Source organism: Leisingera sp. UBA4491, from assembly GCF_002388965.1.
Lineage (GTDB): Bacteria > Pseudomonadota > Alphaproteobacteria > Rhodobacterales > Rhodobacteraceae > Leisingera > Leisingera aquaemixtae.
The window spans coordinates 111,324-166,470 of sequence record NZ_DGNN01000026.1 but is presented as its reverse complement, the minus strand read 5'-3'; the positions used below and the strand labels follow the sequence as shown (position 1 = coordinate 166,470).

Annotated in this window: 55 protein-coding genes and 3 tRNA genes (2 of these 58 only partly in view); 30 read left to right on the top strand and 28 right to left on the bottom strand. The window is 62.8% G+C overall.

Annotation, left to right across the window (positions count from 1 at the left end; all coding sequences use genetic code 11):
- Positions 1-640: the 5' portion of an MFS transporter gene (locus B2P87_RS14390; RefSeq protein WP_141890328.1), read on the bottom strand. 578 nt of this gene lie to the left of the window's left edge; the window shows 640 of its 1,218 coding nt (coding positions 1-640); its start codon is at positions 638-640; its stop codon lies beyond the left edge, outside the window.
- A gap of 95 nt (positions 641-735) precedes the next feature.
- Between B2P87_RS14390 and B2P87_RS14385 the strand changes: the two genes are divergently transcribed.
- Positions 736-1,395, top strand: a complete 660-nt coding sequence (locus B2P87_RS14385) for a DNA-3-methyladenine glycosylase family protein (protein WP_244940805.1) — start codon at positions 736-738, stop codon at positions 1,393-1,395.
- Entirely contained in the window at positions 1,392-2,057 is a 666-nt protein-coding gene (locus B2P87_RS14380) for an alpha/beta hydrolase (RefSeq protein WP_058286905.1), read from the top strand. Before B2P87_RS14385 ends, B2P87_RS14380 begins: the two co-directional genes overlap by 4 nt.
- Positions 2,058-2,094: 37 nt before the next feature.
- Here B2P87_RS14380 and B2P87_RS14375 read toward each other — a convergent pair whose 3' ends face one another.
- The gene (locus tag B2P87_RS14375) at positions 2,095-2,517 is read right to left on the bottom strand and encodes a VOC family protein (protein WP_141890330.1); all 423 of its coding nucleotides are present in this window, start codon (positions 2,515-2,517) and stop codon (positions 2,095-2,097) included.
- Between the two features lie 13 nt (positions 2,518-2,530).
- Entirely contained in the window at positions 2,531-3,184 is a 654-nt protein-coding gene (locus tag B2P87_RS14370) for a pseudouridine synthase (protein ID WP_141890331.1), read from the bottom strand.
- Between the two features lie 229 nt (positions 3,185-3,413).
- On the opposite strand from B2P87_RS14370, the gene B2P87_RS14365 reads away from it, so the two are divergent.
- Positions 3,414-3,998 carry an HNH endonuclease gene (locus tag B2P87_RS14365; RefSeq protein ID WP_008557943.1) on the top strand — a complete coding sequence of 195 codons (585 nt, stop codon included), beginning with the start codon at positions 3,414-3,416 and terminating at the stop codon, positions 3,996-3,998.
- A 196-nt stretch (positions 3,999-4,194) separates the two neighbouring features.
- Here the strand turns inward: B2P87_RS14365 and B2P87_RS14360 are convergent, their stop codons facing one another.
- From B2P87_RS14360 to rocF, 3 genes are read right to left on the bottom strand one after another with little or no spacing between them, the layout of a single operon-like run.
- Positions 4,195-5,241, bottom strand: coding sequence for an ornithine cyclodeaminase (locus B2P87_RS14360; protein ID WP_141890332.1), 1,047 nt, complete (start codon positions 5,239-5,241; stop codon positions 4,195-4,197).
- Positions 5,238-6,167 carry a citrulline utilization hydrolase CtlX gene (gene ctlX, locus B2P87_RS14355; RefSeq protein WP_141890333.1) on the bottom strand — a complete coding sequence of 310 codons (930 nt, stop codon included), beginning with the start codon at positions 6,165-6,167 and terminating at the stop codon, positions 5,238-5,240. The genes B2P87_RS14360 and ctlX overlap by 4 nt, the downstream gene beginning before the upstream one ends.
- Positions 6,164-7,090, bottom strand: a complete 927-nt coding sequence (gene rocF, locus B2P87_RS14350; RefSeq protein WP_141890334.1) for an arginase — start codon at positions 7,088-7,090, stop codon at positions 6,164-6,166. Before rocF ends, ctlX begins: the two co-directional genes overlap by 4 nt.
- Positions 7,091-7,202: 112 nt before the next feature.
- On the opposite strand from rocF, the gene B2P87_RS14345 reads away from it, so the two are divergent.
- A complete protein-coding gene (locus B2P87_RS14345) occupies positions 7,203-7,628 on the top strand; it encodes an Lrp/AsnC family transcriptional regulator (protein WP_058286910.1) in 426 nt (141 codons plus the stop codon).
- Between the two features lie 60 nt (positions 7,629-7,688).
- Here the strand turns inward: B2P87_RS14345 and B2P87_RS14340 are convergent, their stop codons facing one another.
- The gene (locus B2P87_RS14340) at positions 7,689-8,156 is read right to left on the bottom strand and encodes a disulfide bond formation protein B (protein ID WP_141890335.1); all 468 of its coding nucleotides are present in this window, start codon (positions 8,154-8,156) and stop codon (positions 7,689-7,691) included.
- 2 nt (positions 8,157-8,158) lie between these two features.
- Positions 8,159-8,737: a YqaA family protein gene (locus tag B2P87_RS14335; RefSeq protein WP_141890336.1), complete on the bottom strand. Its 579-nt coding sequence runs from the start codon at positions 8,735-8,737 to the stop codon at positions 8,159-8,161.
- 164 nt (positions 8,738-8,901) lie between these two features.
- Between B2P87_RS14335 and B2P87_RS14330 the strand changes: the two genes are divergently transcribed.
- A tRNA-Leu gene (locus B2P87_RS14330) sits at positions 8,902-8,987 on the top strand.
- A 115-nt stretch (positions 8,988-9,102) separates the two neighbouring features.
- Here B2P87_RS14330 and B2P87_RS14325 read toward each other — a convergent pair.
- From B2P87_RS14325 to ypfJ, 3 genes are all read right to left on the bottom strand, one after another.
- A complete protein-coding gene (locus B2P87_RS14325) occupies positions 9,103-9,768 on the bottom strand; it encodes a class II aldolase/adducin family protein (RefSeq protein WP_141890337.1) in 666 nt (221 codons plus the stop codon).
- 14 nt (positions 9,769-9,782) lie between these two features.
- The gene (gene mtnA / locus B2P87_RS14320) at positions 9,783-10,889 is read right to left on the bottom strand and encodes an S-methyl-5-thioribose-1-phosphate isomerase (protein WP_141890338.1); all 1,107 of its coding nucleotides are present in this window, start codon (positions 10,887-10,889) and stop codon (positions 9,783-9,785) included.
- A 135-nt stretch (positions 10,890-11,024) separates the two neighbouring features.
- Positions 11,025-11,870: a KPN_02809 family neutral zinc metallopeptidase gene (ypfJ, locus tag B2P87_RS14315; RefSeq protein ID WP_141890339.1), complete on the bottom strand. Its 846-nt coding sequence runs from the start codon at positions 11,868-11,870 to the stop codon at positions 11,025-11,027.
- Between the two features lie 348 nt (positions 11,871-12,218).
- On the opposite strand from ypfJ, the gene B2P87_RS14310 reads away from it, so the two are divergent.
- Both B2P87_RS14310 and B2P87_RS14305 read left to right on the top strand, forming a co-directional pair.
- Positions 12,219-13,367, top strand: coding sequence for an efflux RND transporter periplasmic adaptor subunit (locus tag B2P87_RS14310; protein ID WP_244940806.1), 1,149 nt, complete (start codon positions 12,219-12,221; stop codon positions 13,365-13,367).
- A 3-nt stretch (positions 13,368-13,370) separates the two neighbouring features.
- Complete coding sequence (locus B2P87_RS14305; protein WP_058286917.1) at positions 13,371-16,496, top strand: efflux RND transporter permease subunit; 3,126 nt, start codon at positions 13,371-13,373, stop codon at positions 16,494-16,496.
- Between the two features lie 68 nt (positions 16,497-16,564).
- Here B2P87_RS14305 and B2P87_RS14300 read toward each other — a convergent pair whose 3' ends face one another.
- On the bottom strand, positions 16,565-17,002 hold the full coding sequence (locus tag B2P87_RS14300) for a hypothetical protein (RefSeq protein ID WP_244940807.1): 438 nt from the start codon (positions 17,000-17,002) through the stop codon (positions 16,565-16,567).
- A gap of 282 nt (positions 17,003-17,284) precedes the next feature.
- Between B2P87_RS14300 and B2P87_RS14295 the strand changes: the two genes are divergently transcribed.
- The 3 genes from B2P87_RS14295 to B2P87_RS14285 all read left to right on the top strand — a co-directional run bounded on the left by B2P87_RS14295 (position 17,285) and on the right by B2P87_RS14285 (position 21,397).
- The gene (locus B2P87_RS14295; protein WP_058286919.1) at positions 17,285-18,250 is read left to right on the top strand and encodes a TAXI family TRAP transporter solute-binding subunit; all 966 of its coding nucleotides are present in this window, start codon (positions 17,285-17,287) and stop codon (positions 18,248-18,250) included.
- 109 nt (positions 18,251-18,359) lie between these two features.
- The gene (locus B2P87_RS14290) at positions 18,360-20,969 is read left to right on the top strand and encodes a TRAP transporter permease (protein WP_058286920.1); all 2,610 of its coding nucleotides are present in this window, start codon (positions 18,360-18,362) and stop codon (positions 20,967-20,969) included.
- A complete protein-coding gene (locus B2P87_RS14285; RefSeq protein ID WP_058286921.1) occupies positions 20,966-21,397 on the top strand; it encodes a universal stress protein in 432 nt (143 codons plus the stop codon). The genes B2P87_RS14290 and B2P87_RS14285 overlap by 4 nt, the downstream gene beginning before the upstream one ends.
- Before the next feature lie 27 nt (positions 21,398-21,424).
- On the opposite strand, the gene B2P87_RS14280 is transcribed toward B2P87_RS14285, so the two are convergent.
- Genes B2P87_RS14280 through B2P87_RS14270 form a run of 3 tightly spaced genes read right to left on the bottom strand, consistent with a single transcriptional unit; the run spans position 21,425 to position 25,534 of the window.
- Complete coding sequence (locus B2P87_RS14280; protein WP_141890340.1) at positions 21,425-22,474, bottom strand: lipocalin-like domain-containing protein; 1,050 nt, start codon at positions 22,472-22,474, stop codon at positions 21,425-21,427.
- Entirely contained in the window at positions 22,464-24,881 is a 2,418-nt protein-coding gene (locus tag B2P87_RS14275) for an ABC transporter permease (protein ID WP_141890341.1), read from the bottom strand. Before B2P87_RS14275 ends, B2P87_RS14280 begins: the two co-directional genes overlap by 11 nt.
- On the bottom strand, positions 24,878-25,534 hold the full coding sequence (locus B2P87_RS14270; RefSeq protein WP_141890342.1) for an ABC transporter ATP-binding protein: 657 nt from the start codon (positions 25,532-25,534) through the stop codon (positions 24,878-24,880). Before B2P87_RS14270 ends, B2P87_RS14275 begins: the two co-directional genes overlap by 4 nt.
- 204 nt (positions 25,535-25,738) lie before the next feature.
- On the opposite strand from B2P87_RS14270, the gene B2P87_RS14265 reads away from it, so the two are divergent.
- Positions 25,739-26,188, top strand: coding sequence for a potassium channel family protein (locus tag B2P87_RS14265; RefSeq protein WP_058286925.1), 450 nt, complete (start codon positions 25,739-25,741; stop codon positions 26,186-26,188).
- On the opposite strand, the gene cls is transcribed toward B2P87_RS14265, so the two are convergent.
- Positions 26,185-27,600, bottom strand: coding sequence for a cardiolipin synthase (gene cls, locus B2P87_RS14260; protein ID WP_141890343.1), 1,416 nt, complete (start codon positions 27,598-27,600; stop codon positions 26,185-26,187). The genes B2P87_RS14265 and cls overlap by 4 nt on opposite strands.
- Before the next feature lie 146 nt (positions 27,601-27,746).
- Here cls and B2P87_RS14255 point away from each other — a divergent pair, with 146 nt between their 5' ends.
- Both B2P87_RS14255 and B2P87_RS14250 read left to right on the top strand, forming a co-directional pair.
- Positions 27,747-28,613 carry a YihY/virulence factor BrkB family protein gene (locus B2P87_RS14255; protein WP_008553667.1) on the top strand — a complete coding sequence of 289 codons (867 nt, stop codon included), beginning with the start codon at positions 27,747-27,749 and terminating at the stop codon, positions 28,611-28,613.
- A 130-nt stretch (positions 28,614-28,743) separates the two neighbouring features.
- A complete protein-coding gene (locus tag B2P87_RS14250; protein WP_141890344.1) occupies positions 28,744-28,932 on the top strand; it encodes a hypothetical protein in 189 nt (62 codons plus the stop codon).
- Positions 28,933-28,938: 6 nt separating this feature from the next.
- On the opposite strand, the gene B2P87_RS14245 is transcribed toward B2P87_RS14250, so the two are convergent.
- Genes B2P87_RS14245 through B2P87_RS14235 form a run of 3 tightly spaced genes read right to left on the bottom strand, consistent with a single transcriptional unit; the run spans position 28,939 to position 31,231 of the window.
- On the bottom strand, positions 28,939-29,655 hold the full coding sequence (locus tag B2P87_RS14245) for an RlmE family RNA methyltransferase (protein WP_141890345.1): 717 nt from the start codon (positions 29,653-29,655) through the stop codon (positions 28,939-28,941).
- 52 nt (positions 29,656-29,707) lie between these two features.
- Positions 29,708-30,088 (bottom strand): hypothetical protein, encoded by a 381-nt coding sequence (locus B2P87_RS14240; RefSeq protein WP_141890346.1) that lies wholly within the window; start codon positions 30,086-30,088, stop codon positions 29,708-29,710.
- A 30-nt stretch (positions 30,089-30,118) separates the two neighbouring features.
- Positions 30,119-31,231, bottom strand: coding sequence for a Ppx/GppA phosphatase family protein (locus tag B2P87_RS14235; RefSeq protein ID WP_058286930.1), 1,113 nt, complete (start codon positions 31,229-31,231; stop codon positions 30,119-30,121).
- Between the two features lie 284 nt (positions 31,232-31,515).
- On the opposite strand from B2P87_RS14235, the gene B2P87_RS14230 reads away from it, so the two are divergent.
- The 3 genes from B2P87_RS14230 to B2P87_RS14220 are packed head-to-tail and all read left to right on the top strand — an operon-like array spanning position 31,516 to position 33,837.
- Positions 31,516-31,812, top strand: coding sequence for a virulence factor (locus tag B2P87_RS14230; protein ID WP_141890347.1), 297 nt, complete (start codon positions 31,516-31,518; stop codon positions 31,810-31,812).
- A 27-nt stretch (positions 31,813-31,839) separates the two neighbouring features.
- Positions 31,840-32,766, top strand: a complete 927-nt coding sequence (locus B2P87_RS14225) for a hypothetical protein (protein ID WP_058286932.1) — start codon at positions 31,840-31,842, stop codon at positions 32,764-32,766.
- 9 nt (positions 32,767-32,775) lie between these two features.
- Positions 32,776-33,837, top strand: coding sequence for a methyltetrahydrofolate cobalamin methyltransferase (locus B2P87_RS14220; RefSeq protein ID WP_141890348.1), 1,062 nt, complete (start codon positions 32,776-32,778; stop codon positions 33,835-33,837).
- A gap of 205 nt (positions 33,838-34,042) precedes the next feature.
- Here the strand turns inward: B2P87_RS14220 and B2P87_RS14215 are convergent.
- Positions 34,043-34,132 (bottom strand) — tRNA-Ser (locus B2P87_RS14215).
- Between the two features lie 119 nt (positions 34,133-34,251).
- On the opposite strand from B2P87_RS14215, the gene B2P87_RS14210 reads away from it, so the two are divergent.
- The 7 genes from B2P87_RS14210 to B2P87_RS14180 all read left to right on the top strand — a co-directional run bounded on the left by B2P87_RS14210 (position 34,252) and on the right by B2P87_RS14180 (position 40,553).
- A complete protein-coding gene (locus tag B2P87_RS14210) occupies positions 34,252-35,103 on the top strand; it encodes a DUF2059 domain-containing protein (protein WP_141890349.1) in 852 nt (283 codons plus the stop codon).
- A 202-nt stretch (positions 35,104-35,305) separates the two neighbouring features.
- On the top strand, positions 35,306-35,860 hold the full coding sequence (rplU, locus tag B2P87_RS14205; RefSeq protein WP_058286935.1) for a 50S ribosomal protein L21: 555 nt from the start codon (positions 35,306-35,308) through the stop codon (positions 35,858-35,860).
- Between the two features lie 11 nt (positions 35,861-35,871).
- Positions 35,872-36,141 carry a 50S ribosomal protein L27 gene (rpmA, locus tag B2P87_RS14200; RefSeq protein WP_008553710.1) on the top strand — a complete coding sequence of 90 codons (270 nt, stop codon included), beginning with the start codon at positions 35,872-35,874 and terminating at the stop codon, positions 36,139-36,141.
- Positions 36,142-36,425: 284 nt separating this feature from the next.
- Positions 36,426-36,962, top strand: a complete 537-nt coding sequence (locus B2P87_RS14195; RefSeq protein ID WP_141890350.1) for a GNAT family N-acetyltransferase — start codon at positions 36,426-36,428, stop codon at positions 36,960-36,962.
- Positions 36,963-37,083: 121 nt separating this feature from the next.
- Positions 37,084-38,118 carry a GTPase ObgE gene (obgE, locus tag B2P87_RS14190; RefSeq protein WP_027243945.1) on the top strand — a complete coding sequence of 345 codons (1,035 nt, stop codon included), beginning with the start codon at positions 37,084-37,086 and terminating at the stop codon, positions 38,116-38,118.
- The gene (gene proB, locus B2P87_RS14185; protein ID WP_141890351.1) at positions 38,106-39,212 is read left to right on the top strand and encodes a glutamate 5-kinase; all 1,107 of its coding nucleotides are present in this window, start codon (positions 38,106-38,108) and stop codon (positions 39,210-39,212) included. Before obgE ends, proB begins: the two co-directional genes overlap by 13 nt.
- A 75-nt stretch (positions 39,213-39,287) precedes the next feature.
- Entirely contained in the window at positions 39,288-40,553 is a 1,266-nt protein-coding gene (locus tag B2P87_RS14180) for a glutamate-5-semialdehyde dehydrogenase (RefSeq protein ID WP_141890352.1), read from the top strand.
- 74 nt (positions 40,554-40,627) lie between these two features.
- On the opposite strand, the gene B2P87_RS14175 is transcribed toward B2P87_RS14180, so the two are convergent.
- Positions 40,628-41,224, bottom strand: coding sequence for a histidine phosphotransferase family protein (locus B2P87_RS14175; protein ID WP_058286939.1), 597 nt, complete (start codon positions 41,222-41,224; stop codon positions 40,628-40,630).
- Positions 41,225-41,258: 34 nt separating this feature from the next.
- On the opposite strand from B2P87_RS14175, the gene B2P87_RS14170 reads away from it, so the two are divergent.
- The 5 genes from B2P87_RS14170 (at position 41,259) to tsf (ending at position 45,052) form a co-directional block, all read left to right on the top strand.
- Positions 41,259-41,441 carry a DUF3553 domain-containing protein gene (locus B2P87_RS14170; RefSeq protein WP_141890353.1) on the top strand — a complete coding sequence of 61 codons (183 nt, stop codon included), beginning with the start codon at positions 41,259-41,261 and terminating at the stop codon, positions 41,439-41,441.
- Between the two features lie 106 nt (positions 41,442-41,547).
- A complete protein-coding gene (locus B2P87_RS14165; RefSeq protein WP_141890354.1) occupies positions 41,548-42,309 on the top strand; it encodes a GNAT family N-acetyltransferase in 762 nt (253 codons plus the stop codon).
- Positions 42,306-43,136 carry a lysophospholipid acyltransferase family protein gene (locus B2P87_RS14160; protein WP_141890355.1) on the top strand — a complete coding sequence of 277 codons (831 nt, stop codon included), beginning with the start codon at positions 42,306-42,308 and terminating at the stop codon, positions 43,134-43,136. The genes B2P87_RS14165 and B2P87_RS14160 overlap by 4 nt, the downstream gene beginning before the upstream one ends.
- Positions 43,137-43,324: 188 nt before the next feature.
- Positions 43,325-44,098 carry a 30S ribosomal protein S2 gene (gene rpsB / locus B2P87_RS14155; RefSeq protein ID WP_058286942.1) on the top strand — a complete coding sequence of 258 codons (774 nt, stop codon included), beginning with the start codon at positions 43,325-43,327 and terminating at the stop codon, positions 44,096-44,098.
- Positions 44,099-44,176: 78 nt separating this feature from the next.
- Entirely contained in the window at positions 44,177-45,052 is an 876-nt protein-coding gene (tsf, locus tag B2P87_RS14150; protein ID WP_141890356.1) for a translation elongation factor Ts, read from the top strand.
- A gap of 489 nt (positions 45,053-45,541) precedes the next feature.
- On the opposite strand, the gene B2P87_RS14145 is transcribed toward tsf, so the two are convergent.
- Both B2P87_RS14145 and aroQ read right to left on the bottom strand, forming a co-directional pair.
- Positions 45,542-46,297, bottom strand: coding sequence for an autoinducer binding domain-containing protein (locus B2P87_RS14145; protein WP_141890357.1), 756 nt, complete (start codon positions 46,295-46,297; stop codon positions 45,542-45,544).
- Complete coding sequence (gene aroQ / locus B2P87_RS14140) at positions 46,294-46,743, bottom strand: type II 3-dehydroquinate dehydratase (protein ID WP_141890358.1); 450 nt, start codon at positions 46,741-46,743, stop codon at positions 46,294-46,296. Before aroQ ends, B2P87_RS14145 begins: the two co-directional genes overlap by 4 nt.
- 218 nt (positions 46,744-46,961) lie before the next feature.
- Between aroQ and B2P87_RS14135 the strand changes: the two genes are divergently transcribed.
- Both B2P87_RS14135 and B2P87_RS14130 read left to right on the top strand, forming a co-directional pair.
- A complete protein-coding gene (locus B2P87_RS14135; protein WP_141890359.1) occupies positions 46,962-48,173 on the top strand; it encodes a serine hydrolase domain-containing protein in 1,212 nt (403 codons plus the stop codon).
- 70 nt (positions 48,174-48,243) lie between these two features.
- Positions 48,244-49,107, top strand: a complete 864-nt coding sequence (locus B2P87_RS14130) for an acyl-CoA thioesterase (RefSeq protein ID WP_058286947.1) — start codon at positions 48,244-48,246, stop codon at positions 49,105-49,107.
- Between the two features lie 330 nt (positions 49,108-49,437).
- Here B2P87_RS14130 and B2P87_RS14125 read toward each other — a convergent pair whose 3' ends face one another.
- From B2P87_RS14125 to pdxH, 5 genes are all read right to left on the bottom strand, one after another.
- A complete protein-coding gene (locus B2P87_RS14125; protein ID WP_141890360.1) occupies positions 49,438-53,082 on the bottom strand; it encodes a vitamin B12-dependent ribonucleotide reductase in 3,645 nt (1,214 codons plus the stop codon).
- Between the two features lie 723 nt (positions 53,083-53,805).
- Positions 53,806-53,882: transfer RNA gene (locus B2P87_RS14120), tRNA-Pro, on the bottom strand.
- A 43-nt stretch (positions 53,883-53,925) separates the two neighbouring features.
- Positions 53,926-54,339, bottom strand: a complete 414-nt coding sequence (locus B2P87_RS14115) for a DUF192 domain-containing protein (protein WP_244940808.1) — start codon at positions 54,337-54,339, stop codon at positions 53,926-53,928.
- Between the two features lie 67 nt (positions 54,340-54,406).
- Complete coding sequence (locus tag B2P87_RS14110; RefSeq protein WP_141890362.1) at positions 54,407-54,946, bottom strand: cold-shock protein; 540 nt, start codon at positions 54,944-54,946, stop codon at positions 54,407-54,409.
- Positions 54,947-55,079: 133 nt separating this feature from the next.
- Positions 55,080-55,147, bottom strand: partial view of a pyridoxamine 5'-phosphate oxidase gene (pdxH, locus tag B2P87_RS14105; RefSeq protein ID WP_141890363.1) — the 3' end only. The gene runs 538 nt beyond the window's last position; 68 of the gene's 606 nt are visible here — the last part of the coding sequence; its start codon lies off the right edge, out of view — the gene reads right to left on this strand; its stop codon occupies positions 55,080-55,082.

Sequence of the window (55,147 nt, the reverse complement as noted above, 5' to 3'; positions counted from 1 at the left end):
GCTCCATCCGGCTGCGGCCCTTGGGGCTGTCCGCAGAGGGCACGGGCGGTTTCGGGATATCGAGGAACAGGAACAGCGCGGCGCCCAGAACGTTGACCGCAATCACTGCCAGATAGGTGCCAAGAAACGGAATGACAAAGGCCTGGCTGGTGGCCTTGACGAGCTGAGGGCCGATGATGGCCGCGGCCAGACCGCCCGCCATCACGTAAGAAATCGCCTTGGGCCGGAAGGCATCGGAGGCGGTATCGGCTGCGGCAAACCGGTAGAACCCGTGCGCGCTCATGTAAACGCCGGTCAGCAGGCTGCCGAGCAGGAAGATCGGGAAAGACCCGAGGTACAGTCCGTAGGCGCCGACCAGCCCGCCAATAGCGCCAAAGGCTGCGCCGGTGAAGAACCCCGCCCGGCGGCCCCAGCGCTGCATGATTGCCGAAATCGGCGTCGCGGCCAGCATCGAGCCGCCGACAATCAGGGAAATCGGCAGTGTCGCAAAGCAGGGGTTCGAGGCCAGCGACTGCCCCGCAAGGCCGCCGATGGTGAAGATCATCGGCATCTGCGAGCCAAGGATCGCCTGCGCCAGCACCAGGATGGCGACGTTTTTCTTGGCGACGGTGTCGCTGGGGGTGGTCATGCTCATGGTCATATGGGATGCGTAACTGTGAATATGTCGATGGGCAAGCCAGCGGAAATGGATTGGCGTTCACGCTTTCTTTCAACGGCCGCCAATCAGGGGGTGACGTGGCGTCAGAAATACAAACCTTCCATCCGGGCGCGGGCCGGATCATCCAGTATGATGCCTGCGTGTCCGAAGGCGCGGACTGGCTGGCGGCGCAGGACAGCCGGTTTGCCCATGCGCTGGAACTGACTGGCGCGCTTCCGCTCAGGCGCAGGCCGGACGGCTTTGCGGAACTGCTGAGCGCGATTGTCAGCCAGCAGGTCAGCGTGGCCTCGGCCAATGCGATCTGGACGCGGATGAAAGAGCCAAAGCTCACCGGGCCGCGCCAGATTCTTTGGGCCGCGGATGACGATTTGCGCGCCGCCGGCCTCAGCCGCCAGAAAATCCGGTATGCCCGGGCACTGGCGGAGGCGCGCATTGATTACAAAGCCTTGCGCAGCGCCCCTGATGCAGAGGTGATTGCCACGCTGGTCCAGGTCCCCGGGATTGGCCAGTGGACGGCAGAGATTTATGCGATGTTTTCGCTGGGCCGGGCGGATGTGTTTGCCCATGGTGATCTGGCCTTGCAGGAGGCAGCCCGGGTGCTGTTTGATCTGCCCGCCCGCCCCAAGGAACGGGAGATGCGGCACCTGGCCGAAGCCTGGTCGCCGTGGCGGTCGGTTGCGGCGCGCATTCTCTGGGCCTATTACCGGTTGGCGAAGGACAGGGAAGGGATCCGATGACTCGTGTATTGACTGCCGGCCGCAAGGAGCCGGTTTCCGGCGAAATCCGCTCGATTGTTGTGTTCCTGCATGGGTATGGCGCCAACGGGGCCGACCTGCTGGGGCTGGCCGATCCTCTGGGGGAGCATCTGCCGGATACGCTGTTTGTGGCCCCCGATGCGCCTGAGGCCTGCGCCGGCGCGCCCTTTGGGTTCCAGTGGTTTCCGATTCCCTGGATCGACGGCTCCTCGGAGGAGGAGAGCATGCGCGGAATGCAGTCCGCGATCGAAGACCTGAACGCCTTTCTGGATGCGCTGATGGTGGACGAGGATGTGCTGCCGGAACAGGTCGTGCTGTTCGGGTTCAGCCAGGGCACCATGATGAGCCTGCATGTGGCACCCCGCCGGGAAGACGCAGTGGCGGGGATCGTCGCATTCTCCGGCCGGCTTCTGGAGCCGGAACTGCTGAAAGATGAAGCCGTCTCGAGGATGCCGGTGCTGCTGGTGCATGGCGATCAGGATGACGTGGTGCCCGTGCAGTCGCTGCCCGAGGCCGCAGAAGCGCTGCAGGAGGCGGGCTTCCAGGACGTCTTTGCCCATATCCAGAAAGGCACCGCCCATGGCATCGCGCCGGACGGGCTGAGCGTGGCACTGGCGTTCATGCGCGACAAGCTCGGGCTTTAACCCATTGACAAGTCTGACCTTCCGGCGCTTCGGGAGGTCAGGTTGCCCACAGGTTCGGTTCGGCGATTTCCAGTGAATTGCCGGCCGGATCGCGGAAATAGATGGACCGGGCGCCGCTTGGCCAGTCGAACTCCGCCTCAATCGCGATGCCTGCCGCCAGGAGCCGCGCGCGCATGAGAAGCAGCCTTTCTCTTGGCTGGGCAAAGCACACATGCCCCGGACCGCGGGCACCATGCGGCGGTACCGGCAGACGCGGGTTTCCCGGTGGTTTTACCGTTTCTTCAGCGTTGAACAGCAGCAGAACTGACGTGCCGCAGCGGTAAAAGACATGCCGGTTGGCAACCCGCTGGATACGCTCCAGCCCCAGGATTTCGCCATAGAACGCTTCGGCTGTGTCGAGGTCGCCGACATAGAGCGAGGCTTCGAGAATGGCGTCGGGGGCGGGGGCGTGCGGCAGCATGGCTGAAAGGCTATCAGCGGCGGCGGGGCCTGTCACCTTTTGGCGGCCTCGCCGCGGATGGCTTGGGTCTGCGGGGCGGCTTTTGCGAAGGCTTCGGCGGGCCGGGAACACGCGGCGCCTCCACGTCCTCCCAAGCGCCCTGCGCCAGCCCGTCCAGGGTCCAGGCACCGATGCTGTAGCGGATCAGGCGCAGCGTCGGATGCCCAACCGCAGCTGTCATCCGGCGCACCTGCCGGTTGCGGCCCTCGCGGAGGGTCAGCGCGATCCAGCTGTCGGGAACCGTCTTGCGCACCCGCACCGGCGGGGTGCGCGCCCACAGGCCCGGCGGCTCCGGGATCAGCCGAACCTTGGCGGGCCTGGTTATTCCGTCTTTCAGTTCAACACCTTCCGCCAGGTTTTTCAGGGCGTCGGGGTCCGGGATACCCTCCACCTGCACCCAATAGGTCTTGTCCATCTTGTGTTTGGGGTCGGTGATCCAGGCCTGCAAACGGCCGTTATCAGTCAGCAGCATGAGCCCCTCGCTGTCGCGGTCCAGGCGGCCGGCCGCATAGACACCCGGGCAGTCGATATACTTGCTCAGCGTCGCCCGCGGGCTGTCTTGGCTGCCGCTGTCGGTGAACTGGGGCAGAACATCATAGGGTTTGTTGAAACGGATCAGACGGGTCATGGCACGGCAATAGGCGGGCGGCGGCCGCAGGGCAAGTGGGCCAGGGCCGGACCCCTGTGGATAAGTGTCACGGTGCTGTCACGGAATCAGCGCAGATTGCTCCCGACATATTGTGGGTCATCAGGGCTTGTCAGGCGCTAACCACGATATATAGTCAAAGTCAGGCTGGGGCGGGTTCCCCGCTCTGGTTCCGCAACACGGAAGATCAGGGCGAGGAAGACGTTCAACAATGGATGGCGATTTCAGAGCAGAGTTTGTCAGATCTCCGGGCGCGCTGAAGCAGCACCCGGCGCTGGTGCTGAACGCGGATTACCGGCCGCTCTCTTATTACCCTTTGTCTTTGTGGACCTGGCAGGACGCGGTCAAGGCCGCCTGGCTGGACCGGGTCGCCATCGTGGCCGAATATGACGAGGTGGTGCACAGTCCGAGTACCGAGATCCGAATACCGTCCGTCGTGGTTCTGAAAGACTATGTAAAACCTCAAAAGCGCGTGGCCTTCACGCGCTTTAATTTGTTTTTGCGGGACGAATTCCGCTGCCAGTACTGCGGCAGCAAGGGCGATCTCACCTTTGACCACGTGGTGCCGCGCGCGTCCGGAGGGGTGACCAGCTGGGAAAATGTGGTCGCGGCGTGCAGCCCCTGCAATCTTAGGAAAGGGTCCAAGTCGCTGCACCGGGCCGGCATGTCGCTGCGCAAGCCGCCGCGGCGGCCAGGGGCGGAGGAGCTGCGCAACACCGGGCGCAAGTTCCCGCCAAACCACCTGCATGAAAGCTGGATGGACTTCCTGTACTGGGATACCGAGCTGGATGCTTAAGCGAAACAGCTCAACGTTCCGGGACAAGGGGTCCGGCCTCGTTGCCTGAGTGTCTGCTTTAGGTGAGGCAGCTGTTCAGATCCCCATGAGCAGTGCCGGCAGATGCCGCTGGCTGCGGCAAACAGGCAAGGAGGCCGGAAGTGCCGGCGGCCTCAGTTCAGCGGGCCGCCTTTGCAGGGTGTGAGGGTGCGGCCTGTCAGGGTTTGGCGCGCTGAAGCATTCCGAACAGATCGCGCGGATCGTCCGGGTCAGCAAGCATGTCGAGATCGATGAAATAATCGGTGCCCTTGATGCGGTCGCGGATATACCGCAGCGCCGAGAAATCCTCGATGGCAAAGCCGACGCTGTCGAACAGCGTGATCTGGCGGTCGCCGGTGCGGCCCGGTTTCTTGCCTGCGATCACTTCCCACAATTCGGTCACGGCGAAGTCTTCCGGCATCTGCTGGATTTCGCCCTCGATCCGGGTTTGCGGCGGGTATTCGACAAAGACGTCGGAGCGGCTGAGGATGCCGGGCGCCAGTTCGGTCTTGCCGGGGCAGTCGCCGCCGATCGCATTGATGTGGACGCCGCTGCCGACCATATTGTCGGTCAGGATGGTCGCATACTGCTTGTCCGCGGTGCAGGTGGTGAGGATCTGCGCGCCTTCGATCGCTTCTTCCGGCGTCTTGCAGGAGACAACCTCTAGGCCCATTCCCTGCAGATTGCGGGCGCATTTTTCGGTTGCCGCCGGGTCCTTGTCATAGAGGCGCACGGACTTCAGGCCGATGATCGCCTTCATCGCCAGCGTCTGGAATTCGGACTGGGCCCCGTTGCCGATCATGGCCATCGTGGCTGATCCTTTGGGCGCCAGATACTTGGCGGCCATTGCTGAGGTGGCGGCGGTGCGCAGCGCGGTCAGAATGGTCATCTCCGTCAGCAGCACCGGATAGCCGGTGTAAACATCCGCCAGCAGCCCAAAGGCCGTGACGGTTTGCAGCCCTTCAGAGGTGTTCTTGGGGTGGCCGTTCACGTATTTGAAGCCATAAGCCTCGCCATCGGAGGTCGGCATCAGTTCGATCACCCCGACGTCGGAATGGCTGGCGACGCGCGGGGTCTTGTCAAACAGCTCCCAGCGCTTGAAGTCTTCTTCCACATACTCTGCCAGATCGCGCATCATCTGCTCGATTCCGACGTGATGAATGAGGCGCATCATGTTGTCGACGCTGACAAAAGGCACCAGTGCCTTGTCCGAAGGCTGTGTCATGCGGTTTTCCTTTCACGGGGGCTGAGGTGGATGCCTGCCAGCATGCAGCGCACCGACCCGCCTGCGGTTTCGATGGTGGGAATGGTCAGCGGCAGCAGCTCTGCGCTCTGCTCGATGACCGAAATCTGATCGGGGCGCAGCGCCGCCAGCGCCGTGGCGGAGAGCGCCAGAAGCCGCTTGCGGCCGGTAAGCTCCAGGGCGTTGCCCGCAAAACTGGCGATCTGGCCGGGCGTGAGGTCAATCACCCGGCGGCCGGTTTCCTCCAGCCGCGCGGCGACCTCAGCGCGGCGCGAAGGGTTAACGATCATATCCAGGCAGATTAGCGCGTATTCGGTGCCGATCCCCATCAGCACATTGGTGTGATACACGTCGCGGCCCGCTTCATCTTTGGCTTCGAACACCATGGGTTCAAAGTTGAAATGGGTGCAGAAGCGTTCCAGAAGTACCGGATCTGCTCGGTTGGATTTCACGGTATAGGCAATGCGGCCGATGTGGTCCAGCACCATGGCGCCGGTGCCTTCCAGCGACAGCCCGTCCTGCTCAAGACCGGAGTAGTCGATAACATCCTGCACCCGGTAGTCCTGCTTCAGCAGCTCAATCACATCCCAGCGCCGTTCCTTGCGCCGGTTTTTCGCAAACATCGGATAGACCGCGACATGGCCGCCGGCATGGGTCGAAAACCAATTGTTGGGAAACACGCTGTCCGGGGTTTCGGTGCCTGTGTCGTCAAACACATGCACCGTAACGCCCGCGCCGCGCAGGGCTTCGACGGCGCCGTCGAATTCCGCCAGCGCTTGCGCCGCCGTCGCCGTGGCCGAGGTGTTTGCCAGAGTTTGAAAGGCGTTATCGCCTTTGGTTTCAGGGTTGGAGCAGAAGTGATGCGGCCGGATCATCACCACCGCGGAGGGGGCTTGCAGGCTGCTCACTGATAGCTCCGGGTCGGGCGGTCGAACACGCGGCGGCCCAGGGCAGAGGCGCAGAGGTCCACCATCAGATGCGCCGTGCGGCCGCGCTCATCCAGGAACGGGTTCAGCTCGACCAGATCCAGCGAGGTCATCAGGCCGGAATCATGCAGAATTTCGCAGACCAGATGGGCCTCGCGCACGGTGGCGCCGCCGGGAACGGTGGTGCCGACAGCCGGGGCGACGGAGGGATCCAGAAAATCCACGTCGAGCGAGACGTGCAGCATGCCATTGGCCTCGGCGACATGATCCAGAAACCGGTTCAGCGGTCCGGCGATGCCGTTTTCATCAATATGGCGCATGTCATGGGTGCGGATGGCGCTGTCTTCCAGCGCAAGCCGTTCCTGGGTGTCCACAGACCGCAGGCCGATCATGCAGACATTTTCCTCCGGCACCGGGTTCAGAACTTCAGGAAAGCCGTCGAAACCCCTGCGCCCAGTGAAATATCCGACCGGGGTGCCGTGCAGGTTGCCGCTGTCCGAGGTTTCCGGCGTGTGGAAGTCGGTATGCGCGTCCAGCCACAGGACAAACAGCGGGCGGCCTGCCTTGGCGGCAAAGTTTGCGGCGCCGGCCACGGATCCGAGCGACAGCGAGTGATCGCCGCCCAGGAACACCGGCAGGCCGCATTCCAGCGCGTCCTCGGCGGCTTGGGCCAGGCGCGAGGTCCAGCCGATGGTTTCGTTGCGGGCATAGACGAGGCCGTCATTGGTGTCGGCGGCATGGGCCTCCGGCGCCAGGTTGCCAAGATCTTCGACCGTGTGCCCAAGGCTTTCCAGGGCAGCGGCGATTCCGGCGGTCCGGTAGGCGTCCGGGCCCATCAGGCAGCCGGCACGGCGCTTGCCGCTGTCGACCGGGGCTCCAATCAGAATGCAATGTTGCGAGGTCACGGTTATGGTCTCTCAAAAAGTCAGCTTTCTTCCAATTAGCTTCCGAAATGTGTTGGAAGCCAGTCTGCATTTTGCCCATAATGGTTGCTGATTGTTCGAATTGAGGTGGGATATGGACAAAACGGATGAGCGTCTGATCTCTGCGTTGCGCCACAATGCGCGGGCGTCGCTGTCAGATCTGGCGCTGGAATTGAACCTGTCGCGGACAACGGTGCGGGCCAGGATCGAGCGGCTGCAGGCCCGCGGCGACATTCTGGGGTTCACGGTGGTGCTGAAGGAGGATGTGCTGCGCGATCCGGTGCGCGGTCTGATGATGATCGGGATCGAGGGCCGCGGCACCAGCCGGATCACCCGGCAGCTGCAGGGGCTGCCGGAAGTGCGGGCGATTCACACGACTAATGGCCGCTGGGATCTGATTGTGGAACTCGGCACTGAAACCTTGGAAACGCTGGATGCAGCGCTGGCCAAGATCCGCACCTTCGAAGGGGTGGTGAGCAGTGAAACCAATCTCCTGCTGGCCACCAAGAAGGACACCTGATCCCAAAAGACCGCCAAAAGTGTCAAAGGGTTAGCGGCCGGATCTCAGCTTGCCAGCAGGTTAACCCTGCTTGCGGGCATGGTTGGCGGCAGCAATCCAGACCAGCGCCAGGCCAAGGGAGGCGATTGCGTTCCAGCTGGCCATGGAAAGGGAAAACAGCTCCCACGGCACCTCGTCACAACGCACCAGCGGTGCGGACATGATCTGCTCCATCAGCTGATCGGGCGACAGTCCGCCGACCGGTCCGGACGTGCAGGTGGAGGGGCCTTCCCACCAGCCGCGCTCAACACCGGTATGATACGCCCCAACCCCGGCAGTGGACAGCGCCGCAAGCGCTCCCAGATACGGCAGCACCGCACCGGGAATGATCAGCGCCAGAACGCCGATCCCGACCGCCGCCGCATGCGGGTAGCGCTGCCAGTAGCACAGTTTGCAAGGGGGCATGTCGGCAATGTACTGAAACCCCAGCGCCCCGAGCAGCAGCGCGGCGGAGCCCAGGGCGGCGATAACGATCAATAAACGGTGCATGATCAGATGAACCTCACCATCAGGAAGCCGCCGAACAGGACAACCATAAAAGCCGAGAAGACCAGCCCCAGGCGGCGTTCAATGAAGTTGCGGACCGGAGCCCCGAACTGCCACAGCAGACCTGCGACAACGAAAAAACGCAATGCGCGCGCAAGGATAGAGGTGGCAATGAAAGTACCGAGCGGCATACCCGTCCAACCCGACATGATGGTGATCACCTTGTAGGGGAACGGCGTGATCCCGGCGCCCAGAACCGCCCAGAAGCCGAAGTCGTTAAAGCGGGCGTTGAACTCCGCCATGGAATCGCCCTTGCCCATCGCCTCCAGCACCGGCTGGCCAATGCTGTCGTAAAAGAAGGCGCCGATGGCATAGCCAAGCATGCCGCCCGTGACAGAGGCCACCAAAGCCACCAGAGCAACCAGCCAGGCGCGCGACGGGCGGGCCAGGATCATCGGGATCATCAGAACGTCCGGGGGAATCGGAAACACCGAGCTTTCGACGAAAGCCACGGCGGCCAGACACCAGAGCGCCTTTGGGTGATCGGCCAAGGCCATTGTCCGGTCATATAGCGGTTTCAGCATGCTGCGCCCTGCGTCCTCAACGGCGTTTGCCAAGGGAGGTGGCACGTGCGCCGGCCTCCGTCAACCTTTGCTGCGGATGATTTTGCAACGGGGTGCGTTTTCGGCGCAGAGGGGCCGATTTGCCTCTGGACCTTGGCGGCAGCCTTGGCTAGGAACAGGGCGTGGCCCAAGTGGCGGAATGGTAGACGCAGGGGATTCAAAATCCCCCGATGGCAACATCGTGAGAGTTCGAGTCTCTCCTTGGGCACCACAGATTTCCGCGACATATCAAACAGATGCGCAGGATTTTAAGCCTGACAGGCTGATGCGGCAAGACCAGCCTGCCGCGGGCGGTTTCCCCCGGCTGCACTTTAAAACCTCCAAAATCAGCGGCTGTCCTTCAGGCCGTAATCCGCAAAGGCCGCGATCACTTCCGCCATCTCATCCTCGCTCAGGATATGCGGTTTTCCCAAGGTGAGACTGGCCGCGTAACCCTTTGCCAGTGTTTCAAGCTCGACCATCCGCCAGAGGGCACGGGGAAGGCTTTCTCCCGTGGTAACCGCGCCATGGTTGGCCATCAGGCAGGCACTGCGGGTCTGCAAAGCGCGGGTGATATTTTCCGACAACTGGCGGCTGCCGAACAGGGCGTAGTCCGCCACCGGAACGTCGCTGCCGCCAAAGGCCGCCACCATATAGTGGCAGGCGGGGATCGCCTGGCGGTTCATCGCCAGCGCGCTGCAATAGACCGGGTGTGCATGGACGACGGCGTTGACGGCGGGTTTGGCCTGCAGGACCGCCAGGTGAAACGGCCACTCCGTAGAGGGTTTCAGCTGGCCCGCCGGAGCGGCGCTTCCGTCGAGCGGCATCTTCACCAGCATCTCTGGCGCCATCTGGTCATACGGCACGCCGGAGGGGGTGATCAGCATGTGATCCCCCGCACGGACGGATATATTGCCGGATGTGCCCTGGTTGATGCCAGCGGCATTCATCTCCAGGCAGGCACCGATCACCGCCTGCCGCAAAGAGGTGCTGTCCTGGTAGGGAGGTTTCACCTGAGACGCCCCGGTCATGCGGATTTGGCGGCGGCCATATCCGGGAACAGGCCGGCCAGGCCGTCTTCGCTGGCGTCGCAGATGCCGCGTTCAGTGATCAGGCCTGTCACCAGCCGGTTGGGTGTCACGTCAAAGGCCGGGTTGCCGCCGGGGGTGCCATCGGGCGTGACCTGAACCACACCGATGCTGCCGCTCTCCGTCTTGCCCTGGACGTGGGTTATCTCGCGCGCGCTGCGTTCCTCGATCGGGATTTCTGCAACGCCGTCGGAGACGGTCCAGTCAATCGTCGGCGAGGGCAGGGCGACATAGAAGGGCACGCCGTTGTCCTTGGCCGCCAACGCCTTGAGGTAGGTGCCGATCTTGTTGCAGACGTCGCCGCGGCGGGTGGTGCGGTCGGTGCCGGTGATCACCAGATCGACCTGGCCGTGCTGCATCAGATGGCCGCCGGCGTTGTCGGTGATATAGCTGTGGCTGATCCCGTGGCTGCCCAGCTCCCACGAGGTTAGTGCGCCCTGATTGCGCGGGCGGGTCTCATCGACCCAGACGTGGATCGGAATGCCGGCGTCATGGGCCTGGTACATCGGGCTGGTGGCGGTGCCCCAGTCGACAGTGGCAATCCAGCCGGCGTTGCAATGGGTCAGCAGACGGACCGGCTCGCCCTCCGGCTTGCCGGCAGCGATTTGTTTGATCAGCTCCAGGCCATGCGCGCCGATGCTGCGGTTGATTTCCACATCCTCATCCGCGATCTCGTGGGCCAGCGCCAGGGCCGCCGCGGCCCGCTCGCCTTCGGCCAGCGGGCGCAGGTGGTTGCGGCAGCGGTCCAGCGCCCAGCGCAGGTTGATGGCGGTGGGGCGGGTTGCGTTCAGAAAGCTCCAGGCCTGATCCATCGCGGCATCCGAGGGGTCCAGCCGCATCGCCAGCGCCATCCCGTATGCGGCGGTGGCGCCAATGAGCGGCGCGCCGCGCACCCGCATTTCGACAATCGCGTCGGCAAACTCCTGCAGAGTGCTGACCTGCTGGACGCGGAAATCATGCGGCAGCCAGCGCTGATCAATGATCTGCAGCGCGTCCTTGTCATGATCCCACCAAAGGGACCGGTAATGCGTACCGTCAACTTTCATCTGGCTGTCTCCCTAGTCCGGCGGCGATGGACGCGGCGCCGGAATCGATCCGGTTTCCGGCTCCGGCCTAGCGCCGCCTGTGGGGTTAGACAACCACCAACACCAGCAGAATTCAATGAACCCGCAGCCGCAGGGTCAGAGCGAATTGGTCGAGAAGGTGTCGCAGGTGCTGATGTCCCCGGTCTCATACCCGCGCGCAAACCAGGCCTGCCGCTGGGCGCTGGTGCCGTGCGAGAAGGTGTGCGGCTGCGGCACCTGGCCCGCGTTGCGCTGCAGCGTGTCATCACCGATCTGTTTGGCAGCATTCATCGCTTCGCTGATGTCGCCGGGCTCCAGCGTGCCCAGCTGATCCCGGGCATAGCGGGCCCAGATGCCGGAGAAGCAATCGGCCTGCAGTTCGGTGCGCACAGAAATTGCGTTGGACTCGACCTCGCTGACCTGGGCGCGGATGCGCTGGGTCTGGCCCAGGATGCCAAGTTCATTCTGAACATGATGGGCAACCTCATGCGCCACCACATAGGCGGCTGCGAAATCGCCGCTGGCGCCCAGCCGCTGGCTGAGCGTGGTGAAAAATGCGGTGTCGAGATAGACCTTCTCATCGAGCGGGCAATAGAACGGGCCGGTTGCGCCAGAGGCTCCGCCGCAGGGTGATTGCGTCACGCCCTTGTAAAGCACCAGAACCGCAGGGTCATAGGCCCGTCCCAGCTGCTGGTTGAAAATCGTGGTCCAGACGTCTTCGGTATCGGCCAGGGCGACGCTGACGAATTCGGCTGCGGCCTGGTCGGCCTCGGTGACCGGCGCAGATTGGCTGCTTTGCGGTGCCGTGCCTTGCAGCAGCGGCGTCAGGTCCACCCCCAGGAAGGCGCCGACAACGATAATCAGTATTGCCCCCGCGCCGCCGATCCCGGCGGTTCTGCCGGTGAAACCCCGGCCCCGCCGGTCTTCAATGTTACTGCTTCCGCGGCGACCTCTCCAACGCATGGTATCCTCCTGGCATCCTGGCCTGCCGGCATCTGCGGGATCAGATAGCGGCGCGGCGGCAGCTATCGATGCATGCCCGCCCGGCGGCCTGTCCGCAGGGCTCCCGTGGTGATAACCCCTGGCCGCTGCCTGCGGTTCCCGCCTTGCGGTGATTAAACCGCGCGCTGGGGGAATAACGGGGCAGTTGCCCGGCCCCGGCAGCAAGAGAAACGCATAAGACGCACAACGGCTCTTGCGGTTAAGGTTAGCAAATTATTGAATGGAGGAAATTTCGTTACCGCAGAAGCGGCTGTCACAGCCGTTGCTGCAATCATTCCTAAACATTTCCAATACTCGAAAGGGCACAGCATGGCACGATTTTGGACTGCAGGCCTGTCTGGTGGAACCAGTCTTGCGATGGTTGCAGCGGCAGGGCTGATGTTTGCAGGGCCTGCACCCGCCCAGCAAGGCGCGGCGCCGAAGGTGTCCGTTGCGCAGGCTGTCGTCAAGCAGATCAAGGACACCGCGACATTCATCGGCCGGGGCGAGGCGATTGACAAGGCCGACATCATGGCCCGTGTCAGCGGCTATCTGGAAGAGGTGCTGGTGGAAGACGGCGCCGAGGTGGAGCGGGGCGATGTGCTGTTCCGCATCGAGCGCAGCGCCTATGAGGCGGTGCTGGAAAGCCGCAGCGCGGAACTGGCGCAGGCGGAGGCCAACCTGGAACTGGCATCGCTGGATCTGGCCCGCAAACAGGAACTGTTCGAACGCGGCTCTGTGCCGGAGGCGGACCGTGACACCGCGCGCGCCAATGAGCTGGTGGCCGAGGCCCAGGTGCGGGCCGCCAAGGCAGCGATCCGGCAGGCGGAACTGGACCTGAGCTACACGGAAGTCAGCGCGCCGTTCTCAGGCCGCCTCGGCCGGGTCCAAGTCAGCATCGGCGATGTCGTGAGCCCCGGCGGCTCGCCCCTGGTCAACATCGTGCGGGAAGCGCCGGTTTATGTCTCCTTCTCGCTGAACGAGAAGCAATTTGTCGAGATCCTGCAGGAGCTTGAAGCCAACGGCCGCGACCGGGCGGATACCGAAACCGCCCCGGAAGTGTTCGTTGTGCTTCCCAATGGCGAAGAGCTAGAGGAAAAAGGCCGGATCGCCTTTGCCGGCAACCGGGTCGACCCCGACACCGGCGCCGTCACCGTGCGGGCGAAATTCGAAAATGATCACCGGCTGATCCTGGACGGCGCTTTCCTGACCGTTGGCTTGCAGTCGCAAGAGGCGGTAGACCGGATCATCATCAGCCAGGCCGCAATCCAGCGCGACCAGCAAGGCCCGTTTGTGCTGGTTGTCGATGGCCAGAACCAGGTGCAGCAGCGCTATATCGCGACCGGGGATGTGCAGGGCACCGGCATTGTTGTGCTGGACGGGCTGACGCAGGGCGAAACCGTGGTGGTTCAGGGCCTGCAAAAGATCCGCCCCGGCGTCGAGGTGGAACCCGTCCCGGCGGCGCAGGCTGGAGAGTAACCGATGTTTTCCTCTCTCTTTATCTCACGCCCCAAATTCGCAATTGTCATTTCCCTTGTGCTGACGGTCATGGGGGTGATCGGTTATTTCGTTCTTCCTGTCGCCCAGTTCCCGGAAATCACCCCGCCAGTGGTGAACGTCACCGCCAGCTACCCGGGCGCCAACGCGGAAACCGTTGAAAAAAGCGTCGCCGCGCCGATTGAGGCGCAGGTGAACGGGGTGGACGGGATGCTTTATATGTCCTCCAACTCCGCCGACAACGGCAGCTATTCGCTGTCGGTGACCTTCGAGGTCGGCACGGATCCGGACATTGCCTCTGTCAACGTGCAGAACCGGGTGGCGCAGGCGGTGGCAGCGCTGCCTGCCGAGGTCACCGCCAATGGCGTGGTGACGCAGAAAAGCTCCTCCAACATGCTGCTGGTGACCGCGCTCACCTCACCCGACCGGACGTATGACAGCGTGTTTCTGTCGAACTATGCCGCCATCAACATCAAAGATGCGCTGGCGCGGGTGGCCGGCGTCGGCAAGGCGGACATCCTGACAAACTTTGAATACGCCATGCGCGTCTGGCTGGACCCCAACAAGATGGCCGGCCTTGGCATTTCACCCGGCGACGTGATCAACGCGGTGCGGGAGCAGAATATCGAGGTCTCGGCGGGGCAGGTGGGTGCACCGCCGGTGCCCGGCGACCAGGTGTTCCAGTACACCATCAAATCCAAGGGCCGCCTGACCGAAGTCAGCGAGTTTGAGGACATCGTGATCCGCACCGGCGATGGCGGCAGCACCGTGCGGCTGAGCGACATCGCGCGGGTGGAGCTGGGTGCCTCCAACTACAGCGCTTCGGGCTTTTACGACGGCGTGCCGGCCACCATTCTGGCCGTCTACCAGGCTCCTGGCGCCAATGCGCTGGCCGTTTCCGAAGCGGTGCTGGCAGAGATGGAGAGGCTGTCGCAGGACTTCCCCGCAGACGTCGCCTATTCCGTGCCCTTCAACACCACCGATTTTGTCGAGCAATCGCTGAACGATGTGATCTCCACCCTGATGATGACCTTTGTGCTGGTGATCTCGGTGGTGTTCATCTTCCTGGGCTCGCTGCGGGCAACCGTTATCCCAGCGGTGGCTATCCCGGTGTCGCTGATCGGGACTTTTGCGTTTCTGCTGGCGCTTGGCATGTCGCTCAACACTATCTCGCTGTTTGCGCTGGTGCTGGCGATCGGCATCGTGGTGGATGACGCCATCGTGGTGGTGGAGAACGTCGAACGGATCATCGCCGAGGAGGGGCTGCCCCCGGCGGAAGCCACCCGCAAGGCGATGGGACAGATCACCGGACCGGTCATCGCGACCACGCTGGTGCTGCTGGCGGTGTTTGTGCCAGTCACCTTCATGCCCGGGATTACCGGCAAGCTGTACTCCCAGTTTGCCGTCACCATTTCGGTTGCGGTGGTGATCTCCTCCATCAACGCATTGACGCTGTCGCCGGCGCTTTGCGCCATCGTGCTGAAAGCCCGCTCTGGCCCGCCCAAAGGGCTGCTGGCGGTGTTTGAAAACATGATCGGCGGAGTGCGCAGCGGCTACCTGAGCGTTGTCACGCGCCTGCTGCGCCTGCCGGTGATCGGGCTGGCGATTATCGCGGCTTTTGCCTTCGGCACCGGAACGGTGTTTACCGCGACATCCAAGGGCTTCCTGCCGTCCGAGGACAACGGGTATCTGTTTGTTGATGTGCAGCTCCCCGATGCGGCTGCTTTGGGGCGGACGGAGACCGTGACCAGCCGGATTGACGAACAGATCCGCCAGATCCCCGGCGTCCAGGGCACTGTCCTGGTCAATGGCTTCAGCCTGCTGAACGGGGCCGGCGCCAACGGCGCGATGATCATCGCCAACCTGGCGCCGTGGAACGAGCGGCAAAGCGAACCGCTGCAGCCAAACGCCATCCTCGGCCAGATCTACGGCATCGCCAACGCCGAGGCGGCAGCCAGTATCGTAGCCTTCAACCCGCCGCCGATCTCCGGCCTGGGCATGTCGGCCGGTGTGGAGATGGCGGTCCAGCAGACCGCAGGCGGCACGCCGCAGGATCTTGCGCAATCCGTCGGGTCGCTGGTCTATTCCGCCAATCAGCGGCCTGAGATCGCCCAGTCCTACACCACCTTCCGGGCCAACGTGCCGCAGGTTTTTGTCGATCTGGACCGCGAGAAAGCCAAGACGCTGAACGTGCCGATTGCCGAGGTCTTCCAGACCATGCAGACGTACCTGGGGTCTTACTATGTAAACGATTTCAACCTGTTCGGGCGCGTCTACAAGGTAATGCTGCAGGCCGAGGGCTCCTATCGCGACAAGATCGAGGATATTGGCGGCCTGTATGTGCGGGCGCAGTCCGGCGAGATGGTGCCGCTGTCGACCCTGATAGATGTGGAGAACGTCTTGGGGCCGGTGCTGCTCAAGCGGCACAACATCTTCCGCTCGGCCACCGTGACGGCAGTGCCCGCGCCCGGGCTGTCAACCGGCGATGCCATCCGGGTGATGCAGGAGGAGGCCGCGACGGCGCTGCCGCCGGGCTATGCCTTTGAATGGACCGGCACCGCGCAGCAGCAGCTCGACTCCGCCGGGCTGGTGACGGTGATCCTGGCGATGGCGGTGCTGTTCGGCTACCTGTTCCTGGTGGCGCAGTACGAAAGCTGGAGCATGCCGGTGGCGATCCTGCTGTCCGTGATCGTCGCCTTGTTCGGGGCCGTGGCCGCAGTGGCCATCGCGGGCAACGACATCAACCTCTACACCCAGATCGGGATGATCATGCTGATCGGCCTGGCGTCGAAAAATGCCATTCTCATTGTCGAATTCGCAATGGAGCGGCGCGCCGCGGGGCTGAGCATCCGCGACGCCGCGCAAGAGGCGGCCAAGCAGCGGTTCCGCGCCGTGATGATGACGGCGCTGTCCTTCCTGCTGGGGGTGGTGCCGCTGATGGCGGCCTCCGGCGCAGGTGCTGCCAGCCAGCGCGCAATCGGCATCGCGGTCTTTGGCGGCATGCTGGCAGCGACGGTGGTCGGGGTGATCGTGGTGCCGGTGCTTTATGCGATGATGCAGGGCGTACGCGAACGCATCAAGGGCACCCCGGCAGCCAGCCCGGCGGAATAACACCAACGCGGCCCCGCGCGCCTGCGGGCGGGGCCGACCGCGCCTTCAAATACTTGATTGCAGAGAAATCAGCGCTGGCGGGCCCGCAGCCCGCGGTCATGGGCCGCCGACAGGATCAGGTCCCATTTTCGCGGCGTGCAGCGGAATTCCGGCTCCACATCGCAGGTCAGCGGCGCACTGGCCTCCTGCGGTATCTTGCGGGCCTCGGCGGAGACGCAGCGCTCCAAAGCCCAGAAATCCGTCAGCGACGGGTTATCGTGAATAACTTGGCTCAGCAGCATTGCCGCAAGCTCCCTGACTTGGTGCCCGCAGCTACGATTCTTGAACAGCGGATCAATTTTTGTGTGACGCGGATTAGCGCCATCTGCCGGATTTGTCACCATGGCAATCCCCGGCCTGCCGCAATTCAGCGCAAAAAGCGGTTGCTGCCAGCGCTCCGGCCAATGACCGCCCAAGCGCTTTTTCCGCAGTGCAAGAATCGCCGGGCCGAAGATTTCCCCTTGCAATTAAATTCTTTGTATGCAGGCAACCGGAAACCACCGCACCGTGACGGGGAAATTTATCTAACTGTTGTCATTACAGAAAAAAAATCGGCTTTAGGGGGTGCGTCAATAGATAGCACTCTTGACTTGGGAGGCCCCCGGTGGAACCCTTGCGGGCGTGCAAAAAATATCCGCACACGCCTTGCTTGGGGGCCAAATTCTCTGGCCGTGCGTGGAGCATAACACCGCTTTCGCAAATTTCCGGGCCGGGCTGCAAATCATAAGACAAGTGGGAGAGACTTGATCATGAAACACACCAAGCTGGCGATCGGTGCTTTGGTGACCGCAGCCTTTATGGCTCCGGCAGCATCTGCGCAGGAATTCATCACCATCGGCACCGGCGGCGTTACCGGCGTGTATTACCCGACCGGGGGCGCCATTTGCCGTCTGGTGAACAAGGGCCGCAAGGAGCACGGCTTCAAGTGCGCCGTCGAATCCACCGGCGGCTCGGTCTACAACATCAACACCATCCGCGAAGGCGAACTGCAGTTCGGCGTCGCCCAGTCGGACTGGCAGTACCACGCCTACAACGGTTCCTCCAAGTTCGAGGAAGCGGGTCCGTTCGAAGGCCTGCGCGCCGTGTTCTCGGTGCATCCGGAACCCTTCACCGTAGTGGCGCGCGCCGATGCCGGCATCTCCACCTTTGACGACCTCAAGGGCAAGCGCGTCAACATCGGCAACCCGGGCTCCGGCCAGCGCGGCACCATGGAAGTGCTGATGGAAGCCAAGGGCTGGGGAATGGAAGATTTCGCCCTGGCGACTGAGCTGAAGGCAGCGGAACAGTCCGCGGCGCTGTGCGACAACCAGATCGACGCAATGATCTACACTGTCGGCCACCCGTCCGGCTCGATCCAGGAAGCCACCACTGCCTGTGACTCGGTTCTGGTCACCGTGGACGGCGAAGCGGTTGAGAAACTGGTTGGCGACAACTCCTTCTACCGCACCGCCACCATTCCGGGCGGCATGTACCGCGGCACCGACGAGGACGTGAACACCTTTGGTGTCGGCGCGACCTTCGTGACTTCGGCAGACGTTTCCGAGGATGCGGTTTATGCAGTCGTCAGCTCGGTGTTCGAAAACTTCGAAGCCTTCCAGAAGCTGCACCCGGCGTTCACCAATTTGAAACCGGAAGAAATGATCGCGGACGGCCTGTCGGCACCGCTGCATCCTGGCGCAGAAAAGTACTACAAAGAAAAAGGCTGGATCGAGTAATCCGCCGGAACAATGGGGCGGGGCGCATCAGCGCCCCGTTTCTGCCCCCGAGCCGGGGGAGTAAATTTGAGGCCGTGCCGCTCCACGCCGGCCCAAGGGGAGATTATCCATGACATCCGATGCTCAGGGAAATCGACCGCTCAGCGAAGAAGAGCTTCAGGAACTGGTCGCGTCCTCCGACGCCGGCGCCCGCAACCCGGTGGGGAGTGTAGGGGTGTTCCTGGCCATCGTCGCAGTCATCTGGTCGGTTTTCCAAGTCGTGCTGGCCTCGCCGCTGGCCAACCTGCTGCTGCCCGGCAGCGTGATCAACAATTCGCGGCAAATCCATCTGGCGTTTGCCATTTTCCTGGCTTTTGCCGCCTATCCTGCCTTGAAATCCAGCCCCCGCGGCTATGTCCCGGTCCAGGACTGGATCTTTGCCATCGCGGGCACCGGCATCGCGCTCTATGGCTATATTTTCTATCAGAAAATCGTCGATTCCGGCGGCCTTGCAGATGACGTGGACAAATGGTTCGCGCTGGCAGGCCTGCTGTTGCTGTTCGAGGCCGCCCGCCGCGCGCTGGGTCCGGCAATGGCGATCATCGCGACGATCTTCCTGCTTTATGTTTTCTTCGGCTCATCGGACTACGTGCCCGAGGTGATCCGCTGGAAAGGCGCAAGCCTGAAAAAGGCGATGAGCCATATGTGGATCACGTCTGAGGGCGTGTTCGGCATCGCCCTGGGGGTGTCGACCAAGTTCGTATTCCTGTTTGTGCTGTTCGGTGCGCTGCTGGATAAGGCGGGCGCCGGCAACTACTTCATCAAGATGGCGTTTGGCGCGCTTGGCCACCTGCGCGGCGGCCCGGCCAAGGCGGCCGTTGTGGGCTCTGCCGCAACCGGTCTGATCTCTGGCTCCTCGATTGCCAACGTTGTCACCACCGGCACCTTCACAATTCCGCTGATGAAGCGGGTGGGCTTCACGTCAGAACAGGCGGGTTCGGTTGAGGTTGCGTCCTCCGTGAACGGGCAGATCATGCCGCCGGTGATGGGGGCTGCGGCCTTCCTGATGGTGGAATACGTGGGCATCTCTTATGTCGAGGTGATCACCCATGCCTTCCTGCCGGCTGCGATTTCCTACATCGCGCTGGTCTACATCGTGCACCTGGAAGCGGTGAAACGGAACATGCCGACGCTGGGCAACCGCGTGGTGTCCATGGGCCGCACAATTGGCGGCATGGCACTGTTCTTCGCCGGCTTCGCAGCGCTTTGCTACGGCGTGCAGTATCCGGTGAAATGGATTGTCGCCGCGATGCCGGGCGCCTCCGGTCTGACGCTGTCAGCTCTGGTGGTGGCCGCCTATGTCGCCCTGCTGTGGCTGGCCTCCGGCGTGGAGGATCTGGTGCCGGACGACCCCAACGCCGAAGAGGTCGAGCTGCCGGTGGTGGGCGAGATCTACAAGGCGGGTCTGCATTACCTGCTGCCGATCATCGTACTGGTCTACTTCCTGATGATCGAACAAAAGTCGCCCGGCCTGTCCGCCTTCTGGGCCACGGCGCTGCTGTTTGTGATCCTGCTGACCCAGAAACCGCTCAAGGCGATTTTCCGCGGACAGAGCGACATGGCCAATGCCTTCATGCAGGGCGTCAGCGACCTGTGGCACGGGCTGATCGACGGTGCCCGCAACATGATCGGCATCGCGCTGGCCACGGCCACCGCGGGGGTGATCGTGGGCACCGTGACCCTGACAGGTGTCGGGCAGGTGATGTCTGAGCTGGTCGAGTTCATCTCGGGCGGCAACCTGATCCTGATGCTGGTGATGGTGGGCATTCTGTCGCTGGTTTTGGGCATGGGCCTGCCGACCACGGCGAACTACATCGTCGTCAGTTCGCTGATGGCCGGTGTCGTGGTCGAGCTGGGCGCCCAGTCCGGCCTGATCGTGCCGCTGATCGCCGTGCACCTGTTTGTGTTCTACTTTGGCATCATGGCCGATGTGACACCGCCGGTGGGTCTTGCCAGCTTTGCTGCGGCTGCTGTCTCGGGGGGCGATGCGATCCGCACCGGATTCACCGCCTTCTTCTACAGCTTGCGGACCGTGGCGCTGCCGTTTGTGTTCATCTTCAACACCGATCTCCTGCTGATTGATGTGAACTGGATACAGGGAATCCTGGTCGCCATATCGGCCACCATCGCGATCCTGGTCTTTACTGCGGGCACCATGGGCTATTTCCTCAGCCGCAACCGCTTCTATGAAGGCATCCTGCTGATCTTTGCCGCCTTCGCGCTGTTCCGGCCGGACTTCTTCATGGACCGCATCATGCCGCCCTTTGCCCAAGTGCCGCCGGCGCAGCTGGTGCAGGCGCTGGACGAGGCTGAGCCGGGGGCGGAGCTGCGGATCACGGTGGAAGGCCCGGATTTCGACACGTCCGGAACCAAGAGCACCACAATGATCCTGACGGCTGACGGCTCCGGCGGCCAGTCGGCAGTGGATGCCTATGGCCTGCTGCTGCTGGAGGAAGACGGCGTGGTGAAGCTGGAAGAGCCGATGTTCGGCACACCGGCGGCGCCCAATCTGGAGAGCTTTGATTTCTACGCCGACGCGCCGGTGCAGATCACTTCCATCCAGGCCCCGGCCAGCCAGCTGCCCAAGGAGCTGATCTTCATCCCGGCGCTGCTGCTGGTGGCGCTGGTGGCGTTTCTGCAGCGCGGACGCGCGCGTGAACAGGAAGGAGTACCGGCATGAGCAGACCCGTTCTTTGCGCCCTGGAACTGAGCGACCGAGCCTTGGACGAAAAAGTCCTGACCGAGGCCGCCCGGCTGGCGGAGCTTGACGGCGCCCAGCTGGACGTCGTCAACGTCCTGCCCAACTTCGGCGAGACCTGGGTGTCCGGCTTTTTCGAGGAACACCACCACGAAAAGGCAGTGGAGGACGCGACCAAGCGGCTCCAGGACCTGTGCAGCAAAGTGCTGGGCGAAGAGCGCAACGCCAAGGTGCGCCACCTGGTCGCCACCGGCACCGCCTATCAGGAGATCCTCAAAGTGGCCGAAACGGCCGGCAGCGGTCTGATCGTGATCGGCGCGCATAAACCGGACTTGAAAGACTACCTGCTCGGGCCGAATGCGGCCCGGGTGATCCGCCACTCGGATTGTTCGGTTTTTGTGATCCGCTGAAACCTTTAGGGGCGCCTTCGGGCGCCCTTATTCGTAGCCGGTCATCTCAAGATAGCCCGTGCCGCTGTGGCTGCCGGTGACAGTGACAGGCCCCTCCCAATACGGAAACGAGGTGCCCATCCAGCTTTGCGGGTTCAGCGCCTCAACCTCGACTGAAACGCCTTTGCCGGGCAGGGCGGCGCGCCAGCGTGTCGGGATGCTGCGGCCCTCCACCATGGTGTAATCCAAGGGATCGGCCTGAAAAGCCCCAGGCTCCAGCGGCTCCGCCGTGCCGTCGGCGGAAATCCAGGTGCCAGAGGTGAAATCTCCGCTTTCCGCCCGCAGGACAAACCCCATCAGCTTGGCGTCGCTTTCAAAGCTGAGCGAGAACCAGTCCCAGCCGCTTTGATCCTCAGCCAGAGGCTGGCTGGACCATTCCCGGTCAAGCCAGCCGTGCCCCGTGACCTCAACCGCGCCGCCGGGCAGCGTGACTGTGCCGCTGACTTGGTAATGCGGCTGGGAGTAGTAATAGCTGGCCTGGCCGCCGGCGGATTTGACGGAATACCCATTCTCTCCATGCAGCACTAATGGTCCGTCCGCGCTGAGCAGCAGATCATAGGAAAAACTTTCACCCGCAGCGGTAAGCGTCAGATTTTCCAGGTTATCTTGGGCCGATGCCATCTGCCAGTTGTCGATCCAGGCCATAAAGGGCTGCGATGTCACGCCCGCCTGGCCGATGCCGCCGCGGGCGATGCTTTCGGCAAACAGATGCTGATCGGATGCGGTCACCGCCGCATGGGCCATCCAGACCTGCGGGCTTTGCCAGCCGTCTCCTTCGCCCGGGGCAAGGGCCGAGCGGAACAGCGTCCATTGGATGCCATAGTCCCGCCCGTCCGCCCCTTCAAGGTTGGCGGTCAAGTACCACCATTCAATGCGGAAATCCGGGTGCGGGCCGTGATCCTGCGGGAAGGACAACCGCTGGCCGCGCTGCGGCATGGCAAAGCCTTCCGCGTCGCTGCCCAGACCCGCGAACCCCTGCGCCAGAGTGGACGAGGCCCATGCGGTGAAAACCAAAGCGAGGACAGGTCTAACGTTCATTGGCAAACACCTTGAGCAATTCGGCCGGATCCAGGCGGCTGAGCCGGCGCGCGGGCAGGGCGGCGGCCACCACGGCGGCCAGCAGCGCCAGCAGGAACAGCCGCAGCCAGTCGCCCGGAAACACATGCATCGGAAGCTTCCAGCCAAAAGCTTCGACATTGATCACTGCCAGCAGCGCCCAGGCCAGAACCAGCCCCAGCGGCAGCGCCAGCACAGCGGTGATGGCGGCCAGCATAAGGCTGCGCAGCACCTCGGTTACGGCCAGCTGCCGGCGGCTAAGTCCCATCGCCCAGACCGGTGCCAGCTGCGGCAGGCGCTGGCTCCACAAGGTCAGCAGGCTGGTCAGCATGGCAAAGGCCGCCACCCCGAGCGTCAGCAGATTCAGCGCCGCGGTTATGACAAACGTCCGGTCGAAAACCGCCAGCGAACGCGCCTTGAGACTGGCCTGGTCAATGATGTTTTCCCTTGGGATTTCAAACCTCTGCCGGATTGATTTGATGAGATCCGGAACGTCCTGCGGCGGCAACCGCAGGCCAAATTGCCGGTTGGGCACATCGGGCGCGCGGGCCAGCAGCTGGTCAAGCGCAACAATCGCCTGGCCGTTGGGGTTGCCGTAGTCGGAATAGATCCCGCCAATGGCCAGAACCCAGCCCGGCTCCAGCTGGACGCTGCCGCCGGGCGACAGATCATAGCGGCGGGAAAGCTGTTCGTTGATCAGCACCGCTTCTCCGGCAGCCACCCGGTCCCAGACCTGCGGCAGGGCGTCCAGCAGCGGCCAGTGCTGGCGGTAGGTCGCATCATCCGCCACGCCATAAATCCGCAGCGGCGCACCCTTAAACCGCACATCACTGCTGCGGATGGGCAGCACCGTAACCCCCTTGCTGCCCAGCCATTGGGCAAGCTCTGCACCTTGGGCGTCGGAGCGGGCGGTGACATAAACCTCCGATGCCAGGCGCTGATCCAGCCAGCCCACGAAGGTGAGCCTGAAGCTGGAAACCATTGTTCCGACGCCGATATTTGTCGCGAGCGCCAGCAGCAGCGCCATCAGGGCAAGCGACATGCCCGGCAGTTGCGCGCGGGTGTCGGCCCACAGCCATTCCGCATAGGGACGCCGGGCCAGCCGCGCCCCCAGCCGCAGGCCCGTGGAAATCAGCAACGGCAGCAGCAAAGCCGCCCCCAGCATCAGGCCGCCAAGGAAGACAAACCCGGCAACAAGTCCTTGGAAAATCGAAATAACAGCGGTTCCAGCCAGGATGCAGGCGATGCCGCCGGCGGCAGACAGAAGATGCGACCGGCCAGCCTGCTGCCCGCGGGCGCGCGTCGCAGGGGCCGCCAGCAGTGGCATCCGCCACAGTGCAAAAAGCGCTTTTGCCCCGGCCAGGAAGGTGCCGCCAAGCGCCATTGCCAGACCGGACAGAACCCAGCCCGGACGCAGCGACAGGCTGCCATCGACCGGTGCCCCGTACAGCCCGGCGAGCGTGGCGCTGACATCCGGCAAAAGCGCCGCCGCAACCAGATAGCCGCCTGCCAGTCCCGCTGCGCCGGCGATCACCGCAACCGCCGCCAGTTCCGCGGCAAACAGGCCGGCCAGAAGCTGCATCGGCACGCCCAGACCGCGCAGGGTGCGGATCAGGCCCCGGCGCTGCTCCAGGCTGAGCGTGATGGCGCCCTGTACGATGAAAAGCCCGACGGCAAAGGACAGCAGGCCAAAAGCTGTCAGGTTAAGGTGGAAACTGTCCGTCAGCCGCGCCGTATCCGCTGCCGCGCTTTTGGCGGCAACGCGGGTCAGCTCCGGGGCAAGCTCTGCCAGCGGTGCGAGGTCCGGGGTCTGGCCGGGCAGGATAAGCAGATAGCTTAGCGTGCCGGGCTGCCTCAGCAGGCGGCTGGCCAGGCTCAGGTCGGCGACCAGCACCCCGCGGGGCAAGGCGCTGGTGCGGGTGACCGGGTGCTGCTGCTGGACAGCAGCAAGCTCCGCTGCGGTGTCCGGATGCGCGAAAAAACGGCCCGGCGGCAGCAGCGCGTCCAGCGGTGACGCGCCGTCTTGTTCCGCGGCGTTTGCCAGATCGGCCACCAGCGGATGACCAAGCAAGTCAATTCCCATGATATCAAAGCTTTGCCGGCCAAACCTGACAGTGCCTTCCAGCACCGGTGCCAGCGTCCAGCCTGCCCGCCGCAGGGCGGCATAGCGGGACAGCGCGATGCTGCCGCTGGCAGGCACCAGCCGGTCCGCCCCGGAGGTGCCCAGCTGCTCTGCGGCGCGGGCATAGCTGGCGCGCGCCTCGCCGTTGATCGCCTGCACCGCCGACCACAGGCCGGTGGCGAGCGCCAGCCCGACAATCAGTGTTGCCAGCTGCAACGGGTGGCGCCGCCAATGGGACAGGATGGCTGCCGCCGCGGCGCGGGTCATGCGGCCTTGCCGTGCTTCAAGTGCAGTTGGCGGTCCAGCATCTGTGCAATCGCGGAGGAATGGGTGACCAGAAACAGCGCGGCACCGCTTTCCCGCACCAGCTCCAGCATCAGCTCCATCACCGCTGCGCTGGCTGTTTCATCCAAGTTGCCGGTCGGCTCATCTGCCAGCAGCAGTTTGGGGCGCAGGGCAAGTGCGCGGCCGATCGCAACCCTCTGCTGCTGACCGCCCGACAGCTGCTCCGGGTAGCGGTCAAGCAGCCCGGACAGGCCAAGTCTGTCCGCCAGCTGCTGCCCCCACACCGCGTCCCAGCGGCCGCCAAGCCGCGCGTGCAGCGCGATGTTTTGCCGGACCGTCAGGGAGGGGATCAAATTAAACTGCTGGAAAACCAGGGAAACCTCTTGCCTGCGCAGCGCCGCGCGCTGGCCGTCGCCCAGCCGGGAAAGCTTGGTGGTCCCGATTTCAATTTCACCGCTGTCGAAATGGTCCAGCGCCCCCGCCAGGTGCAAAAGGGTGCTTTTGCCGGACCCGCTGTCCCCGGTCAGCGCCAGGCTGGTGCCCGCTGCCAGGTCCAGCGAGACGCCGCGCAGAACCGCATCGTCTGCGGTCTGGCCGGGATAAGACTTGGTCACGTTGCGGATTTTCAGAACCATCCTGCGGCACCTCCGGCGTTTGGCCGTCCTTTCCTGCAACTGCACTCAATACCGCTGGCCGGGGGAAGTCCAGTGCGGCACAAAGACAAGGACGGGCTCCCGCGGCTGGCGATCCTTGATGGAAGTGTTTAAGAACGAAAGCCAATTGCACGGCCAGGTGAGGCCAGGCTGCCGACAAACACGCCGACGAACACGAGGGCCGGAATGACACTGTGGAACCAGCTGCTGTGGGGCTCAATCTACCTGAGCTTTTGCCTGATCCTGGAAATTATGGTTCTGGTCTGGTGCGCGTCGGTGCTGAACAAGCTGTCGGCCCGGTTCTCCAAACCCTACCGCCGGTGGCAGATCGGCCTGATGCTGGTGGCCGCGATTTTCATCATTCTCGGCGGCCATACCGCGCAGGTGTGGATCTGGTCCTCGGCCTTTGTTCTGGTTGGCGCGATCGGGGACTGGAACACCTCGGTCTACTTCTCGCTCGCGACCTATACCACGCTGGGTTACGGCGATGTGGTGCTGGGGCCGGCGCTGCGGATTTTCGCGGCGTTCGCCGCCGTGACCGGGCTGTTCGGGTTCGGCATCAGCACCGCCTTCCTGGTCAGCGCCATGGGACGCCTGTTTTCCCTGAACGGCCAGTCATATGACGGCAAGGATTAAAGCACCGGCGCCAGCAGCCGGGCCACCGGGGCCAGCAGCCGGATACTCAGCTTTTGCTGGTCCAGCGGCAGGCTGAGCTCCGTGGCGCGCTGAAAATCCTGCTGCAGCATCTCTGCAATTTCCCCGGCAGAGGCGCGGTCGAAAAACAGCGCCATCGTCTCAAAGTTCAGCCGGAACGAGCGGTTGTCGAGGTTAGCGGTGCCAACCGCGGAGATCGTGTCGTCAATGACGAAACATTTCTGATGCATAAAGCCGCCTTGATAGCGCAGGATGCGGACGCCAGCGTCGCGAAGCTCATCGAAATAGGCAAAGGCGGCCAGCCAGGGCAGCACGTGATCAGCGTATTCCGGCAGCAGGATCCGCACATCAAGCCCGCGCAGCGCCGCGTGCTTCAGAACGGCAAACACATCCTGATCCGGCACAAAATAGGGCGAGGCCAGCCAAACGCGGTCCTGCGCGGCGGAAATGGCGGAGAAATACAACATCGAGCCGTTGCCAGTGGTGTCGCCAGGCCCGGTGGCGGCAATCAGCGCCGGGCGGTCCTGCGGTGAAGCTTCGGCTTCCCAGTTCAGCAGGTCCAGAATAGGTTCCTGGGTGCGCCAGTGCCAGTCCTCGGCAAATGACAGCTGAAGCTGCTGAACCACCGGACCGGTCAGCCGCACATGCGTGTCGCGCCACGGGCCGGCGGCGGGGTCCAGCCCCATATACTCATCCCCGACGTTCAGGCCGCCGGTAAACCCGATGCGGCCATCCACGACGACGGTTTTCCGGTGGTTGCGGAAATTGATCCGCAGCCGGTGCCAGGGACCGCGCTGAACTGCCGGGTCGATGAGGTTGACACCGGCGTCCTCCAGCGCGCTGGTGTAGGCGCGCGGCAGCTTGCGGCTGCCGATGCTGTCGGTCATCAGCCAGATGGTCACGCCGCGGTGTGCCGCAGAGATCAGACGCTTCTGCAGCGCCAGGCCCAGATCGTCCGCATGCAGAATGTAGTACTGCACAAGTATGTATTCCTGTGCATTTTCAATAGCCTCAAAGATGGCGTTGAAGGTTTCCTTGCCGTCAATCAGCAGCGTCATGCCATTACCGCGGCACACGTTCGTGCCGGCAATTGCTTCAAACGGGCTGGTGTTGACCGGCAGTTCCTGCGCGTCCTCGGAATGGGCGCTGGTATAATTGCGGGTGGCAATCACCGCCTGTTCCGCGCGGCGTCGGGCCTTCCAGTAGCCTCTGAACCTGTGATGCCCGAAGATGACATAGGCGGGCAGGGCAATGACCGGGGCGGACAGCAGGAACACAACCCAGCCGATTGCCCCCTGGGGCGTGCGGGCCGTGCGGGCCGCGCTGAGCGCAGCCAGTCCGGCCGCCGTCCAGGTTGCGGCGATCGCGCCCGTGCTGACAATAAACCAGAACATTCCGCAGCCTCGAATTTGCACCTTTGCACTTACCTAATATGCGCATCGTCCGCACACCATAGGCGGTTATGCTACACGCAACGCTAAAACCGCATAAAGGGCCATTGATACTGGATATTTGCGGGCGGCTGTGGAACCTTGCCTGCATGCCGATCCTGCCCCCTCTGAGCCGCTGGCCCGCAGCGCTTCTGACCGCCGCCCGCCGGTTCAACCGGAAGAACGGCTGGGTCATGAGCAGCCACATCGCCATGTCAATGATGCTGGCGCTGTTCCCGTTTGTTCTTTTTACGGTTGCGCTGGCCGGCACCGTAGCCAGCCTGCTGTCGCAAGAGGTGGAAATGGACCTGATGACCGAGCAGGTGTTCAGCGTCTGGCCCGACGCCGTGGCGCGGCCGATTCTGACCGAGCTGAAGTCGGTGCTGCAGACGTCCAACACCCAGCTTGTGACCCTGGGCGGCCTGTTTGCGCTGTATTTTGCCTCCAACGGGGTCGATGCGGTGCGGGTGGCGATGGTGCAGGCCTACCACGATACCGACACCCGGCCGTTCTGGCGCGCCCGCGCGCTGTGCATCGGGCTGGTCATCATGGGCGGGGCGGGCATTCTGGCGGTGGCTTTCTTCGAGGTGTTTCTGCCGCTTTACGTGCGCCACATCACCAAGCTGCTGCCGTTTGCCAGCGTTCCGCAGGGATGGGAGCAGGGGCTGAGCGGCCTTCTGGCGCTGGCGCTGCCCATTGGCGCGGTGCTGGCGTTTCACATCCTGCTGCCGGGACGGATCCACCGGTTCCGGCGGATTTTGCCGGGGGCGGTTCTGACCCTGCTTCTGTGGCTGGCCTGCGCCAGCGGGTTTGCTGTCTACGTCGGCTCGTTCGCCCGGTACTCCGCCACATATGCCGGGCTTGCCGGGGCGATGGCGGCGATGATATTCCTCTATCTGAATTCCGCAATCCTGATCCTGGGCGCAGAATTCAACGGCGCCTTAAGCGACATGGCCGACAGCATGGGCCGGACATGACGGCTGCGGCTTTCGCGCAACTGTTTCCGTATTTGCAACAATAAGGCAGGCTTTGCCACAATTGAGCCCCGGTTGCGGCCTAATCCCTGTCTAAACCTGCATGAAAGCAGCGGAACTAGAAGGGGGAATCATGGCAAAACTGCAAAACAAACTGCGCCACATGCGGCTGTTCGAACTGATGCGCCAGCGCGAGATGGCCAGCCATGTCAGCCGCAAGCTGCGGGTGTCCAGGCTGACCGATGACGACGGTGCGGAGGCAATCCTGCTGCGCACCCTGGCCAGCCGGTCGCTGACAACCCCGCACAACCGGCCGGTCTGAGGCCGCTTAGCCGCGGAACCCCATGGCGACGACGAATTTCTCGGAGCTGTCCGACCGCGAGGAGGGCGGCTTCATGTTCATCACCTTGGTGAACTTCTGCTTCAGCAGCTTCTGAAGCTCTCCCTCGGCGCCGCCCGCCAGAACCTTGGCCACAAAGGTGCCGCCCTCTTCCAGCACGTCAAAGGCGAAATAGGCCGCGGCTTCGCACAGCGAGATAATCCGCAAATGGTCGGTCTGCTTATGGCCTGAACTGGCCGCCGCCATGTCCGACATCACCACATCGGCCTTGCCGCTCAGCCATTCCTTGACCTTGTCGTCGGCGCCTTCATCCATGAAATCAAGCTGATGGAATTCGGCCCCGGCCAGCGGCTCCACCTCCTGCAGGTCCACACCGATGATGCGGCCCACGGCCTTGCCCGGCTTTTCCCCCAGCGCGTTGATGCGCTTGACCGCAACCTGGGCCCAGCCGCCGGGCGCGCAGCCCAGGTCGACAACACGCGCACCATTCACCAGGAACCGGTACTTGTCGTCCAGCTCCATGATCTTGTAAGCGGCACGACCGCGATACCCCTCGGCCTGCGCCCGTCTGACATAGGGGTCATTCAGCTGCCGCTGCAGCCAGCGGGTCGAGCTGAGCTTGCGGCCGCGGGCGGTCTTCACCTTGACCTTCAGATCCCGCTGGCCGCGGCCGGATGTGTTTTTACCAGTGGGGGTCTTTGCCATGAGTGTTTTCTCCGAAAGTAAGGGCTGCAGATAACCTCTTGCACCCGCCGGATCAAGGCGATGCTTTTTCCCCGGATAGCGCAAGCTCAGCCCAGGGAGCGGATATGCCGAACAGCACATATCCTAAAAGGTTTGCAGCCTTGTTCCAAAGGCTGTTGTTCATTGGCACGGCGGGCGGCGGATGAGCTTCGCAGTCGTCCGTTTCCAAAGGGCTTAGATGCCCGCAGTGAATTGCGCTGAGAAACGCAGAGGCCTCCGCTGCATCTTCGGCCGGAACACTGACCGGAACCCCGCCGAATGCCAGGCTGTAATGGGGCAGCAGCGCCATGGTGTTGATCCAGGGGCAAAATACCTTGAACCCCGCTGCCTCCAGTGCAGAAACCGTTACTGAGACGGTGCTTAGCCGGTAAGCTATGGCAATGACCGTATACATGCATGGAACCTTCCGGATGCTTCTGATCTGTCAGTAGGGGCCGTCCTCCAGAACGCCATCCGCGCTCATCTGCGCATAGAGCAGGCCTTCGCGCAGGCCGCGGTCCGCAACCGACAGCCGGTCGGTCGGCCAGCAGCGCAGCAACGCCTGCAGGATCGCGGATCCGGACATGATCAGCGCCTGCCGGTCCTCGCCGATGCGGGGGTCGCGGCGGCGGCCCTGGGGCCCGAGTTCCAGATACCCCCGGATCACCTTGTCAATCTGATCGCTGGTCATCCGCAGCCCGTCCACCTTGGTGCGGTCATACCGCTTAAGCCCCAGGTGCGACGCGGCCACTGTGGTCACGGTGCCGGAGGTGCCGACGATCTGAAACCCTGCGCGCGCCTGCTCATTCTTGTAGGGGGCGAAATCCGCCAGGTTCTCCTCAAAGAACCAGCTCATCAGTGCAAAGCGGGCGGCGTCATCCTCCACATCGTTGAACTGATCGCGCAAAGTGGCGACCCCCAGCGGCACGGAAATCCAATCCACAACCTTGGCAGCGGGGAAGGGGCTTTCGCTCAGCTGGAAGCCGTTGTGCAGCCGCATGATCGCCGACGGGCGGTCGCGCCGCGGGACGGAGGAAATGTCGATCCACACCAGTTCCGTCGAGCCGCCACCGATATCGACCACCAGCAGCTGTTCCGTCTTGGTCGAAACCAGCGGCGCGCAGGAGATGACCGCCAGCCGCGCCTCCTCCTCCGGCTGGATGATTTCCAGCGTCAGCCCGGTCTCGCGCTTGACCTGACGAATGAAGTCGCGGGCGTTCTTGGCCCGGCGGCAAGCCTCGGTCGCGACCAGCCGCATCCGCCGGACCCTGTTGCGCTTGAGCTTTTGCTGACAGATGCGCAGCGCCTGGATGGTGCGCGCCATCGAGGACCGCGACAGCCGTCCGGTCCGCTCCAGCCCGGCGCCCAGTTGCACCGACTTGGAGAAGCTGTCCACCACATGTATGCCGCTGCCCTTGGGCTGGGCAATCAGCATACGGCAGCTGTTTGTTCCCAAATCCAATGCAGCATAAAGCGCATCTGGATCGGGACGGGCCGGTGCAGGGGTTTCAACCGCTTGGGGAAACGCGCCCGCACCTTTCGAGCGCCTGGGCGCCATGATTCACGCCCTCCGATTATCGTGTTAACTGTGACAATAGGTGCGCAGCTGCGGCGGCGCAAGCTCCAGCCGCCAGAAGCGAAGCAATTTCCGCTGCCTAGCGGGTTCCTCATAATCCATATGAATATTTTGGCGGTACACCGCTGTGGCATTCGAAGGTGCACAAAGCTAGGGTCGCAACAGCAAAACGTCGCTCAATCCCATCGTGTTGTCGAAATTCGACCAACTTGCCGAGCGCCGCCGCTCTAGAACGTGGTCTATCCAGGTTAGGAGGAAATCAGGGCATGCCCGACGTTACGATCGTTTACTGGCGCGACATTCCTGCGCAGGTCATCGTTGGCAAGGGCCGCGGCGGCGCCAAGCGCCAGCTCGAAGAGCGGTTCGAGCAGGCCATCGACCGTGCGGCCATGAAGGTGAACGCCAAGGACGCGGACGCCTATCTTGCCGAGTGGCGCAAGGCAGCCCCGTTTTCCGCCGACGGCGAGGCAGCCGATGTTGCCGAAGCCGAGGCCAGACGCCTGGAAGCTGAGTATGATCAGGACCGCCTGAAGGCGCTGATTGCAAATGACGGATGGGCTTGACCCGCAGACCACTCTTGGGAGGCCGTGATGGCTTTGCTGAACTTTAAGAAACGTGACACTGGCGCTGCCCAGACCGTCAACCCGCAGGTCGAAGCCTTCCTGCAGGACTACTCGATCGAAGTCATGCCGCGCACCGCGGAAAAGGTCGAGAACTTCCGCGACCTGCTGCCGGCCGGCACCCGCGTTTATATCGCGCACATCGAAGGCACCCCGATCGAGGATATGGTCGCCACCGCCAAGCGCCTGAACGCCGAAGGCTTCCCGGTGATGCCGCACTTCCCGGCGCGGATCATCAAGGACGAGGCCACCCTGGCCGACTGGATCGCCCGCTACCAGGGCGAGGCGGACGTCAAGCAGGCGCTGATGCTGGCCGGCGGTGTTGCCAAACCGCATGGCGACTTCCACAGCTCCATGCAGTTGCTGGAAACCGGCCTGTTCGACAAGGCGGGCTTCACCAGCCTGCACGTTGCCGGCCACCCGGAAGGCAACAAGGATATCGACCCGGATGGCTCTACCAAAAACGTCTCCGAAGCGCTTCAGTGGAAACAGAAATTCTCTGAGCGCACCGACGCCAAAATGGCACTGGCCACCCAGTTCGCGTTTGAGGCCAAGCCGATCATCGAATGGGCAAACGGCCTGAAGGCTGCGGGCGTCGACCTGCCGATCCACATCGGCATCGCGGGCCCGGCCAAGCTGCAGACCCTGATCAAATTCGCTATTGCTTGCGGTGTTGGCCCGTCGCTGAAGGTGCTGCAGAAACGCGCGATGGACGTCTCCAAGCTGCTGCTGCCCTACGAGCCGAACGATGTCGTTGCCGAACTGGCCGCCTACAAGGCCGAGAACCCGGATTTCAACATCACCAACGTCCATTTCTTCCCGCTGGGCGGCATCAAGACCAATGCCACCTGGGCCATCAACAACGGCGGCGCCTCGGCGAAGCCGGTCAACTCCTAAGGATCAACAATGACCCGTACAGTCGTAGAATCAAAAACCAAAACCGCGATCCTGGGCTTTGATGAGCCGTTCTGCGTGATCGGGGAGCGCATCAACCCGACCGGCCGCAAGAAACTGGCGGCCGAGCTGGAAGCCGGCGATTTCTCCACCGTCGAGAAGGACGCTGTGGCACAGGTTCTGGCCGGGGCAACCGTTCTCGATATCAATGCGGGTGTGGTCTACAACTCCAATCCGAACCCGAACGAGACCGAGCCGCCGCTGATGAGGAAAATCATCGAACTGGTGCAGGGGCTGGTTGATGTTCCGCTGTGCATCGACTCTTCGGTGCCGGGCGCGCTGGAAGCCGGCCTGGAGGTCTGCGAAGGCCGTCCGCTGCTGAACTCCGTCACTGGCGAAGAAGAGCGTCTGGAGCAGATCTTGCCGCTGGTCAAAAAGTATAATGTCCCGGTTGTAGCAATCTCCAACGACGACACCGGCATTTCGGAAGATCCCGATGTGCGCTTTGCCGTCGCCAAGAAGATCGTTGAGCGCGCTGCCGATTTCGGCATCCCGGCGCATGACATCGTGGTCGACCCGCTGGTGATGCCGGTTGGCGCAATGGCGACCGCCGGCCTTCAGGTGTTTGCCCTGGTCCGCCGCCTGCGCGAGGAACTGGGCGTGAACACCACTTGCGGTGCGTCCAACATCTCCTTCGGCCTGCCGAACCGTCATGGCATCAACAACGCCTTCTTGCCGATGGCCATGGGCGCGGGCATGACCTCCGCGATCATGAACCCGGTGGCACTGCCGGTGACCCAAAAGGCCATTGCCGAGAAGAAGGCCATGGTCGAAGCGGCCGGCATCATCCTGCCGGAAGGGATGGACGATGAGGCATTTGTCACCATGTTCGGCCTGGGCTCCACCAAGCCGCGCGCCGGTAAGGAAATGGAAGCCATCCGCGCGGCCAACTTCCTGACCAACAACGACCCGCACGGCGGGGAGTGGATCAAGTTCAACAAGCCGCCGGCTGCCGAAGGCGAAGAAGGGCGCGGCCGTGGCGGCCGCGCCGGCGGACGCCGCCGCCGCGCCTGATCCGCGCAGCTTGAAACACATAAGGCCGGGCAGAAATGTCCGGCCTTTTTCGTTTGATGCCAGTAGGTTGTGGCGCTCTCTTTGGGTGGATGGCTGCAGGCCGTCCGGACAGAGGAAAGCACAGCCAACCAGCCAAACCCGAAGGCGGCTCGTCATTTTGACGCACGCCGTTCGTCTTGTCCGGGAAGCGGTCTGTAAGGGAAAGTGGCGGAGAGACAGGGATTCGAACCCTGGGTGGGCTTGCACCCACAACGGTTTTCGAGACCGCCCCGTTCGACCACTCCGGCACCTCTCCGCGGGGGGTGAGGCGCGGTTTAATGTTGATTCCGGACTGGCGCAAGGGGCGAAATGCGCCTTTGACAAAAAAAGCCGGGTATCCGTTGCCAGCCAAAGGTTTTTGCCTAGATTTGCCCTATGCAGATGATCGCCCAAACCCCCGCTGTGTTTGTCCGTGTCCTCGCCGTGCTGTGTTTCGCCATCGCCGCCGTGCCGCTGGCGGCCCGGGCCGCAGACCGCGAACGGGTGGAGGCGTTTCTGGAAGTGACCGGATTTGATGTGGCGCTCGACAGCATTGCGCTCTCCGCCTCCAGCGCGCCGGAAATGCTGGGCTTTGACACCGGCGCCTTCGGCAGCCAGTGGACCGACTTGTCGCAAGACGTGTTCGACACCCGCGAAATGCGCGGGCTTGCCGTGGAGATTCTGGAGAACACGCTGGATGACGAGGCGCTGGATCACGCCTCAGCCTTTTATGCCAGCGATCTGGGCAAGCGGCTGGTGCGGGCGGAAAACGCCTCTCATCTGATTGAGGATGACGAGGTGAAGCAGCTGGCCGGCAACCGGATCATTTCCGGTCTGGTGAAGGAGGGCAGCGAGCGCGTCGCCATGTACCAGCGGATGGGATCGGCCATTGATGCGGCCGGCACCGGCGTGCGGGCGCTGCAGCAGATCCAGTTCCGCTTTCTGATGGCCGCAGCCGCCGCGGGCGTGATTGAGCTGGAGCTGGACGCCGACGGCCTGCGGGCGCTGATGAAGGAGCAGGAAGGCGACTTGCGCCTCAGCCTGCAGGCCTCCAGCCTGGCGGCCTCTGCCTATACCTATCAGGAATTCACCGACGCTGAGGTCCAGGCCTATGTCGAGGCGCTGGAGGAGGCGCCGATGCAGCGGGTTTACGAGCTGTTGAATGCGGTGCAGTATGAAATCACCGCCAACCGCTTTGAGGAGCTGGCGCACCGCATGGCCGAGCTGACACCGGGGCAGGATATCTGACCCGGCAAACCGTTGATGCCGCCTGTGGAAAAACGGTTGACAGCCCCGGCTTTCCAAACCATAAGCCCGCATCCCGGCCCGGAATCCGTGTGCCGGGATTTACTTGTAATCCGCCCCGCACAGGGGCGCGCTGTTCGAGGCGGCATCAGCCGGAACGCCCGCAAGGGGGCCGTAGGACGCGGTAAGAAAAGGAAAGACGCACATGTTTGCGGTCCTCAAGACTGGCGGCAAGCAGTACAAGGTTCAGGCGGGCGACGTGCTCCGCGTTGAAAAACTTGCTGCAGATGCTGGCGACACCATCCAGTTCGACGAAATTCTGATGCTTGGCGGCGACGCACCCGTTGTGGGCGCTCCGCTGGTGGAAGGCGCTGCCGTGAAGGCAGAAGTGATCGACCAGATCAAAGGCGATAAGCTGATCAACTTTGTGAAGCGCCGCCGGAAGCACTCCTCCAAGCGCACCAAAGGCCACCGTCAGAAACTGACCCTGGTCCGGATCACCGAGATCCTGGCATCGGGTGCAACCAAATCCGCTCCGAAAGCTGCTGCCAAAGCTGCCCCGGCTGCTGACGCTGCTGCCTCGGACGACCTGACCCAGCTGACCGGCGTCGGCCCCGCAGCTGCCAAGAAACTGGCAGAAGCAGGCTTCACCAGCTTTGCCCAGATCGCAGCCTTGTCCGAAGACGACATTGCTGGTATCGAAGCAGTCAAAGTGAAGCCCGAGTGGGTTGAGCAGGCCAAAGAGCTGGCCAAAGGCTAAGGAGAGAGAGAATGGCACATAAAAAAGCTGGCGGTTCCTCCCGTAACGGCCGCGACTCTGCTGGTCGCCGCCTTGGCGTGAAACTCTTCGGTGGCCAGGCGGCCATCGCAGGCAACATCATCGTGCGTCAGCGCGGCACCAAATTCTGGGCCGGCGAAGGCGTGGGCATGGGCAAAGACCACACTCTGTTTGCCACTGCTGACGGTGCTGTAAGCTTCCGCAAAGGCCTGAAAGGCCGCACCTTTGTATCGGTTCTCCCAGTGGCGGAGGCCGCTGAGTAAGCCGACCCGAAGGGTAAAGAAATCTTTAGGGGGATCGGCTATAAGGCCGGTCCCTCTTTCTGTTTTTGAGTATGCGAGTGTATGATGATTTTCCCAGCACAGGCCAAGCCCCCCAGCGCAGCGCCGCGGCTCCCGGGTGTTCACGCCCGGCCAACGGGAAGTTTTGCGCAATTTGAACAGCGCGTGCCTTGCCGCAGGGGCAGGGCGTGCACATCTGATTTTGGCCGCCACAATAATGAGGGCCTTGTGAGCCCGCAAAAATACGGCAGAGGAGGAGCACATCCATGAATCTGGATCAAATCGTGTGCCAGCAGGTCATTGAAACCGAACGTTTCATTCTGCGCCCGGTGCGGAAATCTGATGCCGGGCTGATTGAGCATTACGTCAGCGACGAGCGCGTTGCCCGCATGACCCGGTCGATCCCGCACCCGCTGCCGCCGGGCGCGGCAGAGGCTTTTGTGGCGCGTGCCATGGCGGATGAGCGGGACGAGGACGTCTGGGTGATTGATGGCACCGCCGATGGCGATGCCGAGCTGAAGGGCGTGATCGGCCTGAAACGGATGGACCGCAACCAGTCTGAAGTGTCGTACTGGACCGCACCGCCGTTTTGGAATACCGGGCTTGCCTCTGCGGCGCTCAAGGCGCTGGTCGATGCAAATCCGCAAAACAACGCGGCGATGTTTGCCTGCGTGTTCCAGGACAACCCGGCCTCTGCGCGGGTGCTGCTCCATTGCGGTTTTGACTACCTGGGCGACGCCGAAAGCTTTTCTGTCGCGCGTGACGCCACTGTTCCAACCTGGACCTACAGCCGAAAACTGTGATTGGCGCGGCGCGCGCTTTGCGGTAAGGCAAACGAAACACTCCCGTCAAAGCTCCGCGCCTTGGCGGGACACTTGTACTGCGCGGGCAGGCCGCAAGATCCTGCCGCATTAAGGAGCTGTCATGAAATTCCTCGATCTGGCAAAAGTCTACATCCGTTCGGGCGCCGGCGGGAACGGCTGCGTCAGCTTCCGGCGTGAGAAGTACATCGAATTCGGCGGCCCCGACGGCGGCGACGGCGGCAAGGGCGGCTCTGTCTGGGCCGAGGTCACCGAGGGGCTGAACACCCTGATCGACTTCCGCTATCAGCAGCATTTCTTTGCCAAGAACGGCCAGTCCGGCATGGGCCGCCAGCGCACCGGCAAGGACGGCGACGACATCATCCTGCGGGTTCCGGTGGGGACCGAGATCCTCGACGAGGATCAGGAAACCGTGCTGGCCGACCTGACCGAACCGGGCCAGCGGGTGCTGCTGGCCAAGGGCGGCAACGGCGGCTTTGGCAACCTGCATTTCAAATCTTCCACCAACCAGGCGCCGCGCCGCGCCAACCCGGGGCAGGAGGGCGTAGACCGCACCATCTGGCTGCGGCTCAAGCTGATTGCAGATGCGGGTCTTCTGGGTCTGCCGAACGCGGGCAAATCCACCTTCCTGGCGGCGACCTCGAACGCGCGGCCCAAAATCGCCGACTACCCCTTTACCACCCTGCACCCGAACTTGGGCGTGGTGGGCATCGACAACACCGAATTTGTGGTGGCGGACATCCCCGGCCTGATCGAAGGCGCGCATGAGGGCCGCGGCATTGGCGACCGCTTCCTGGGCCATGTCGAACGCTGTGCGGTGCTGCTGCATTTAGTCGACGGCACGTCGGAAACGGTGGTCGAAGACTACGAAACCATCATCGGCGAACTTGAGGCCTATGGCGGCGAGCTTGCCACCAAACCCCGCATCACCGCGCTGAACAAGGTCGACGCGCTCGACCCCGAAGAGCGGGAGGAGAAACGCGCCGCGCTGGAGGCCGCCGTGGGCGGGCCGGTGATGATGATGTCCGGCGTCAGCCGCGAAGGCCTCAACGAGGTGCTGCGCGCCGTGCGGGCCGAAATCGACGATGACCGCGTGCGGATGAAGCCCGCCGAGGAGGAACAGCCTTGGCAGCCCTGACCTCGGCAAAACGGATCGTCGTCAAGATCGGCTCGGCGCTGCTGGTCGACCGGGGCACCGGCGAGCTGCGGGCCGGCTGGCTGCATTCGCTGGCCAATGACGTCGCCTGGCTGAAATCCCGCGGCACCGATGTGGTGCTGGTTTCCTCCGGCTCCATCGCCCTGGGCAGGGGCGTGCTGGGGCTGCCCCGCGCAGATCTGCCGCTGGAGAAATCCCAGGCCGCCGCCGCCGTTGGCCAGATCCGCCTGGCCCGCGCCTATGAGGAGGCGCTGGCGCCGCACCGGATCACCACTGCGCAGGTTCTGGTGACGCTGGAAGACAGCGAAAACCGCCGCCGCTACCTGAACTCCCGCGCGACGCTGGAAACGCTGCTGAGCATGGGCGCGGTGCCGATCGTCAACGAAAACGACACCATCGCAACCGACGAAATCCGCTATGGCGACAATGACCGCCTGGCCGCGCAGGTGGCGGTGACGGTCGGGGCCGACTGCCTGATCCTGCTGTCCGATGTTGATGGCTTTTACAGCGCCAACCCGGCGCTGGACCCGGATGCCAAACGCTATGACCGGATTGACGAGATAACGCCCGAGATCGAGGCGATGGCGGGCGATGGTGTCTCCGGCCTGTCCAAGGGTGGGATGATCACAAAACTGCTGGCTGCGAAAATGGCGACAGCGGCGGGATGTGAGATGGCGATCACCGAAGGTTCGCCTCTGAACCCTTTGAAAAATCTCGAAGATGGCGCCGCTTGCACCTGGTTCACCGGGCAGGGCGATCCGCAAACTGCGCGCAAACGCTGGATCAGCGCGATGAAGACGCGTGGCGTCCTGACCATCGACGAGGGCGCCGCCCGCGCGCTGATGTCCGGCAACAGCCTGCTGCCCGCAGGCGTCCGTCATGTGGAGGGTGACTTTGGCCGCGGCGATCCGCTGGCCATCCTCGGCCCAGACGGGCGCAAACTGGGGCAGGGGCTGTCGCGCTACACCGCCGACGAGGCCCGCGCCATTCAGGGGCGCCGCTCGCATGATATCGAGGCCACGCTGGGCTATCCCGCCCGCGCTGCGCTGATTCACCGCGATGATATGGCGCTTTGATCAGACAACCTGATAGGGTATTCCAGCCGGCAAGCACGGAAGTGCCAGACAGGGACCGGCAAAGGCGCGAGACACATGAAAGACAACGAGAATATTCCCGCCGTGATGGCGGAGCTTGGCAAACGTGCAAAGCAAGCGGCGCAAATCCTGGCGACAGCCAGCGCTGATCGCAAAGAGGCGGCCCTGACCGCCGCTGCAGACGCGGTCTGGAGCCGCCGGGCGGAGATCATCGCGGCAAATGCCAAGGATCTGGAGTTCGGCCGTGGCAAGGGCCTGACGGACGCGATGATGGACCGGCTGATGCTGGACGAGGCCCGGATCCAGGGCATCGTCGACGGCCTGCGTGCGGTGGCCGGGCAGCGTGATCCGGTTGGCGAGGTGATGGAGGAATGGGAGCAGCCCTCCGGCCTGAAAATCCAGCGCGTGCGCACCCCGCTGGGGGTGATCGGCGTGATCTATGAAAGCCGCCCCAATGTGACCGCCGATGCCGGCGCGCTGTGCCTCAAATCGGGCAATGCGGTCATCCTGCGCGGCGGCTCCGAAAGCTTCCACTCGTCTCAGGCCATCCATGCCTGCCTGGCAGAGGGCCTGAAATCCGCAGGCCTGCCCGAGGACGCCGTGCAGCTGGTGCCGACCCGCGACCGCGCGGCGGTGCAGGAGCTGCTGACCATGACAGACTATGTCGATGTCATCGTGCCCCGCGGCGGCAAGGGCCTGGTCGGGCTTGTCCAGCGCGAGGCCCGGGTGCCGGTTTTTGCCCACCTCGAAGGCATCGTGCACATTTACCTCGACAAAGCCGCCGACCCTCAAAAGGCGCTGGACGTGGTGGTGAACGCCAAGACGCGGCGCACGGGTATCTGCGGCGCCGCCGAATGCCTGCTGATCCACCAGGACATTGCGCCGACGCTGGGCAAGGCGGTTTTGGAAGCGCTGGCCGCTGCCGGCGTGGAAATCCGCGCCGGGGAAGGGCTGCCCGGACCGGACGGCATGACCGCCGCAACGGCGGATGACTGGGGCAAGGAGTATCTGGATTCCATCATCGCTGCCAAGCAGGTAGCGGGCATTGATGACGCCATCCAGCACATCCGCACGCATCACTCCCAGCACACCGACTGCATCATCACCGAGGACGAGGCCGCAGTTCAGAAGTTCTTTGCCGAGCTGGACAGCGCCATCCTGATGCACAATGCCTCGACCCAGTTTGCCGACGGCGGCGAGTTCGGCATGGGGGCAGAGATCGGCATTGCCACCGGCAAGATGCACGCCCGCGGTCCGGTGGGCGCGGCGCAGCTCACCAGTTTCAAATACCTGGTGCGCGGCAACGGCACGACCCGCGCCTGACACCGCTGAAAACGCAAAACGCCGGGCGCAAGACCCGGCGTTTCTTTGTGAAGGTGCCGCCCGGTCAGACCCGGTCAGAACTGCAGCGTGATCTTTTCCAGGTTCTGCTCCAGCCGGACGGTGCGGTTCGCCTCTTTGGCCGCTTCGGGCAGCAGCGCGAATTGGACCAGTGCCGGGGTGATTTCGGCGTTGGATGTGCCGCCGCTGACCCGCGCCCACAGCTCATCATCCACATTCAGCTTGCTGCCTTCGCCCATCACCGTCCATTTGCCGTCGGCGCAGAAGATCTTGACCGTGCCGCCATAAGGCAGCGCCGTTTCAAGGCAGAGCGCCGAAAGCAGGGCCAGCCGGGCCTCGCTGCGGGTGCAGCCCTCCAGCGGCGACCACTGGTACTTGATGCGCCCGCCCTTGCTGATGTCTTCCAGCACCGAGACGATTTCGGCCCGCGCCATCTGCTGGTCGCCGGCCGCGCCAAAGGCGACGCGGAAGAAGCGGATACGCGCATTGGCGTTGGCGACGCTGTCGGAGATCAGCTCCAGCTCCGGGCCCGACATGCTGCCGGCCATGCCCAGCAGTTCCAGACCGTTGTTGATGGCGCCGACCGGGCTGATCAGATCATGGCAGATCCGGGACCCTACCAATGCTGCCAGATTGGCGTTATCTACACCCATAACTTATACTTCCTCCGAACTGGGCCACCCGCAAATGAATGACCTCAACGCTATTTTAGCCCCCGGCATGTTCGTCCGGCACCCGGATCACCCCGAATGGGGGATCGGTCAGGTGCAGTCGAACGCTGGCGGCAAGATCACCGTGAATTTTCCCGATCAAGGAAAGCTCGTGATTGACGGAGCGCGCGTCTCCCTTATTCCCGTCTTTGAGCCATAACGGTTTATGAAGGGTTAACGAACTCCCTCGAATTAGCCTTAATTGCCGCGCACTCTTTGCCCCAAGGGCAAGCTGCGCTCAAGCCTGAAACATGCAAGGAAAGCGAATGCAACACCGCGCCCCGGAGTTTTCCGTCAAAATCGCCGGCACGGAGGCAGAGCTGCGCGCTGCCCAGGCCCTGCGGTATGAGGTGTTCGTGCGGGAACTGGGCGGTGGCGGCGCGATGGTGGATCACGCGGCCGGGCTGGAGCAGGACCGGTTCGACCCGTTCTTTGACCATATGCTGGTCACCGATACCGCCACGGGCACGGTCGCCGGCGTCTACCGGCTGCTGCGGGACGATCAGGCGGCAAAGGCCGGGCAGTTCTACTCCGAAGACGAATATGATCTGAGCGTTCTGAAATCCTCCGGCCGCCGCCTGCTGGAGCTGGGGCGGTCTTGTCTGCACCCCGATTACCGTGGCGGGATGGCGATGTTCCACCTCTGGTCCGGGCTGGCGGATTATGTCGCGGCGCACGGGATCGAGGTTCTGTTCGGGGTCGCGAGCTTTCACGGAACCGATCCGCAGCAGCTGGCCGGCCCGCTGGCCATGCTGCACCACGGCCACCTCGCGCCGCCGGAGCTGCGCGTGCGGTCGAAATCCTTTCAGCCCATGGATTTGGTGGCCGAAGCTGATCTTGACCGCAAACGCGCGATGCTGGAGACGCCTGCGCTGATCAAGGCCTACTTGCGGCTTGGCGGATTTGTCGGCGAAGGCGCCTGTATCGACCATGCGTTCAACACCACCGATGTCTGCCTGATCCTGGACACCGCCCGGATGAATGAGCGCCAGCGCAAGATCTACGCCGGAGGCCGCGCCCGCCCATGAGCATCAGCTGGCACAGCGAGGAAGCCCCGGACCGGGTCCGCATCACCGCCCTGGGCTGGTGCCTGGTGCTGCTGCGCGGGGTGCCGCTGGCGCTGCTGGTGTTCGGCGGCCTGCTGCTGCTGCTGGCCGTGCGGCTGGTGGAGCGGCCGCTGTTCGGGCTCCAGCGGCCGGTGACGCCGTTCATCACCCAGTTTGTCTGCCGCAACGCGTTCCGCCTGATGGGGATCCGTTACATAACCCGCGGCACCCTGATGCGGCAGCGCGGCCCGGTTGTTGCCAATCATTCCTCCTGGCTGGACATCTTCGCGCTGAACGCGCGCAAGCGGATCTATTTCGTCTCCAAGGCAGAGGTCGCCGGATGGCCCGGCATTGGCTGGCTGGCGCGGGCCACCGGCACCGTGTTCATCGAGCGCAACCCCAAGAAAGCCAGAGAGCAGGCGGATCTGTTCGAGCAGCGCCTGCGCGCCGGGCATAAGCTGTTGTTTTTCCCGGAAGGCACGTCAACCGACGGGTTGCGTGTTTTGCGTTTTAAAACAACACTCTTTGCCGCTTTCTTCAATGATCATCTGCGCGATGGCCTGCACGTTCAGCCAGTGTCCGTGGTGTATCATGCACCCAAAGGGGCGCCCGCCCGGTTTTACGGCTGGTGGGGCGATATGGATTTCGGGCCGCATCTGCTCAAGGTGCTGGCCGCCCCGCGCCAGGGCGCGGTAGAGCTGATCTATCACCCGCCGTTGAAAGTGTCGGATTTCCCCGACCGCAAGGCGCTGGCCGCCCGGGCCGAGGATTTGGTGCGCAGCGGCCATCGGAAAGCCTTGCAAAGCTGAAAAATCGCGCCGGCTGCCGATTTCTGCGGCCGGACACTTGTCAGCTGACAATATCTGATCTATAGGCGCGGCTACGAACCCGCAGGCGGGGTTTGGCCTGATCAGGGGAGACATCCCTGACGGACCCCCGGTTGGAGCATCTGCTCTGAACCCCCGCCGAGGATAGAAACCGGAAAGGAAAGAATAGCATGGCTCTTCCTGAGTTCACCATGCGTCAGCTGCTGGAAGCTGGCGTTCACTTCGGCCACCAGACTCAGCGCTGGAACCCGCGCATGTCGCCGTTCATCTACGGCTCGCGCAACGGCATCCACATCATGGACCTGACCCAGACTGTTCCGATGCTGGACCAGGCGCTGCAGGTTGTCCGTGACACCGTCGCCAAAGGCGGCCGCGTGCTGTTCGTCGGCACCAAGCGCCAGGCAGCCGGCCCGGTCGCTGAAGCCGCTGAGAAATCCGCTCAGTACTACATGAACCACCGCTGGCTGGGCGGCACCCTGACCAACTGGAAAACCGTTTCCCAGTCGATCAACCGCCTGAAGGAAATCGACGAGAAGATGTCCGGTGGCGCCGAAGGCCTGACCAAGAAAGAGCGTCTGGGCATGGAACGCGACCAGGAGAAGCTGCAGGCCTCCCTGGGCGGCATCCGCGAAATGGGCGGCGTGCCGGACCTGCTGTTCGTCATCGACGTGAAAAAAGAAGCGCTGGCCATCGCCGAAGCCAAGAAACTGGGCATCCCGGTTGTGGCTGTTGTCGACACCAACTGCTCGCCCGACGGCGTGGACTACATCATCCCGGGCAACGACGACGCATCGCGCGCCATCTCGCTGTACTGCGACCTAGTGGCCCGTGCGGCTCTGGACGGCATGTCGGCTCAGCTGGGCGCTGCAGGCGTTGACCTGGGCGCGCTGGAAGAAGCACCGGCAGAAGAAGCCGTGGCTGAAGAAGCCGCCGCCGAAGCCTGATCCGTCCTGTCACGGAATTGACATGCGGGGCAGGGTATTTCCTGCCCCAAATCCGTTTTTGAACTGAGGGAGCCTAACATGGCAATCACTGCAGCAATGGTGAAAGAACTGCGCGAATCCACCGGCGCAGGCATGATGGATGCGAAGAAAGCACTGGTCGAAAACAACGGCGACATGGAAGCCGCTGTTGACTGGCTGCGCACCAAGGGCCTGGCGAAAGCCGCCAAGAAATCCGGCCGTACCGCTGCTGAAGGCCTGGTGGCCGTGGTCGTCGAAGGCGGCAAAGGCGTTGCGGTTGAAGTGAACTCCGAAACCGACTTCGTTGCCAAGAACAGCGAATTCCAGGAAATGGTCGCAGCCATCGCCAAGGCCGCTCTGAACGCAGACGACGTCGAAGCGCTGAAAGCAGCCGACCTGGGCGGCAAGACCGTCGAGGCGACCCTGACCGACAAGATCGCCACCATCGGCGAGAACATGTCGCTGCGCCGTCTGGAGAAGCTGGAAGGCGAGACCGTCGTGTCTTACATCCACAACGCGGCCACCGCGGGCATGGGCAAGATCGGCGTTCTGGTTGCGATGAACGGCGGCGACGAAGCGATCGGCAAGCAGGTTGCGATGCACATCGCGGCTGTGAACCCCGCCGCGCTGTCCGAAGCTGAGCTGGACGCCTCCATCGTCGAGAAGGAAAAGCAGGTTCAGATCGACATCGCCCGTGAATCCGGCAAGCCGGAACAGGTGATCGAGAAGATGATCGAAGGCCGCATGAAGAAGTTCGTGGCTGAATCGACCCTGCTGAACCAGCAGTTCGTGGTGAACCCGGACCTGACCGTGGAAGCCGCTGCCAAGGAAGCTGGCGCCACCATCACCGGCTTTGTCCGCGTGGAAGTCGGCGAAGGCATCGAAGTCGAGAAAGAAGACTTTGCAGCAGAAGTGGCAAAGGCCGCTCAGGGCTGATCAGCACCGCTGATAGTTTGCGAATTGACCGGCGGGTGGCGTTGTCCACCCGCCGGTTTTTTTGTGCCGGCAGTCCGCCGCGGGCTGCGGCGGGCGCAGGACGCGGCCGGGCAGGCGGGCTGAAGCGGCTTCGAAGGTTGAGGGGAAGGGTGAGGGGCCCCACTGATGGGGATGGATGGAGCCCCTCCGGTATCCGGGATAGACGCGGACCAATACGCGCCTATACCCGACCAGGTAGGAGAGCCTTGAAATCGCAAGGGTCGTTACCCAAAGTTCCTAGGCCAAAGCCACCACTCACGGAACACGTGCAACATGCAGTGAATTACCCTATAACGGTAGTACTGAATTCCATACTTTTTGATGCTGATTGGCGTCGGCCCCTGGCGCGTCAGACACTTTCCCAGCCCGCGCAGCGGACCGGGAGCTTTCGGATAAACAAAAGAATTCAAAACTCTGGCAGCTGCGCTTCGGATCCGCCCCGGGTCCGGTTCAGGCGTCGACGACGTACATCTGATTGTGCAGCGCAGCCTTCAGAACGGCCTGCGCAGTGGTCTCCACCGCCAGGGACTCCCGGGCAAGACGCAGGTGTTTTTCAATCGTAGCGGGAGTGAGCCCCATCAGCAGCGCGATATCCTGCGTGGTCTTGCCGTCGCCGACCCATTGCAGAACCTCCCGCTGCCGCTTGGTCAAGTTGCGCTTGGGCGAGGCATAGGGCAGGGTGAGGATCTTCAGGTGCGCCACATTGTTCATCAGCACGATATCCTCGCCGCGGTCCGCCCACAGCGTGTCGACGTCGTCCTGGCTCATGCCAGGCTTGGCAGCCAGCGAGATCGCGCCCTTGTACCGGTTCGACACGGAATGAAAGCTGATCGTATAGCCGGCCGTCATGTCCAGCTTCTGGTTGAACTCCTGCACTTTTCTGGCCTCTGGCGTCAGCGTGCCGGTGGCGGCCATGTCCGCGGCAATGCGCCAGCTGCCGGCGCCTTCGTTTTCCAGCGCCCAGCGGAGCATGGGCGCCGACAAATACAGCCCCTCTTTCAGAAACCCGTTCAGGTACTCGTTCGGATGATTGGACAGGATAACGAAATCTTCGGGGTCGCCCAGCGAGGTCTCCGTCCTGAAACGGGTGTGCCCGTAAATCAGCCGGTCAAATCCAAAGGCGGCCATTTGCTTCACATGCTCGCACCACAGTTCCTCGGTGCTCTGGACGCCGCACAGGAAGCTCAAATAATCCTTTAACTTCATGACGGTGCAGCCTCATCCAGATGCGCTGCCAAGGCATCCAGCGCCAGCAGGTAGCCTTTTGCGCCAAAGCCGCAGATCTGACCCAGCGCCGCCTTGGCGATATAGGACGTGTGGCGGAACGTCTCGCGCGCGTGAATGTTTGAAAGATGCACCTCAACCGCCGGGATTTCCACGGAAATCAAGGCATCCATCAGCGCGATGGAGGTATGGGTATAGGCCCCGGCATTCAGGATAATCCCCTGATGCACGCCTTTGGCGGCGTGAATGGCGTCGATCAGCGCGCCCTCGTGATTGGACTGCAGGCATTCCACGTCAAAGCCCAGCGTTGCGCCATGCGCTTTGCATTCCTGCTCCACCATCGCCAAGGTGACAGATCCGTAGACCTCCGGCTGCCGGGTGCCGAGCAGGTTCAGATTGGGGCCGTTCAACACCAGAATACTCGTCATCAGATGTAATTCCTTGCTGTCCTTCTTCTTGAAGTTCTAAGACAATTCCCTTGGGAATGCGAATACACAAAAGGATGTGAATATGAAAAAACATCGTAAGCTGTAAATGCCCGGATCCCGGTTTGGATTGCGCGGAAGACTGGCAATTGGGTTTCATTTTTCCGCTTGCCAATGCATACCGGCTTGCAAGGAAACTGGCACAAGACGGGAGAGCAGAGATGCAGGCTGACCGGTTCAGCAGGATTAAATCCTGGCAGCAACGCTATGTGGATGAACGAAAATATCCCGGAAGCACGCTGCTGGTGAAACGCGGCGGCGAGGAGTTGTTCTTTCACGCTGCAGGCCTGCGCAACATCGAAGAGCAGCTGCCGTTCAGCCGCGACACCCTGGTGCGGCTTTATTCGATGACCAAGCCGGTGACGTCGCTGGCGATGATGATCCTGCTGGAACGGGGGCTGTTCCATCTGGACGCGCCGCTCAGCGATTTTCTCCCGGAATTCAGCAACATGCAGGCCCTGGTTCCAGGTGCCACCGCGATCAGCCAGACAGAACCGTGCCCGGTTCCAACGCTGCACCAGCTGCTGACCCACACCAGCGGGCTGAGTTACGCCTTCAACCCCGGCCTTGTGCCGGAGGCGATGGAGACAGCGGAAGTGCTGTTCAAGCCCGGTCAGGGCGACCTTGCCCCGATGGTGACGCGCCTGGCGGAACTGCCGCTGGCCTTCCAGCCGGGCTCCCGGTGGGAGTATTCGGTGGCCACAGATGTGCTGGGCCGTGTCGTCGAAGCGGTGTCCGGCAAACCCCTGGGCCAATTTTTCGCTGAGGAAATTTTCGCGCCGCTCGGGATGGGCGAAACCGGTTTCCGGGTGCCGGCCGGGGCAGGGAACCGCTTCGCCTCGCTGTATACGCCGCTGGCCGGCGATGCCATGGCGCTGAATTCTGCCGAAACTGGCGCAGATCCGCTGCGGCTGACCGACAGCTGGCAGACCTCGCCGTTTCAGCAAGCGGACATGCACTCCGGCGGCGGCGGCCTGGTCGGAACGCTGGACGACTACATGGCCTTCGCTGAGATGCTACGGCACCGCGGGCGCTGCGGGGACGGCTTTATCATCAGCCCGCAAACTGCTGATTTTATGACGCAAAACCATCTCCCGGGTGAAATCGCCTCGATGGGCCCGCAAAGCTTTGCAGAACAGCCGATGGAGGGTATGGGCTTTGGGCTTGGCGGTGCTGTGGTGCTGAATCCGGCCCGCGCGCGCTGCCCGGGTTCGGTTGGCGATTTCAGCTGGGGCGGCATTGCCTCGACGTTCTTCTGGATCGACCGCAAACTGGACCTGTCCGTTGTCTTCCTGACCCAGCTGGCGCCGTCCAGTTCGTACCCGTCGCGCCCCGAGCTCAAAGCCCTTGTGCATGGCGCGCTGACAGCGTGACTTCCACGCACTGCGTTTCCGGGTATGATGACGAGCCTGTAAAAGACCTGACCATAGAAAGCCGCTGCTTATGACCGATACCGCCAAGGTGCTTCTCGATCTGCTGGATCTGGAGACATTGGACACCAACCTTTACCGCGGCTCCGGGTCCGGCGGGGAAACCCCGACGCGCATCTACGGCGGCCAGGTGATCGCACAGGCGCTGGCCGCGGCTTATGCTTCTGTTTCCGGACGGTTATGCCACTCGCTTCATGCGTATTTCATCCGTCCGGGCGATCCTTCCAGGCCTGTCATTTACGAGGTCGATCCGTCCCGCGACGGCCGCAGCTTCACCACGCGCCGGGTTGTCGCGATGCAAAACGGCAAGCAGATCCTGAACCTGGCAGCATCCTTCCATGGCCAGGAAGACGGCTGGCAGCACCAGCATCCGATGCCGCAGGTTTCCGGGCCCGAGGGTTTGGAGCCGCGCCATGAAATCCTTCTGCGCAATGCGTTCCGGGTTGATCCGGCCAAGCGCGGTGAATTCACGCGCCCGCGGCCCTTTGAAATCCGCGAGGTTGCGCCGCGCGATCCGCTGGCGCCCGAAAAAACCAGTGACGTCAATCATATGTGGATCAGGATGGAGGCCGCCAAAGGCGCCGGGCCGGAACTGCAGCATATCCTGATGGCCTATGCATCGGATTTCGGTCTGCTGGGATCCTCGATGCGGCCGCACGGGCTGACGTTCCACAAACCCGGTGCCATGACCGCCAGCCTGGACCATGCCATGTGGTTCCACGCGCCGGTGCATTTCGAGAACTGGCATCTTTACACTATGGACGCGCCATTCACCGGCAATGGCCGCGGTTTCAACCGGGGCGCCATTTATACCGAGGACGGCCAACTGGTCGCCAGCGTTGCGCAGGAAGGGTTGCTCAGGCCGCTAAATTCTTGAATTTTCAATGATTTAGAGGCTCAAGTTAGACCGCACCTCTGCCAGCTGCACATCTTTAATTAACATAATTCTGATTATAAGACTGCTGTACAGCCCAAATCCGCCTTCTGCGTCAGGCAAAGAAAATGGCTTCCTCTGCATCAGAGGAAGCCAGTTATCACCGGTCAGGCTCCTTCATTGACTGCCCGAAAGTATTTTCTTACCTGGGCCATCCCGGTGTTCAGAACGGGCGCACCCGTTCCGGATTTCGTTGAACGCAGGCTTTGTCCTGCTTCCGGTTATTTGTTTGCGGCGCCGTCGGGGGTATGCCGGCGCCGCAGGCAGAGGTCCTCAGCTGCAGCCGGAGGTGCCCCCGCAGGTGTTGCATTTCATGCAGGTGCCGTTGCGCACCAGCGTGTAGTTGCCGCATTCGCCGCAGGCTTCGCCCTCGTAGCCTTGCATTTTTGCCTTGGTGCGCGCGTCCATGCCGCCAGTGGCTTGCGCCGGTGCGTCAGTCGTTTCCGGGACGAGCGCTTGCAGCGCTGCCACCGGATCGGTTCCGGTGCCCAGCAAACCCGCGTCCAGCTGGCCGCCCTGCAGCACCACCAGTTCCTGCGGCAGACGCTTGCGCAGATAGCCGGTTGAGGAGATCTGCTTCAGCACTTCCAGCGACCGCGTTGCAGCGCTTTCGCTCAGCTCCGAAAGGTTCGACACGCCTTCTTCTTCGCCGCGGCCCAGATCGTCAAAGGTCGCGCCTTCGGGTTTCACATGCGCCAGATCGGTGCGGTCCAGATAGCTGACCGCCAGCTCCCGGAACACATAGTCGAGGATCGAGGTCGCGTTCTTGATCGAATCATTGCCCTGGACCATGCCCGCGGGCTCGAACTTGGTGAAGGTGAAGGCGTCGACGAACTCCTCCAGCGGCACGCCGTACTGCAGCCCGACCGACACCGCGATGGCGAAGTTGTTCATCATCGCCCGGAAGCCTGCGCCTTCCTTATGCATGTCGATGAAGATTTCGCCCAGGTTGCCGTCCTCATATTCGCCGGTGCGCAGGTAAACCTTGTGACCGCCGACAACTGCCTTCTGGGTATAGCCCTTGCGCCGCTGCGGCATCTTGGTACGGTGCGATTTCAGCACCTCCTTGATGACCACTTTCTCGACGATCTTTTCGGCCAGCACCGCGGCCTTCTCATGGGACGAGCCGCTCTCCAGCACCTCTGCCGCGTCGTCGTCGTCCTCGACCAGCGCCGCCGCCAGCGGCTGGCTCAGCTTGGAGCCGTCGCGGTAGAGCGCGTTGGCTTTCACCCCCAGGCTCCAGCTCAGCTCATAGGCTTTCTGGCAGTCCTCGATGGTGGCCGAGTTCGGCATGTTGATGGTCTTGGAGATCGCACCGGAGATAAAGCTCTGGGCCGCGGCCATCATGTAGATATGGCTGTCAACACTCAGGAAACGCTTGCCTTTCTTGCCGCACGGGTTGGCGCAGTCAAAGATCGCGTAATGCTCTTCCTTCAGGTGCGGCGCGCCCTCCAGGGTCATGGTGCCGCAAACGTGGTCATTGGCCGCGTCGATGTCCTTCTTGGTGAAGCCCAGGTGGCGCAGCAGGTCGAAGGTCGGATCGCTCAGCTTAGGGCCCGGGATGCCCAGCACGCCGGTGCAGAAATCCTCGCCCAGGGTCCACTGGTTGAACACGAAGCGGATGTCAAAGGCCGACTCCAGCGCCGCGTCCACCTTGGCCAGCTCATTGGGGCCAAACCCGTGACCGGCCAGCGACGTGTGGTTGATCGCAGGCGCATTGCCGATGGAGCCGTGGCCAACCGCGTAGGAGACGATCTCCTCGATCTGGGCAGAGCTGTAGCCCAGCCCCTCCAGCGCCGACGGCACCGAGCGGTTGATGATCTTGAAGTAGCCGCCGCCCGCAAGTTTCTTGAACTTCACCAGGGCAAAGTCCGGCTCAATCCCGGTGGTGTCGCAATCCATCACCAAACCGATGGTGCCGGTGGGTGCAATCACCGTGGTCTGCGCGTTGCGGTAGCCGTGTTTCTCACCCAGCTCCAGCGCCTCGTCCCAGGCGCTGGCGGCCAGATCGGCCAGCAGCGCGTCCGGGCAGCTGGCGATGTCCAGCGGCACCGGCTTCACGGACAGCGCCTCATAGCCGTCCGCGTTGCCCTTTGCAGCGTTGCGGTGGTTGCGGATCACCCGCAGCATGTGATCTGCGTTTTTTGCATAACCCGGGAAGGCGCCCAGCTCCGCTGCCATCTCGGCGGAGGTGGCATAGGCGACACCTGTCATCAGCGCGGTCAGCGCGCCGCAAAGCGCCCTGCCCTCGTCCGAGTCATAGCCGTAGCCCATGTTCATCAGCAGCCCGCCGATGTTGGCATAGCCCAGACCCAGGGTGCGGAAGTCATAGGAGCGCTGCGCGATTTCCTTGGACGGGAACTGCGCCATCATCACCGAGATTTCCAGTGTCAGCGTCCACAGGCGGCAGGAATGCATGAACTCATCCGCCTGGAACAGCCCGTCCTTCAGGAAGCTCAGCAGGTTCAGCGACGCCAGGTTGCAGGCGGTGTCGTCCAGGAACATGTATTCCGAACAAGGGTTTGAGCCGCGAATTTCACCGTCTTCCGGGCAGGTGTGCCACTCGTTCACGGTGTCGTGGAACTGGATGCCCGGATCGGCGCAGGCCCAGGCCGCATGGCCGACCTTCTCCCACAGATCCCGCGCCTTCACCACCTTGGCAACCTTGCCGTCGGTGCGGTTGATCAGTTCCCAGTCGGCGTTCTTTTCAACCGCGTGCAGGAAGGCGTTGGTCACCCGGATCGAGTTGTTGGAGTTCTGCCCGGAAACCGAGCTGTAGGCTTCCGAATCCCAGTCGGTGTCATAGGTCGGGAACTCGATCGCGGTGTGGCCCTGCTTGGCGTAGTCCAGCACCCGCTTGATATAGGTTTCCGGGATCGCCACCTTCTTGGCTTTGCGGATCGCGGATTTCAGCCCGCCGTTCACCGCCGGGTCATAGGCATCGGCTTCAGCGCCGTCCCAGCTGCGGATCGCCTCGAAAAGACCGTTCAGCATCTTCTCGTGCATCTTGGAACCGGCAACGATCGAGGCGACCTTCTGCTCTTCAATCACCTTCCACTGGATGAACTGCTCAATATCCGGGTGATCGGCGTCGACGATCACCATTTTTGCTGCTCGACGGGTTGTGCCGCCTGATTTGATGGCGCCCGCCGCGCGGTCGCCGATTTTGAGGAAACCCATCAGGCCCGAGGATTTGCCGCCGCCGGACAGCGGCTCGCCTTCGGCGCGCAGATGGGAGAAATTGGTGCCGGTGCCGGAGCCGTATTTGAACAGCCGCGCCTCACGCACCCACAGGTCCATGATGCCGCCGTCCTTGACCAGATCATCGGAGACCGACTGGATGAAGCAGGCGTGCGGCTGGGGGTGCTCATAGGCGCTGTCCGACTTGGTCAGCTTGCCGGTCTTGTAGTCGACATAGTGGTGGCCCTGCGCCGGGCCGTCGATGCCATAGGCCCAATGCAGGCCGGTGTTGAACCACTGGGGCGAGTTCGGCGCCGAACGCTGGGTCGCCAGCATGTAGCGCATCTCGTCGTAGTAGGCGCGCGCATCCTCCTCGGAGGAGAAATAGCCGCCCTTCCAGCCCCAGTAGGCCCAGGCGCCCGCCAGCCTGTCGAACACCTGCTTGGAGGAGGTTTCACCGCCCGTTTCCGCGCCCTCTTCGGGGACAGAGCGCCACAGGAATTCCGGCACGCCCTTTTCGCGGACCTTCTTCAGGCGCGAGGGCACGCCGGCCTTGCGGAAATACTTCTGGGCGATGACGTCGCTGGCCACCTGGCTCCAGGACGCGGGGATTTCGATGTTGTCGAGACGGAAAACGATGGTCCCGTCCGGGTTGCGGATTTCCGAAGTGGCCGAGACAAAGGCCAGATCAGCATAGGCATCCTGTCCGGGTTTGGTGAATTTCCGTTCGATCTTCATGCTTTGCCCCTTCTCAAGCACTCGTCGTTCATGTGTCGCGGTGCCCCCGCACCATCCAGCCCCGGCCGCAGACCGCACAAACACTCCTGCGCCCGCCGCATTTGGCGCACCCGAGGCCCTCGCCGGCCATTCTTCCAGGACTGTGTGCTGTGTTTCAGCGTTGTTGCTGCGGTTCCGAAACCCACCAGATTTAGTACCGTCGCAACCGGTGAACACAATTTGGCGTATTCCGACACAAGGGGTCAACGCTAAATTTACGTCTTGGAAAGGATCTTTGCTGTTGACGCTTTCTGCGGTTTGCAGGGTCCGTCAAGGCGTCTCGATTCATCCACAGGCCATCTTTCTTTCCGTGCCATCCGGACATCCTGCAAAGACCCGGATTTTGTAGTGTCAGGCGAGTGACTTGCCGCCTTCCGGGCGAAACGCGGCGGTCTGAAGAGCCGGGCCGTGACAGGGTTTTTTCAACACCGCCCAGGGTGGTAACAGTAAAACCCGTTAACGGTGGCCTTGCCGTACCGTCACGCAGCCCGCGGCAACGTATCCCTGCTGCAATTAACCTTTTGACGCCCCTCCGCAGCAGATCATTAAAGAAGCCTTAACAGGAGGTTAAGGAAGTATTAACACCCCTGATTGCAGCAGCGTGAAATTGCTCCTCAAATACGCGAAACGATTCCCGCAGGGCTGACTGCCCTGCAAAGATTCGCCGCAACATATGGTGTGAAGTGGTCGGGGCGGCGAGATTCGAACTCACGACCCCCTGTACCCAAAACAGGTGCGCTACCAGACTGCGCCACGCCCCGGACCGTGCGCCTTCCTATCTGCGCCGGAGGGATTTGAAAACCCCTAACAGGGCCAAACTGCCCCGCTGCCGGAAAAAATTTCGTGCCGCATCTGGGTGCCCGCGGAAATGCCATAGCGGCGGGCCAGCCCGCCGTTGATCTCCAGCACCGCAAATACCTCATCGCCGCCCGGGATCGGGGTCAGATCGCCAGGCACGGCGTTGCTGTGAACCGAGGTCACCCGGCCCTGCTGATCCAGGAAAATGATGTCGAGCGGGATCAGGGTGTTCTTCATCCAGAACGCGGCCGGCTGCGGCTGGCCGTACACAAACAGCATCCCGGCCCCGCGCGGCAGGTCCTCGCGGAACATCAGGCCCTGCGCCCGTTCGGCTTCGCTGTCGGCAATCTCAACATGAAAGGCTGTCTGCCCCCAGGCGCCGCGCAGGTCGGCCCGGTCCGGCGCGCAGTCCGCGGCCATCAACGGGGCAGCCCAAAACAGGGCAGCGGCACACCAGCTCAAAGGAACCAGGCGCCGCCCCATGGTGTCAGTCCGTGCTGCCGGGCATCAGCGCGGCTTCCCAGGCCAGCACTTCCACCGCCATGCGGCCGCGTTTGCCGTCAATCACCCGCATCGCCAGCGCTTCGCCGGGCTGCAGGTCGGCAAGCCCGGACTGGCGCAGCACCTCAACATGCAGGAACACATCCTCGCCGCGGCCGAACACATTGGCAAAGCCGAAGCCCTTGCCCTTGTCGAACCACTTGACCCGCGCCGGCTCCAGCGGCTCGCTTTGCAGGCTGTCCATGTCCAGCTCGGCAAAATCGCTCAGCACCGGGGTGTCGTCGCGTTCGGGCGGCATGATGGACAGCACTTCAACCGCCTGCACGCCGCGGCCGGTCTGATGCGTCACAATCTCGATCCGGGCTCCGTCCGCAACAGAGCTCTGGCCGAAATTACGCAGCACATTAACGTGGAGAAGAATGTCCGGGCCGCCGTCGTCAGATACGACAAACCCGTACCCTTTGGCCGGGTCGAACCACTTCACCAGCCCCTGAACCTGCTGCAAGCTGCTGAGATCTTCTGCCACTTAATTCACCCACTGCGTTTTATTATTTTTGATGAAGCCCTGATGCGCGATTCTGACGTTGGATTTCAAGCTAAAAAGTCTTGAAATTGTCACGAAACTGCTATTGACCCTAGGTAAGCCTTAACCATTTCCATCAGGGATTAAGCCGGAGAATTTCCCATTCTCCGGCGCTTTCCTGACGGCGCCACCGGAAGCGGTCAT

Bases quoted from the DNA above. Each gene is read 5' to 3' on its own strand.
- B2P87_RS14380 (WP_058286905.1), top strand. From the start codon at position 1,392: ATGACTCGTGTATTGACTGCCGGCCGCAAGGAGCCGGTTTCCGGCGAA.
- B2P87_RS14375 (WP_141890330.1), bottom strand. From the start codon at position 2,517: ATGCTGCCGCACGCCCCCGCCCCCGACGCCATTCTCGAAGCCTCGCTC.
- B2P87_RS14370 (WP_141890331.1), bottom strand. From the start codon at position 3,184: ATGACCCGTCTGATCCGTTTCAACAAACCCTATGATGTTCTGCCCCAG.
- B2P87_RS14365 (WP_008557943.1), top strand. From the start codon at position 3,414: ATGGATGGCGATTTCAGAGCAGAGTTTGTCAGATCTCCGGGCGCGCTG.
- B2P87_RS14360 (WP_141890332.1), bottom strand. From the start codon at position 5,241: ATGACACAGCCTTCGGACAAGGCACTGGTGCCTTTTGTCAGCGTCGAC.
- B2P87_RS14345 (WP_058286910.1), top strand. From the start codon at position 7,203: ATGGACAAAACGGATGAGCGTCTGATCTCTGCGTTGCGCCACAATGCG.
- B2P87_RS14340 (WP_141890335.1), bottom strand. From the start codon at position 8,156: ATGCACCGTTTATTGATCGTTATCGCCGCCCTGGGCTCCGCCGCGCTG.
- B2P87_RS14335 (WP_141890336.1), bottom strand. From the start codon at position 8,737: ATGCTGAAACCGCTATATGACCGGACAATGGCCTTGGCCGATCACCCA.
- mtnA (WP_141890338.1), bottom strand. From the start codon at position 10,889: ATGAAAGTTGACGGTACGCATTACCGGTCCCTTTGGTGGGATCATGAC.
- ypfJ (WP_141890339.1), bottom strand. From the start codon at position 11,870: ATGCGTTGGAGAGGTCGCCGCGGAAGCAGTAACATTGAAGACCGGCGG.
- B2P87_RS14310 (WP_244940806.1), top strand. From the start codon at position 12,219: ATGGCACGATTTTGGACTGCAGGCCTGTCTGGTGGAACCAGTCTTGCG.
- B2P87_RS14305 (WP_058286917.1), top strand. From the start codon at position 13,371: ATGTTTTCCTCTCTCTTTATCTCACGCCCCAAATTCGCAATTGTCATT.
- B2P87_RS14295 (WP_058286919.1), top strand. From the start codon at position 17,285: ATGAAACACACCAAGCTGGCGATCGGTGCTTTGGTGACCGCAGCCTTT.
- B2P87_RS14290 (WP_058286920.1), top strand. From the start codon at position 18,360: ATGACATCCGATGCTCAGGGAAATCGACCGCTCAGCGAAGAAGAGCTT.
- B2P87_RS14285 (WP_058286921.1), top strand. From the start codon at position 20,966: ATGAGCAGACCCGTTCTTTGCGCCCTGGAACTGAGCGACCGAGCCTTG.
- B2P87_RS14280 (WP_141890340.1), bottom strand. From the start codon at position 22,474: ATGAACGTTAGACCTGTCCTCGCTTTGGTTTTCACCGCATGGGCCTCG.
- B2P87_RS14275 (WP_141890341.1), bottom strand. From the start codon at position 24,881: ATGACCCGCGCCGCGGCGGCAGCCATCCTGTCCCATTGGCGGCGCCAC.
- B2P87_RS14270 (WP_141890342.1), bottom strand. From the start codon at position 25,534: ATGGTTCTGAAAATCCGCAACGTGACCAAGTCTTATCCCGGCCAGACC.
- B2P87_RS14265 (WP_058286925.1), top strand. From the start codon at position 25,739: ATGACACTGTGGAACCAGCTGCTGTGGGGCTCAATCTACCTGAGCTTT.
- cls (WP_141890343.1), bottom strand. From the start codon at position 27,600: ATGTTCTGGTTTATTGTCAGCACGGGCGCGATCGCCGCAACCTGGACG.
- B2P87_RS14255 (WP_008553667.1), top strand. From the start codon at position 27,747: ATGCCGATCCTGCCCCCTCTGAGCCGCTGGCCCGCAGCGCTTCTGACC.
- B2P87_RS14250 (WP_141890344.1), top strand. From the start codon at position 28,744: ATGGCAAAACTGCAAAACAAACTGCGCCACATGCGGCTGTTCGAACTG.
- B2P87_RS14245 (WP_141890345.1), bottom strand. From the start codon at position 29,655: ATGGCAAAGACCCCCACTGGTAAAAACACATCCGGCCGCGGCCAGCGG.
- B2P87_RS14240 (WP_141890346.1), bottom strand. From the start codon at position 30,088: ATGTATACGGTCATTGCCATAGCTTACCGGCTAAGCACCGTCTCAGTA.
- B2P87_RS14235 (WP_058286930.1), bottom strand. From the start codon at position 31,231: ATGGCGCCCAGGCGCTCGAAAGGTGCGGGCGCGTTTCCCCAAGCGGTT.
- B2P87_RS14230 (WP_141890347.1), top strand. From the start codon at position 31,516: ATGCCCGACGTTACGATCGTTTACTGGCGCGACATTCCTGCGCAGGTC.
- B2P87_RS14225 (WP_058286932.1), top strand. From the start codon at position 31,840: ATGGCTTTGCTGAACTTTAAGAAACGTGACACTGGCGCTGCCCAGACC.
- B2P87_RS14220 (WP_141890348.1), top strand. From the start codon at position 32,776: ATGACCCGTACAGTCGTAGAATCAAAAACCAAAACCGCGATCCTGGGC.
- B2P87_RS14210 (WP_141890349.1), top strand. From the start codon at position 34,252: ATGCAGATGATCGCCCAAACCCCCGCTGTGTTTGTCCGTGTCCTCGCC.
- rplU (WP_058286935.1), top strand. From the start codon at position 35,306: ATGTTTGCGGTCCTCAAGACTGGCGGCAAGCAGTACAAGGTTCAGGCG.
- rpmA (WP_008553710.1), top strand. From the start codon at position 35,872: ATGGCACATAAAAAAGCTGGCGGTTCCTCCCGTAACGGCCGCGACTCT.
- B2P87_RS14195 (WP_141890350.1), top strand. From the start codon at position 36,426: ATGAATCTGGATCAAATCGTGTGCCAGCAGGTCATTGAAACCGAACGT.
- obgE (WP_027243945.1), top strand. From the start codon at position 37,084: ATGAAATTCCTCGATCTGGCAAAAGTCTACATCCGTTCGGGCGCCGGC.
- B2P87_RS14180 (WP_141890352.1), top strand. From the start codon at position 39,288: ATGAAAGACAACGAGAATATTCCCGCCGTGATGGCGGAGCTTGGCAAA.
- B2P87_RS14175 (WP_058286939.1), bottom strand. From the start codon at position 41,224: ATGGGTGTAGATAACGCCAATCTGGCAGCATTGGTAGGGTCCCGGATC.
- B2P87_RS14170 (WP_141890353.1), top strand. From the start codon at position 41,259: ATGAATGACCTCAACGCTATTTTAGCCCCCGGCATGTTCGTCCGGCAC.
- B2P87_RS14165 (WP_141890354.1), top strand. From the start codon at position 41,548: ATGCAACACCGCGCCCCGGAGTTTTCCGTCAAAATCGCCGGCACGGAG.
- B2P87_RS14160 (WP_141890355.1), top strand. From the start codon at position 42,306: ATGAGCATCAGCTGGCACAGCGAGGAAGCCCCGGACCGGGTCCGCATC.
- rpsB (WP_058286942.1), top strand. From the start codon at position 43,325: ATGGCTCTTCCTGAGTTCACCATGCGTCAGCTGCTGGAAGCTGGCGTT.
- tsf (WP_141890356.1), top strand. From the start codon at position 44,177: ATGGCAATCACTGCAGCAATGGTGAAAGAACTGCGCGAATCCACCGGC.
- B2P87_RS14145 (WP_141890357.1), bottom strand. From the start codon at position 46,297: ATGAAGTTAAAGGATTATTTGAGCTTCCTGTGCGGCGTCCAGAGCACC.
- aroQ (WP_141890358.1), bottom strand. From the start codon at position 46,743: ATGACGAGTATTCTGGTGTTGAACGGCCCCAATCTGAACCTGCTCGGC.
- B2P87_RS14135 (WP_141890359.1), top strand. From the start codon at position 46,962: ATGCAGGCTGACCGGTTCAGCAGGATTAAATCCTGGCAGCAACGCTAT.
- B2P87_RS14130 (WP_058286947.1), top strand. From the start codon at position 48,244: ATGACCGATACCGCCAAGGTGCTTCTCGATCTGCTGGATCTGGAGACA.
- B2P87_RS14125 (WP_141890360.1), bottom strand. From the start codon at position 53,082: ATGAAGATCGAACGGAAATTCACCAAACCCGGACAGGATGCCTATGCT.
- B2P87_RS14115 (WP_244940808.1), bottom strand. From the start codon at position 54,339: ATGGCCGCGGACTGCGCGCCGGACCGGGCCGACCTGCGCGGCGCCTGG.